General features: G+C 49.5%; 70 protein-coding genes, 1 tRNA gene and 1 pseudogene (2 of these 72 running past the window's edge). 55 read left to right on the forward strand and 17 right to left on the reverse strand.

The window, feature by feature from the left end:
* The 37 genes from rpoC to SAR116_RS12395 form a co-directional block, all read left to right on the forward strand.
* Positions 1-1,797, forward strand: the final stretch of a protein-coding gene (rpoC, locus tag SAR116_RS12215; protein ID WP_013047255.1) for a DNA-directed RNA polymerase subunit beta'. Its footprint begins 2,397 nt before the window's first position; 1,797 of the gene's 4,194 nt are visible here — the last part of the coding sequence; the start codon falls outside the window, past its left edge; it ends in the stop codon at positions 1,795-1,797.
* Between the two features lie 300 nt (positions 1,798-2,097).
* Positions 2,098-2,469, forward strand: coding sequence for a 30S ribosomal protein S12 (rpsL, locus tag SAR116_RS12220; RefSeq protein WP_013047256.1), 372 nt, complete (start codon positions 2,098-2,100; stop codon positions 2,467-2,469).
* 12 nt (positions 2,470-2,481) lie between these two features.
* Positions 2,482-2,952 (forward strand): 30S ribosomal protein S7, encoded by a 471-nt coding sequence (gene rpsG, locus SAR116_RS12225; RefSeq protein WP_013047257.1) that lies wholly within the window; start codon positions 2,482-2,484, stop codon positions 2,950-2,952.
* 22 nt (positions 2,953-2,974) lie between these two features.
* Positions 2,975-5,113, forward strand: a complete 2,139-nt coding sequence (fusA, locus tag SAR116_RS12230) for an elongation factor G (RefSeq protein ID WP_013047258.1) — start codon at positions 2,975-2,977, stop codon at positions 5,111-5,113.
* Between the two features lie 30 nt (positions 5,114-5,143).
* Positions 5,144-6,334, forward strand: a complete 1,191-nt coding sequence (gene tuf / locus SAR116_RS12235) for an elongation factor Tu (protein ID WP_013047245.1) — start codon at positions 5,144-5,146, stop codon at positions 6,332-6,334.
* Positions 6,335-6,395: 61 nt separating this feature from the next.
* Positions 6,396-6,704: a 30S ribosomal protein S10 gene (rpsJ, locus tag SAR116_RS12240; protein WP_013047259.1), complete on the forward strand. Its 309-nt coding sequence runs from the start codon at positions 6,396-6,398 to the stop codon at positions 6,702-6,704.
* A 15-nt stretch (positions 6,705-6,719) separates the two neighbouring features.
* The gene (rplC, locus tag SAR116_RS12245) at positions 6,720-7,547 is read left to right on the forward strand and encodes a 50S ribosomal protein L3 (protein WP_013047260.1); all 828 of its coding nucleotides are present in this window, start codon (positions 6,720-6,722) and stop codon (positions 7,545-7,547) included.
* Positions 7,548-7,551: 4 nt separating this feature from the next.
* Positions 7,552-8,169, forward strand: a complete 618-nt coding sequence (gene rplD, locus SAR116_RS12250; RefSeq protein ID WP_041860952.1) for a 50S ribosomal protein L4 — start codon at positions 7,552-7,554, stop codon at positions 8,167-8,169.
* Positions 8,166-8,492 carry a 50S ribosomal protein L23 gene (locus SAR116_RS12255; RefSeq protein WP_013047262.1) on the forward strand — a complete coding sequence of 109 codons (327 nt, stop codon included), beginning with the start codon at positions 8,166-8,168 and terminating at the stop codon, positions 8,490-8,492. Before rplD ends, SAR116_RS12255 begins: the two co-directional genes overlap by 4 nt.
* Positions 8,493-8,495: 3 nt before the next feature.
* Complete coding sequence (gene rplB, locus SAR116_RS12260) at positions 8,496-9,320, forward strand: 50S ribosomal protein L2 (RefSeq protein ID WP_013047263.1); 825 nt, start codon at positions 8,496-8,498, stop codon at positions 9,318-9,320.
* Between the two features lie 16 nt (positions 9,321-9,336).
* Positions 9,337-9,612 carry a 30S ribosomal protein S19 gene (gene rpsS / locus SAR116_RS12265; protein WP_013047264.1) on the forward strand — a complete coding sequence of 92 codons (276 nt, stop codon included), beginning with the start codon at positions 9,337-9,339 and terminating at the stop codon, positions 9,610-9,612.
* A 9-nt stretch (positions 9,613-9,621) separates the two neighbouring features.
* Positions 9,622-9,999 carry a 50S ribosomal protein L22 gene (rplV, locus tag SAR116_RS12270; protein WP_013047265.1) on the forward strand — a complete coding sequence of 126 codons (378 nt, stop codon included), beginning with the start codon at positions 9,622-9,624 and terminating at the stop codon, positions 9,997-9,999.
* Complete coding sequence (gene rpsC, locus SAR116_RS12275) at positions 10,000-10,695, forward strand: 30S ribosomal protein S3 (protein WP_013047266.1); 696 nt, start codon at positions 10,000-10,002, stop codon at positions 10,693-10,695.
* 18 nt (positions 10,696-10,713) lie between these two features.
* Positions 10,714-11,133 (forward strand): 50S ribosomal protein L16, encoded by a 420-nt coding sequence (rplP, locus tag SAR116_RS12280; protein ID WP_013047267.1) that lies wholly within the window; start codon positions 10,714-10,716, stop codon positions 11,131-11,133.
* Positions 11,134-11,147: 14 nt separating this feature from the next.
* Complete coding sequence (rpmC, locus tag SAR116_RS12285) at positions 11,148-11,363, forward strand: 50S ribosomal protein L29 (protein WP_013047268.1); 216 nt, start codon at positions 11,148-11,150, stop codon at positions 11,361-11,363.
* A 12-nt stretch (positions 11,364-11,375) separates the two neighbouring features.
* Positions 11,376-11,621, forward strand: a complete 246-nt coding sequence (gene rpsQ, locus SAR116_RS12290; protein ID WP_013047269.1) for a 30S ribosomal protein S17 — start codon at positions 11,376-11,378, stop codon at positions 11,619-11,621.
* Between the two features lie 11 nt (positions 11,622-11,632).
* A complete protein-coding gene (rplN, locus tag SAR116_RS12295; RefSeq protein WP_013047270.1) occupies positions 11,633-12,001 on the forward strand; it encodes a 50S ribosomal protein L14 in 369 nt (122 codons plus the stop codon).
* Positions 12,001-12,318, forward strand: coding sequence for a 50S ribosomal protein L24 (gene rplX, locus SAR116_RS12300; protein ID WP_013047271.1), 318 nt, complete (start codon positions 12,001-12,003; stop codon positions 12,316-12,318). The genes rplN and rplX overlap by 1 nt, the downstream gene beginning before the upstream one ends.
* Before the next feature lie 25 nt (positions 12,319-12,343).
* Positions 12,344-12,889, forward strand: a complete 546-nt coding sequence (gene rplE, locus SAR116_RS12305) for a 50S ribosomal protein L5 (protein ID WP_013047272.1) — start codon at positions 12,344-12,346, stop codon at positions 12,887-12,889.
* A gap of 16 nt (positions 12,890-12,905) precedes the next feature.
* Positions 12,906-13,211: a 30S ribosomal protein S14 gene (gene rpsN / locus SAR116_RS12310; protein ID WP_013047273.1), complete on the forward strand. Its 306-nt coding sequence runs from the start codon at positions 12,906-12,908 to the stop codon at positions 13,209-13,211.
* A 19-nt stretch (positions 13,212-13,230) separates the two neighbouring features.
* Complete coding sequence (rpsH, locus tag SAR116_RS12315) at positions 13,231-13,629, forward strand: 30S ribosomal protein S8 (protein ID WP_013047274.1); 399 nt, start codon at positions 13,231-13,233, stop codon at positions 13,627-13,629.
* Positions 13,630-13,641: 12 nt separating this feature from the next.
* Complete coding sequence (gene rplF / locus SAR116_RS12320) at positions 13,642-14,175, forward strand: 50S ribosomal protein L6 (protein WP_013047275.1); 534 nt, start codon at positions 13,642-13,644, stop codon at positions 14,173-14,175.
* A 9-nt stretch (positions 14,176-14,184) separates the two neighbouring features.
* Entirely contained in the window at positions 14,185-14,547 is a 363-nt protein-coding gene (rplR, locus tag SAR116_RS12325; protein WP_013047276.1) for a 50S ribosomal protein L18, read from the forward strand.
* Positions 14,548-14,559: 12 nt separating this feature from the next.
* A complete protein-coding gene (gene rpsE / locus SAR116_RS12330; RefSeq protein ID WP_013047277.1) occupies positions 14,560-15,129 on the forward strand; it encodes a 30S ribosomal protein S5 in 570 nt (189 codons plus the stop codon).
* A 12-nt stretch (positions 15,130-15,141) separates the two neighbouring features.
* Positions 15,142-15,327: a 50S ribosomal protein L30 gene (rpmD, locus tag SAR116_RS12335; protein WP_013047278.1), complete on the forward strand. Its 186-nt coding sequence runs from the start codon at positions 15,142-15,144 to the stop codon at positions 15,325-15,327.
* A gap of 50 nt (positions 15,328-15,377) precedes the next feature.
* Entirely contained in the window at positions 15,378-15,851 is a 474-nt protein-coding gene (rplO, locus tag SAR116_RS12340; RefSeq protein WP_013047279.1) for a 50S ribosomal protein L15, read from the forward strand.
* 23 nt (positions 15,852-15,874) lie between these two features.
* Entirely contained in the window at positions 15,875-17,209 is a 1,335-nt protein-coding gene (gene secY / locus SAR116_RS12345) for a preprotein translocase subunit SecY (RefSeq protein WP_013047280.1), read from the forward strand.
* On the forward strand, positions 17,206-17,772 hold the full coding sequence (locus SAR116_RS12350; RefSeq protein ID WP_013047281.1) for an adenylate kinase: 567 nt from the start codon (positions 17,206-17,208) through the stop codon (positions 17,770-17,772). Before secY ends, SAR116_RS12350 begins: the two co-directional genes overlap by 4 nt.
* Positions 17,773-17,902: 130 nt before the next feature.
* The gene (rpsM, locus tag SAR116_RS12355) at positions 17,903-18,271 is read left to right on the forward strand and encodes a 30S ribosomal protein S13 (RefSeq protein WP_013047282.1); all 369 of its coding nucleotides are present in this window, start codon (positions 17,903-17,905) and stop codon (positions 18,269-18,271) included.
* Between the two features lie 24 nt (positions 18,272-18,295).
* Positions 18,296-18,691 carry a 30S ribosomal protein S11 gene (rpsK, locus tag SAR116_RS12360; protein WP_013047283.1) on the forward strand — a complete coding sequence of 132 codons (396 nt, stop codon included), beginning with the start codon at positions 18,296-18,298 and terminating at the stop codon, positions 18,689-18,691.
* A 78-nt stretch (positions 18,692-18,769) separates the two neighbouring features.
* Positions 18,770-19,786 (forward strand): DNA-directed RNA polymerase subunit alpha, encoded by a 1,017-nt coding sequence (locus SAR116_RS12365; RefSeq protein WP_013047284.1) that lies wholly within the window; start codon positions 18,770-18,772, stop codon positions 19,784-19,786.
* 34 nt (positions 19,787-19,820) lie between these two features.
* Positions 19,821-20,255, forward strand: a complete 435-nt coding sequence (gene rplQ / locus SAR116_RS12370) for a 50S ribosomal protein L17 (protein WP_013047285.1) — start codon at positions 19,821-19,823, stop codon at positions 20,253-20,255.
* A 136-nt stretch (positions 20,256-20,391) separates the two neighbouring features.
* Entirely contained in the window at positions 20,392-21,720 is a 1,329-nt protein-coding gene (locus SAR116_RS12375) for a replication-associated recombination protein A (RefSeq protein WP_041860953.1), read from the forward strand.
* Between the two features lie 54 nt (positions 21,721-21,774).
* On the forward strand, positions 21,775-22,188 hold the full coding sequence (gene crcB, locus SAR116_RS12380) for a fluoride efflux transporter CrcB (RefSeq protein ID WP_013047287.1): 414 nt from the start codon (positions 21,775-21,777) through the stop codon (positions 22,186-22,188).
* Positions 22,185-23,192 carry an RluA family pseudouridine synthase gene (locus SAR116_RS12385; RefSeq protein ID WP_013047288.1) on the forward strand — a complete coding sequence of 336 codons (1,008 nt, stop codon included), beginning with the start codon at positions 22,185-22,187 and terminating at the stop codon, positions 23,190-23,192. The genes crcB and SAR116_RS12385 overlap by 4 nt, the downstream gene beginning before the upstream one ends.
* Before the next feature lie 31 nt (positions 23,193-23,223).
* Entirely contained in the window at positions 23,224-23,922 is a 699-nt protein-coding gene (locus SAR116_RS12390; protein WP_013047289.1) for an ATP12 family chaperone protein, read from the forward strand.
* 108 nt (positions 23,923-24,030) lie between these two features.
* Positions 24,031-24,435, forward strand: a complete 405-nt coding sequence (locus SAR116_RS12395) for a hypothetical protein (protein ID WP_013047290.1) — start codon at positions 24,031-24,033, stop codon at positions 24,433-24,435.
* A gap of 331 nt (positions 24,436-24,766) precedes the next feature.
* On the opposite strand, the gene lipB is transcribed toward SAR116_RS12395, so the two are convergent.
* On the reverse strand, positions 24,767-25,462 hold the full coding sequence (lipB, locus tag SAR116_RS12400; protein ID WP_049757555.1) for a lipoyl(octanoyl) transferase LipB: 696 nt from the start codon (positions 25,460-25,462) through the stop codon (positions 24,767-24,769).
* 10 nt (positions 25,463-25,472) lie between these two features.
* Between lipB and SAR116_RS13890 the strand changes: the two genes are divergently transcribed.
* From SAR116_RS13890 to SAR116_RS12410, 3 genes are all read left to right on the forward strand, one after another.
* Entirely contained in the window at positions 25,473-25,601 is a 129-nt protein-coding gene (locus SAR116_RS13890) for a hypothetical protein (protein WP_274378516.1), read from the forward strand.
* Positions 25,602-25,704: 103 nt separating this feature from the next.
* Positions 25,705-25,791: transfer RNA gene (locus SAR116_RS12405), tRNA-Leu, on the forward strand.
* A 98-nt stretch (positions 25,792-25,889) separates the two neighbouring features.
* Entirely contained in the window at positions 25,890-26,204 is a 315-nt protein-coding gene (locus SAR116_RS12410) for a hypothetical protein (RefSeq protein WP_041860954.1), read from the forward strand.
* A 181-nt stretch (positions 26,205-26,385) separates the two neighbouring features.
* Here SAR116_RS12410 and SAR116_RS12415 read toward each other — a convergent pair whose 3' ends face one another.
* On the reverse strand, positions 26,386-27,708 hold the full coding sequence (locus tag SAR116_RS12415; RefSeq protein WP_013047293.1) for an ApeA N-terminal domain 1-containing protein: 1,323 nt from the start codon (positions 27,706-27,708) through the stop codon (positions 26,386-26,388).
* Positions 27,709-27,836: 128 nt separating this feature from the next.
* Positions 27,837-28,661, reverse strand: coding sequence for a hypothetical protein (locus SAR116_RS12420; RefSeq protein ID WP_013047294.1), 825 nt, complete (start codon positions 28,659-28,661; stop codon positions 27,837-27,839).
* Positions 28,662-29,295: 634 nt separating this feature from the next.
* Between SAR116_RS12420 and SAR116_RS12425 the strand changes: the two genes are divergently transcribed.
* Positions 29,296-29,589 carry a hypothetical protein gene (locus SAR116_RS12425; RefSeq protein ID WP_013047295.1) on the forward strand — a complete coding sequence of 98 codons (294 nt, stop codon included), beginning with the start codon at positions 29,296-29,298 and terminating at the stop codon, positions 29,587-29,589.
* 128 nt (positions 29,590-29,717) lie between these two features.
* A complete protein-coding gene (locus SAR116_RS12430) occupies positions 29,718-30,359 on the forward strand; it encodes a methyltransferase domain-containing protein (RefSeq protein WP_013047296.1) in 642 nt (213 codons plus the stop codon).
* A gap of 167 nt (positions 30,360-30,526) precedes the next feature.
* On the opposite strand, the gene SAR116_RS12435 is transcribed toward SAR116_RS12430, so the two are convergent.
* The 3 genes from SAR116_RS12435 to SAR116_RS12445 form a co-directional block, all read right to left on the reverse strand.
* On the reverse strand, positions 30,527-31,321 hold the full coding sequence (locus SAR116_RS12435; RefSeq protein WP_013047297.1) for an aspartyl/asparaginyl beta-hydroxylase domain-containing protein: 795 nt from the start codon (positions 31,319-31,321) through the stop codon (positions 30,527-30,529).
* A gap of 469 nt (positions 31,322-31,790) precedes the next feature.
* The gene (locus tag SAR116_RS12440) at positions 31,791-32,417 is read right to left on the reverse strand and encodes a YfhO family protein (RefSeq protein ID WP_148212309.1); all 627 of its coding nucleotides are present in this window, start codon (positions 32,415-32,417) and stop codon (positions 31,791-31,793) included.
* 339 nt (positions 32,418-32,756) lie between these two features.
* A complete protein-coding gene (locus SAR116_RS12445; RefSeq protein WP_013047299.1) occupies positions 32,757-33,746 on the reverse strand; it encodes a threonine ammonia-lyase in 990 nt (329 codons plus the stop codon).
* 203 nt (positions 33,747-33,949) lie between these two features.
* Between SAR116_RS12445 and SAR116_RS12450 the strand changes: the two genes are divergently transcribed.
* A complete protein-coding gene (locus tag SAR116_RS12450; RefSeq protein WP_013047300.1) occupies positions 33,950-34,369 on the forward strand; it encodes a plastocyanin/azurin family copper-binding protein in 420 nt (139 codons plus the stop codon).
* A gap of 71 nt (positions 34,370-34,440) precedes the next feature.
* Here the strand turns inward: SAR116_RS12450 and SAR116_RS12455 are convergent, their stop codons facing one another.
* From SAR116_RS12455 to SAR116_RS12465, 3 genes are all read right to left on the reverse strand, one after another.
* Positions 34,441-34,656: a hypothetical protein gene (locus SAR116_RS12455; protein WP_013047302.1), complete on the reverse strand. Its 216-nt coding sequence runs from the start codon at positions 34,654-34,656 to the stop codon at positions 34,441-34,443.
* Positions 34,657-34,667: 11 nt separating this feature from the next.
* A complete protein-coding gene (locus tag SAR116_RS12460; RefSeq protein WP_013047303.1) occupies positions 34,668-36,017 on the reverse strand; it encodes an ammonium transporter in 1,350 nt (449 codons plus the stop codon).
* Between the two features lie 357 nt (positions 36,018-36,374).
* The gene (locus SAR116_RS12465; RefSeq protein WP_013047304.1) at positions 36,375-36,617 is read right to left on the reverse strand and encodes a hypothetical protein; all 243 of its coding nucleotides are present in this window, start codon (positions 36,615-36,617) and stop codon (positions 36,375-36,377) included.
* A gap of 88 nt (positions 36,618-36,705) precedes the next feature.
* Here SAR116_RS12465 and SAR116_RS12470 point away from each other — a divergent pair, with 88 nt between their 5' ends.
* The 7 genes and pseudogenes from SAR116_RS12470 to SAR116_RS12500 all read left to right on the forward strand — a co-directional run bounded on the left by SAR116_RS12470 (position 36,706) and on the right by SAR116_RS12500 (position 42,184).
* A complete protein-coding gene (locus SAR116_RS12470; protein ID WP_013047305.1) occupies positions 36,706-37,266 on the forward strand; it encodes a histidine phosphatase family protein in 561 nt (186 codons plus the stop codon).
* A 34-nt stretch (positions 37,267-37,300) separates the two neighbouring features.
* On the forward strand, positions 37,301-37,783 hold the full coding sequence (locus tag SAR116_RS12475; protein WP_013047306.1) for a DUF2938 family protein: 483 nt from the start codon (positions 37,301-37,303) through the stop codon (positions 37,781-37,783).
* Between the two features lie 103 nt (positions 37,784-37,886).
* Positions 37,887-38,459, forward strand: coding sequence for a LysE family translocator (locus SAR116_RS12480; protein WP_190275452.1), 573 nt, complete (start codon positions 37,887-37,889; stop codon positions 38,457-38,459).
* 117 nt (positions 38,460-38,576) lie between these two features.
* Positions 38,577-39,311 (forward strand): annotated as a pseudogene (locus SAR116_RS12485) (UDP-2,3-diacylglucosamine diphosphatase); the annotation flags it as partial.
* A 149-nt stretch (positions 39,312-39,460) separates the two neighbouring features.
* Positions 39,461-40,891, forward strand: coding sequence for a diacylglycerol kinase (locus SAR116_RS12490; RefSeq protein WP_013047309.1), 1,431 nt, complete (start codon positions 39,461-39,463; stop codon positions 40,889-40,891).
* Between the two features lie 110 nt (positions 40,892-41,001).
* Positions 41,002-41,829, forward strand: coding sequence for a GAF domain-containing protein (locus SAR116_RS12495; protein ID WP_013047310.1), 828 nt, complete (start codon positions 41,002-41,004; stop codon positions 41,827-41,829).
* Between the two features lies 1 nt (position 41,830).
* Complete coding sequence (locus SAR116_RS12500; protein WP_041860958.1) at positions 41,831-42,184, forward strand: hypothetical protein; 354 nt, start codon at positions 41,831-41,833, stop codon at positions 42,182-42,184.
* 68 nt (positions 42,185-42,252) lie between these two features.
* Here SAR116_RS12500 and folE read toward each other — a convergent pair whose 3' ends face one another.
* From folE to SAR116_RS12515, 3 genes are all read right to left on the reverse strand, one after another.
* The gene (gene folE / locus SAR116_RS12505) at positions 42,253-42,894 is read right to left on the reverse strand and encodes a GTP cyclohydrolase I FolE (protein ID WP_013047312.1); all 642 of its coding nucleotides are present in this window, start codon (positions 42,892-42,894) and stop codon (positions 42,253-42,255) included.
* Positions 42,895-43,064: 170 nt separating this feature from the next.
* A complete protein-coding gene (locus SAR116_RS12510) occupies positions 43,065-43,550 on the reverse strand; it encodes a dihydrofolate reductase (RefSeq protein WP_013047313.1) in 486 nt (161 codons plus the stop codon).
* A 70-nt stretch (positions 43,551-43,620) separates the two neighbouring features.
* Positions 43,621-44,439 (reverse strand): hypothetical protein, encoded by an 819-nt coding sequence (locus tag SAR116_RS12515; RefSeq protein WP_013047314.1) that lies wholly within the window; start codon positions 44,437-44,439, stop codon positions 43,621-43,623.
* Between the two features lie 171 nt (positions 44,440-44,610).
* Here SAR116_RS12515 and mgrA point away from each other — a divergent pair, with 171 nt between their 5' ends.
* Positions 44,611-45,675, forward strand: coding sequence for an L-glyceraldehyde 3-phosphate reductase (gene mgrA, locus SAR116_RS12520; protein ID WP_013047315.1), 1,065 nt, complete (start codon positions 44,611-44,613; stop codon positions 45,673-45,675).
* Between the two features lie 22 nt (positions 45,676-45,697).
* On the opposite strand, the gene SAR116_RS12525 is transcribed toward mgrA, so the two are convergent.
* Positions 45,698-46,309, reverse strand: coding sequence for a glutathione S-transferase family protein (locus tag SAR116_RS12525; protein WP_013047316.1), 612 nt, complete (start codon positions 46,307-46,309; stop codon positions 45,698-45,700).
* An 86-nt stretch (positions 46,310-46,395) separates the two neighbouring features.
* Complete coding sequence (locus SAR116_RS12530) at positions 46,396-47,691, reverse strand: alkene reductase (RefSeq protein WP_013047317.1); 1,296 nt, start codon at positions 47,689-47,691, stop codon at positions 46,396-46,398.
* 132 nt (positions 47,692-47,823) lie between these two features.
* Here SAR116_RS12530 and SAR116_RS12535 point away from each other — a divergent pair, with 132 nt between their 5' ends.
* Positions 47,824-48,414, forward strand: coding sequence for a cysteine dioxygenase (locus tag SAR116_RS12535; RefSeq protein WP_013047318.1), 591 nt, complete (start codon positions 47,824-47,826; stop codon positions 48,412-48,414).
* Here SAR116_RS12535 and SAR116_RS12540 read toward each other — a convergent pair.
* Both SAR116_RS12540 and SAR116_RS12545 read right to left on the reverse strand, forming a co-directional pair.
* Complete coding sequence (locus SAR116_RS12540) at positions 48,411-49,346, reverse strand: AEC family transporter (protein ID WP_013047319.1); 936 nt, start codon at positions 49,344-49,346, stop codon at positions 48,411-48,413. The two genes, SAR116_RS12535 and SAR116_RS12540, sit on opposite strands and share 4 nt — an antisense overlap.
* 50 nt (positions 49,347-49,396) lie before the next feature.
* On the reverse strand, positions 49,397-49,843 hold the full coding sequence (locus SAR116_RS12545; RefSeq protein ID WP_013047320.1) for a c-type cytochrome: 447 nt from the start codon (positions 49,841-49,843) through the stop codon (positions 49,397-49,399).
* A gap of 188 nt (positions 49,844-50,031) precedes the next feature.
* Between SAR116_RS12545 and SAR116_RS12550 the strand changes: the two genes are divergently transcribed.
* Positions 50,032-50,331: an NIPSNAP family protein gene (locus SAR116_RS12550; RefSeq protein WP_013047321.1), complete on the forward strand. Its 300-nt coding sequence runs from the start codon at positions 50,032-50,034 to the stop codon at positions 50,329-50,331.
* A 10-nt stretch (positions 50,332-50,341) separates the two neighbouring features.
* On the opposite strand, the gene SAR116_RS12555 is transcribed toward SAR116_RS12550, so the two are convergent.
* Positions 50,342-51,349 carry an NAD(P)/FAD-dependent oxidoreductase gene (locus SAR116_RS12555; protein WP_013047322.1) on the reverse strand — a complete coding sequence of 336 codons (1,008 nt, stop codon included), beginning with the start codon at positions 51,347-51,349 and terminating at the stop codon, positions 50,342-50,344.
* Between the two features lie 111 nt (positions 51,350-51,460).
* Between SAR116_RS12555 and pgi the strand changes: the two genes are divergently transcribed.
* Together pgi and SAR116_RS12565 are read left to right on the forward strand one after the other, a co-directional pair.
* Complete coding sequence (pgi, locus tag SAR116_RS12560; RefSeq protein WP_190275453.1) at positions 51,461-53,044, forward strand: glucose-6-phosphate isomerase; 1,584 nt, start codon at positions 51,461-51,463, stop codon at positions 53,042-53,044.
* Positions 53,045-53,052: 8 nt separating this feature from the next.
* Positions 53,053-53,722 carry the 5' portion of a hypothetical protein gene (locus tag SAR116_RS12565; protein ID WP_013047324.1) on the forward strand. 260 nt of this gene lie beyond the right edge of the window, so the window shows 670 of its 930 coding nt (coding positions 1-670); it begins with the start codon at positions 53,053-53,055; its stop codon lies beyond the right edge, outside the window.

Consider the following 53,722-nt stretch of genomic DNA (forward strand, 5'->3'; position numbering starts at 1 on the left):
CGCGAAGTCGATTGTGGCACGTCAAAAGGTTTGACGATTCGTCCGGTCTTGAATGGTAGTGAAATTGTTGATTCGCTCTATGAAAGGATTTTGGGACGGGTGCTGGCTGAAGATCTGGTTGATGTCAAAACCAGCGAAGTGATTTTGCCTTTGGGTGAAATGGTCACCGAAGAGCATTTTGACAAGATCGACTCATCTGGCGCTGATCAGGCTTTGATCCGTTCGGCATTGCTATGTGAAGCCGAAACCGGCATCTGTGCAAATTGTTATGGCCGTGATCTGGCGCGTGGCACCGATGTGAATATGGGTGAAGCTGTCGGTGTTATCGCCGCCCAGTCAATTGGCGAGCCAGGCACCCAGCTGACCATGCGTACCTTCCACGTTGGTGGTGCGGCACAGCGGGATGCCCAGCAGTCAAATATCGAAGCGACAATCGGTGGTACCGTAAAGCTTGAAGATGCAACATTGGTTACAGACAAGAATGGCATTCCTATTGTCATGAGCCGGAATACCGAATTGCTTATTCTTGATGAAAAGGGACGCGAACGTCTTCGTCACCGTCTGCCATATGGTGGTAAACTGTTGGTTAGTGAAGGCGAAGAGATCGCGGCTGGCAAAATACTGATCGAATGGGATCCATATACGATGCCAATCATCACAGAAATGAACGGTACTGCGCATTATGTCGATTTGACTGATGGCATATCCGTTCGTGAAGTGACTGACGATACAACAGGTATCTCAAGCCGCGAAGTGGTGGACTGGAAAGCGGCCGCGGGCGGTGCAAACCTGCGTCCACGCATTACCTTGCGCGATGAAAAGGGCGAAGTGTTGACATTGACCAATGGTCTTGAGGCACGCTACTTCCTGTCAGCGGGTTCAATTCTGTCGATTGAAAATGGTGCCGAGGTACAGGCTGGTGACGTGCTGGCGCGTATTCCACGTGAATCATCAAAGACGCGTGACATTACCGGTGGTCTGCCCCGTGTTGCCGAACTCTTTGAAGCACGTAAGCCAAAGGACTTTGCTGTTATTGCCGAGGCTGATGGCCGTGTTGAATTTGGTAATGACTACAAGGCAAAGCGTCGTATCCGTGTGGTGCCGTTGGATGGTGATTTGGAAGCGGTTGAATATCTATTGCCAAAAGGCCGCCCACTGGCTGTCAACGAAGGTGACGTCGTGCGCAAGGGTGACTTGTTGCTTGATGGAAGCCCGGTGCCGCATGACATTCTGAGCATTCTGGGTGTCGAGGAACTGGCTGCCTATCTGGTCAAGGAAATTCAGGACGTTTATCGTCTGCAGGGTGTGAAGATCAATGATAAGCATATTGAAGTCATTGTGCGCCAGATGTTGCAGAAGGTCGAAGTCGAAGATGCTGGTGACAGTACATTCCTTGTTGGTGAACAGGTTGATCGTGAGGAGTTTGCGCAGGCCAATACAGCTCTGGAAGCTGAAGGGTTGCGGATTGCCACAGCGCATCCGGTTTTGCTTGGTATTACCAAGGCGTCTTTGCAGACAAAATCCTTTATCTCTGCAGCCTCATTCCAGGAAACAACCCGCGTTCTAACCGAAGCGGCTGTTAGCGGTCGTGAGGATACGCTGGATGGTTTGAAAGAGAATGTCATTGTCGGTCGGTTGATTCCGGCAGGAACCGGTTCGGTCATGAATCGGCTTCGTCGGATTGCTTCCGAACGCGATAAAGGCATCTTGGCACAGCGCGCCGCCGCTGCACCAGCACTCGAAAGCAATGAATTTGCCACCGAATCGGAAGAAACAGTGGTTGAAAGTGACGCATAATTAGTATGAATGTGCCAATTTTACGTTATTTGAAAAAAAATGGGGATAACGGACGGGTTTGCGTAAAAAGCGCTTGACCCATCCACCCTCAAAAACATAGTATCCGCCAACCTTTTAGACCTTGGTGGTGGTTCACTCTGCTGAATGCAGTAGTCGTACCAGACGCAGGGCCTGTATATTAGGTGACGAAAATTCCTCCGTTAGCGGAGATTAAACCGAGGGTTTTGCTCTGATTATCAGGGGAAATTCCCTCTGTTGCACGTTTTGTGCGTATTTGGTCGAGACAAAGAAGGGGCAGTAATGCCAACGATTAACCAGTTGATCCGTCACGGGCGCAAGCGTCCTGTTGAACGTACTAAAGTTCCGGCAATGGAAGCATGTCCACAAAAGCGTGGTGTATGCACCAGAGTCTATACAACAACACCTAAGAAGCCGAACTCAGCGCTTCGTAAGGTTGCACGTGTGCGCCTGACGAACGGGTTTGAGGTTTCCAGCTATATTCCTGGCGAAGGTCACAATCTGCAAGAGCACTCAGTTGTGCTTATTCGGGGCGGCCGCGTAAAGGATTTGCCTGGTGTTCGCTATCACATCATTCGCGGTACTTTGGACACCCAAGGCGTGTCTGATCGTCGTCAGCGTCGTTCGAAATACGGCGCTAAGCGTCCTAAGTAAGAAGAGGCAGATATGTCACGTCGTCATAGAGCAGTAAAACGGCCGGTTCTTCCGGATCCAAAGTTCAAAGATACAGTTGTTTCAAAGTTTATGTCATGCTTGATGTATGACGGTAAGCGTTCGATTGCTGAAAAGATTGTATATGGTGCCTTTGATCGCATCGAATCTAAATCAGGCAACGAGCCTGTAAAGGTTTTCCATGATGCGCTTGAAAATGTCCGCCCTAATCTTGAAGTGCGCTCACGCCGCGTTGGTGGTGCGACCTATCAGGTTCCGGTCGAGGTTCGTTCTGAGCGCGCCCAGGCATTGGCTATTCGCTGGTTGATTGACAGTTCGCGTAAGCGCGGTGAAACAACTATGGTTGACCGCCTATGTGCTGAATTACTTGACGCGTCCAATAACCGTGGCAACGCGGTAAAGAAGCGTGAAGACACTCACAAAATGGCAGAGGCTAATAGAGCCTTTTCGCATTATCGCTGGTAAGCCTGAAAGCAGGAGCAATAGCATGTCACGTGAATATCCTTTAGAGCGTTACCGTAATTTTGGCATCATGGCTCATATCGATGCAGGTAAGACGACTGCAACTGAACGTATTCTGTATTACACAGGTCGTTCACACAAAATTGGTGAAGTCCATGATGGTAACGCCACAATGGACTGGATGGAACAAGAGCAGGAGCGCGGCATAACAATCACGTCTGCGGCTACAACCTGTATGTGGTTCCGGACAAATGATGGTGAAACCCCATCAGGTGAGTATGGTTCGACTGAGGAAGAAGCTAAATTCCGCTTCAACATCATCGATACACCAGGTCACGTTGACTTTACGATCGAAGTTGAGCGTTCATTGGCGGTTCTTGACGGTGCTGTTTGTGTGCTTGATGCAAATGCTGGTGTTGAGCCGCAGACAGAAACAGTCTGGCGGCAGGCTGACCGTTATTCGGTTCCGCGTATCGTCTTTGTGAATAAGATGGACAAGACAGGCGCAGATTTCTTTAACTGCGTTGATATGATCCGTGACCGTACAGGTGCGGTACCTTTGCCAGTTCAGATGCCAATCGGTGCTGAAACTGAGCTTGAAGGTCTTATCAATCTTGTCACGATGAAAGAATGGGTCTGGGATTCAGAAGATCTTGGCGCAACATGGACAGTAAAAGACATTCGCCCTGAATTGGCTGAAAAAGCTGCTGAAATGCGCGCTTATCTGATCGAGATTGCAGTTGAGCAGGACGATGTGGCTATGGAAGCCTTCCTTGAAGGTGAAGAGCCTGATGAAGCGACATTGCAGCGTTTGATCCGTCTTGGGACTTTGAATATGTCTTTTGTGCCTGTGCTATGTGGATCGGCGTTCAAGAATAAAGGTGTTCAGCCGATGTTGAACGCTGTTATCGATTATCTGCCGGGTCCTTTAGATGTGCCAGCCTATAAAGGCTTTGCACCTGGTGACGTAACTGAAACACGTGACATTGAACGCAGCGCAGATGACTCTGCTCCGCTTTCGGGTCTGGCCTTTAAAATCATGAATGATCCGTTTGTTGGTTCGCTGACTTTCGTTCGTATCTATTCTGGTACGCTTAACAAAGGCGATAGCATCCTCAACTCTACTAAAGGCAAGCGTGAGCGCGTTGGTAGAATGATGTTGATGCATTCAAACAACCGTGAAGAAATCGATGTGGCTTACGCAGGCGATATTGTTGCGCTTGCCGGCATGAAAGAAAGCACGACTGGCGACACATTATGTGACAACGTAAAGCCAGTTGTTCTTGAAACAATGACATTCCCCGATCCGGTTATTGAAATCGCGGTCGAGCCAAAGTCAAAGAATGATCAGGAAAAAATGTCCACAGGGCTTCAGCGTCTAGCGGCAGAAGATCCATCATTCCAGGTGACAACTGACATTGAGTCAGGCCAGACTATCATGCGGGGTATGGGTGAACTTCACCTTGATATCCTTGTTGACCGTCTGAAGCGTGAATTCAAGGTTGAGGCAAATATTGGTGCGCCGCAGGTGGCGTATCGTGAAACCATCACCAAGGAAGTTGACATTGATTACACCCACAAGAAACAGTCGGGTGGTACAGGTCAGTTTGCGCGCGTGAAGATCAAGTTTGCGCCGCTAGCTGAAGGAAACTTCGAATTCACCAACAAAGTTGTTGGCGGTAACGTGCCAAAGGAATTTATTCCAGGCGTTGAAAAGGGTATCGTCATGGCCAAGGAAACCGGCACAATCGCTGGCTTCCCGGTAATCGACTTTTCTGCCGAACTTTATGACGGCGCCAGCCATGATGTTGACTCATCTGTTTTGGCCTTTGAAATTGCGGGTCGTGCGGCATTCCGTGAGGCGATGCAAAAAGCAGGCGCTAAATTGCTTGAGCCGGTTATGCGTGTCGAAGTTATCACTCCTGAAGAATATATGGGTGATATCATTGGTGACCTGAACAGCCGCCGTGGTAATGTTGGCGGTATGGATCAACGTGGTAATGCCCGTGCGATCGATGCGATGGTGCCTTTGGCCAATATGTTTGGTTATATCAACACCTTACGTTCGATGAGCCAGGGTCGCGCCCAGTATTCAATGCAATTCGACCATTATGAACAAGTGCCTCAAGCGGTTGCGGATGAAGTCCGCGCCAAATTGGCCTAACTGAAATCTTAAGAATAGGAGACCATAGATATGTCTAAGGAAAAGTTTGATCGTTCCAAGCCACATTGTAACATCGGAACGATTGGTCACGTTGACCATGGTAAGACGACATTGACAGCAGCGATCACCAAGGTGATGGCGGAAGCTGGCGGCGCAGAGTTTCAGGATTACGACCAGATTGACAAGGCGCCTGAAGAGCGTGCGCGTGGTATCACCATTTCGACAGCGCATGTTGAATATGAGACAGAGCAGCGTCATTACGCGCATGTTGATTGCCCGGGTCACGCCGATTATGTGAAGAACATGATCACTGGTGCGGCGCAGATGGATGGTGCGATTTTGGTTGTATCAGCGGCTGATGGCCCGATGCCACAGACCCGCGAGCACATTTTGCTGGCGCGTCAGGTTGGTGTGCCGGCTTTGTGCGTATTCATGAACAAGGTTGATCAGGTTGACGATGAAGAGTTGCTTGAGCTTGTTGAGATGGAAATCCGCGAATTGCTGTCATCATACGAATTTCCGGGCGACGATATTCCGATTGTCAAAGGTTCGGCATTGACCGCACTTGAGGGTGGTGATGATACGATTGGTTCTGGTGCGATCAAGGAATTGATGGCGGCGGTTGATGCGTATATTCCCCAGCCAGAGCGTCCGAAGGATCAGCCATTCCTGATGCCGATTGAGGATGTGTTCTCGATTTCGGGTCGTGGTACGGTTGTGACCGGACGTATTGAGCGCGGCATTGTGAATGTTGGCGAAGAGATCGAGATTGTTGGTCTGAAAGACACACAAAAGACAACCTGTACGGGTGTTGAGATGTTCCGCAAGCTGCTTGATCAGGGTGAAGCTGGCGATAATGTTGGTGTGTTGCTTCGTGGTACCAAGCGTGAGGAAGTTGAGCGTGGTCAGGTTCTTTGTGCGCCTGGTTCAATCTCACCACATACCGAGTTCAAGGCCGAGGCTTATATCCTGACCAAGGATGAGGGTGGTCGTCATACGCCGTTCTTCTCTAACTATCGTCCACAGTTCTATTTCCGGACGACGGATGTGACTGGTTCGGTTGAATTGCCATCAGGCACCGAAATGGTGATGCCAGGTGATAATATTGCGATGACCGTGACCTTGATCGCGCCGATTGCGATGGATGAAGGCTTGCGCTTTGCGATCCGCGAAGGTGGCCGCACCGTGGGTGCTGGTGTCGTCGCAACAGTGGTAAAATAATTATACTTATTCAGGGGGGCGTTTTGCTCCCCTTTATTGATTACTAACGAGGTAGAACAATATGGAAACCCAGAACATCCGAATCAGGTTGAAAGCGTTCGACCACCGTATTCTTGACCAGTCCACGACCGAAATCGTGAATACGGCTAAGCGTACAGGTGCGGAAGTTCGCGGGCCAATTCCGTTGCCGACTAATTTGCGTCGGATGACAGTCCTGCGTTCACCTCATATTGACAAGAAAAGTCGTGAACAGTTTGAAATGCGTACGCATAAGAGACTGCTCGATATTGTTGACCCGACACCACAAACCGTTGACGCGCTGATGAAGCTCGATCTGGCGGCTGGTGTCGATGTTGAGATTAAGCTCTAGGGAAGGGGCAGAATTATGCGTAGCGGCATCATCGCACGTAAATTGGGAATGACCCGTGTCTTTAACGAAGCTGGCCATCATGTGCCAGTGACAGTTCTAAAGATGGACGATGTTCAGGTTGTTTCTGTGCGTAACAAACAAGTAGATGGTTATACTGCGGTTCAGCTTGGAGCAGGCATGGCGAAAGCCAAGAACGTTTCCAAGCCAATGCGTGGTCACTTTGCCAAGGCAAATGTGTTGCCAAAGTCAAAGCTTGTCGAGTTTCGGGTCAGTGATGATGCGGTTCTTGATGTGGGTGCGACATTGGTGCCAAGCCATTTCGTGGCTGGTCAGAAAGTTGACGTTGTCGGCACCACTCAGGGTAAGGGTTTTGCAGGCGCGATGAAGCGGCATAATTTTGCCGGTTTACGGGCTTCGCATGGTGTATCGATCTCGCATCGTTCGCATGGTTCTACTGGCCAGTGTCAGGATCCGGGCAAGGTCTTCAAAGGCAAGAAAATGGCCGGCCATATGGGTGCAGTGCGCAACACAACCCAGAATATTGAGGTTGTCGCGGTTGATGATGAAGAAGGTGTCGTATTGTTATGCGGTGCTGTTCCCGGTCCGAAGAATGGCTGGGTATTGATCAGCGACGCGATTAAGGCAAAGCCGTTTGATGGTGTGCCATTCCCGGCAGGGTTGCTGAGCGATGCGCCAGCCGCCCCAACCGCCGTTGAGGATGCTTCACCAGCAGACGCGCCAGCCGAGGCCGACGTCCCAGCACAGGACGCCGCACCAGCCGAAGATACAGCTGTTGAAGCACCTGCTGAAACATCTGCTGATGCTGAAGCCGAGAAGGAATAGCAAGATGAAGTTGAATGTGAAAACACTCGATAACAAAGCTGCTGGTGATATCACCGTGGATGACACTGTATTTGCAGTGGCGCCGCGCGCTGACTTGCTCGCCCGCGTTGTTAAATGGCAGTTGGCCAAGCGCCGCGCTGGTTCGCACAAGGTTAAGAGCCGGTCCGAAGTGGCCCGTACAACTGCCAAGATGTTCCGTCAAAAGGGCACAGGTCGCGCCCGTCATGGTGCCGCTTCGGTGGTTCAGTTCCGTGGTGGTGGCGTTGTGCACGGTCCGGTTGTTCGTGATCATGGTCATGCCTTGCCAAAAAAGGTACGCCGTGCAGGTCTGCGTTCGGCTTTGTCTAGCAAGGCATCTGAAGGCAAGCTAATCGTTCTCGATAAGCTGGTCAGCAAGGGTAAAACCGCTGCATTGCGTGCGCAATTGTCAAAGCTGGGTGCTGAAAACGCGCTGATCATTGGCGGTGAAGAGCTGGATGCCGGTTTTGTAAATGCGGCGAGTAACATCCCGCTTGTCGATGTACTGCCGCAGCAAGGCATCAATGTGTATGACATTCTGCGTCGTGACGTTCTTATTCTTTCGAAAGACGCGGCGGCCCATCTTGAGGAGCGCTTGAAATGAGTATCCGTGCACGTAAACCAGAAAAAGTGACATTAAGCCGTGCGGCTGCCTATGACACCATTCTACGCCCGATCATCACCGAAAAAGCAACACAGGCCAGCGAAAATGGTCAGGTGACATTTGCAGTGCCGTTGTCGGCTACCAAGCCGGAAATCAAGGCAGCTGTCGAAATGCTGTTTGACGTCAATGTAACCGCGGTAAATACAATCCTGCTTAAAGGTAAAAGCAAGATGTTCAAGGGCCGTCCGGGTCGCCGCTCAGACATGAAAAAGGCAATGGTAACATTGGCCGAGGGTCAGAATATTGACCTGATGGGAGTCTAGACAATGGCTTTGAAGAAGTTTAATCCAACCACACCTAGCCAGCGGAACCTTGTTCTGGTCGATAAATCTGACCTTTACAAAGGCAAGCCAGTTAAAAAGCTGACTGTTGGTTTGTCAAAGACAGGTGGTCGTAATAATTCGGGTCACGTGACGTCCTGGCAAAAAGGTGGCGGTCATAAACGCCGCTATCGCATGGTTGATTTCAAGCGCACCAAAACAGGCGTTATGGCGACAGTTGAGCGTCTTGAATATGATCCTAACCGTACGGCCTTTATTGCTCTTATCACTTATGATGATGGCGAACAAAGCTACATTCTGGCACCACAGCGTCTGTCTGTTGGTGACAAGGTCAGCTCGGGCATAGGTTCTGATATCAAGCCTGGTAATGCGTTGCCGCTTGCAAATATCCCGGTTGGTACATTGGTTCACAATGTCGAGCTAAAGCCTGGTAAGGGTGGTCAGCTTGCACGTTCGGCTGGTACTTATATCCAGCTGGTTGGTCGTGATCGCGGCTATGCTATTTTGCGCCTGACATCTGGTGAGGTTCGCCTTGTTCGCTCAGAGTGCATGGCGTCAATCGGTGCGGTATCAAATCCGGATCAACAGAATATCAAAATTGGTAAAGCTGGCCGTAACCGCTGGCTTGGACGTCGCCCCCATGTACGTGGTGTCGTCATGAACCCGATCGATCACCCGCATGGTGGTGGTGAGGGTCGTACGTCAGGTGGTCGCCATCCGGTAACACCTTGGGGTAAGCCAACTAAAGGTAAGCGTACTCGTTCTAACAAGAAGACTGACCGCCTGATCGTGCGGCGTCGCAAGCCATAAGGGTTTTTTGATAGTCATGGCACGTTCAGTTTGGAAAGGTCCGTTTGTTGACGGACATCTTTTGAAGAAGGCAGACAAGGTTCGCGAATCTGGTCGTAATGAAGTCATCAAGACTTGGTCACGCCGTTCAACCATCCTGCCACAATTCGTTGGTTTGACCTTCGGAGTGCATAACGGAAACAAATTCATTCCGGTATCTGTCTCTGAAGAAATGGTCGGGCATAAATTTGGTGAATTTTCACCAACCCGCACCTATTACGGTCACGCCGCCGACAAGAAATCAAAGCGTTAGGGGCTCACGATGGGTAAGCAAGCAAAACCAAGAGTTCTGGCTGATAGCGAAGCCAAAACGGTTGTCCGCAATATTCGAGTCAGCCCGCAAAAGCTGAATCTAGTAGCGACTATGATCCGGGGTATGGATGTGAACAAGGCGATTGCAACCTTGACCTTTTCGCGGCGCCGGATTTCTAACGACGTTGAAAAAGCTTTGCAGTCAGCTATCGCAAATGCGGAAAACAACCATTCACTGGATGTTGATCGTCTTTACGTCAAAGAAGCACATGTTGGCAAAGGTCTGGTGATGAAGCGGTTTAAGGCACGCGCACGCGGTCGCGGGGCACGTATCTTAAAGCCATATTCACATCTGACGATTATTGTCGGTGAAAGAGGAGACCAGTAGATGGGTCAGAAAGTTAAGCCAATTGGTCTGCGTGTTGGTATCAACCGCACATGGGACTCACGCTGGTATGCTGGTCGTAATTACGGCACATTGCTGCATGAAGATATCAAACTTCGCGAATATCTGATGGAACGCCTAAAGCAGGCCGCTATCAGCCGCGTTGTTATCGAGCGCCCTGCTGGTCGCGCACGTGTCACAATTCATGCGGGTCGCCCTGGTCTGATCATCGGTAAAAAGGGTCAGGATATCGAAAAGCTACGCCTTGACCTAAGTAAGCGTATTGGCGGTGAAGTTAGTTTGAATATCGTTGAGGTGCGCAAGCCCGAGATTGATGCCAAACTGGTTGCTGAAAATATCGCCCAGCAGCTTGAACGCCGTGTTGGTTTCCGTCGCGCGATGAAGCGTGCGGTTCAGTCAGCCATGCGTCTTGGTGCTTTGGGTGTGCGGATCAACTGTGCTGGCCGTTTGGGCGGTGCTGAAATTGCCCGTACAGAATGGTATCGTGAAGGGCGTGTGCCACTTCACACATTGCGCGCTGAAGTTGATTACGGTGAAGCTACTGCGTTTACCACCTACGGTGCCTGTGGCATCAAAGTTTGGGTATTCAAGGGCGAAGTTATGGCTCATGACCCGATGGCACAAGACAAGCGCTTGGCCGAACAGCAAGCTGGCCCCGCGCCACGCGCAAACGGTTAAGACGAGGGAGATTAAGTCATGCTTTCGCCAAAGCGTACCAAATTCCGCAAGGCTCACAAAGGCCGTATCCACGGCAATGCCAAAGGTGGAACACAATTGAATTTCGGGTCTTATGGCTTGAAGGCCATGTCACCTGAGCGTGTTACAGCGCGCCAGATTGAGGCAGCCCGTCGTGCTATCACACGTCACCTGCGCCGTACTGGTCGTGTCTGGATCCGTATTTTTCCTGATGTGCCTGTATCATCAAAGCCTGCCGAAGTGCGGATGGGTAAAGGTAAAGGTTCACCCGAATTTTGGGTAGCCCGCGTAAAGCCGGGCCGCATCATGTTTGAAATTGATGGTGTTCCGTGGGAATTGGCACAAGAGGCATTCCGTCTTGCTGCCGCCAAGCTTCCGCTTGATACCAAAATTGTTCGTCGTCTCGGCGATAGCGATTAGAAAGAGGCATTAAGATGGCAACCGTTAAGGCTGAAGAGCTTCGTGCTAAAACACCCGACGAGCTGAAAACCCAGCTTGTTGATCTGAAGAAAGAGCAGTTCAATCTGCGTTTCCAGATTGCTGGTGGACAGAATGAAAACCCGGCGCGTGCACGTATTGTGCGCCGCGAAATCGCCCGCATCAAAACTGTACTTGGCCAACAAGCCAGTGCAGAAAATGCAGCTAAGTAAGGAAAGCAAGTTATGCCAAAGCGTACCATGCAGGGAACCGTTGTGAGCGATAAGGCCGACAAGACTGTAACAGTGCTTGTTGAGCGTCGCATCATGCACCCGGTTTATAAAAAGATTATTACCAAGTCGAAGAAGTTTGCGGCACATGATGCTGAAAACCACTTTAAAGAGGGTGATTTTGTTCGCATCCGCGAATGTGCACCGATTTCCAAGTCAAAGGTCTATGAAGTGATCTATGACGATGCAGCCAAAGCTTAGGGGAGACTGACATGATTCAAATGCAGTCAAATCTTGAAGTAGCCGATAACTCTGGCGCACGCCGGGTTCAATGTATCAAGGTGCTTGGTGGTTCCGGCCGCAAAGTAGCTGGTGTTGGTGACGTGATTGTGGTGTCTGTTAAGGAAGCCATTCCGCGCGGTAAGGTCAAGAAAGGCGATGTTCATCGTGCTGTTATTGTCCGTACCGCCAAGGAAATTCGTCGTGCAGATGGCAGTGCTATCCGTTTTGACCGTAACGCAGCCGTTTTGCTCAACAAGCAGGACGAGCCGATCGGGACACGTATCTTTGGACCTGTAACACGTGAATTACGTAGCAAGAAATTCATGAAGATTGTTTCGCTTGCGCCGGAGGTGCTGTGATGGCTGATAAGTTCAAGATCAAAAAAGGTGACCAGGTGATCGTGATCACTGGCCGTGACAAGGGCAAAAAAGGCGAAGTTCTTGAAGTGCTTCGCGCTGAATCCCGTGTGCGCGTTCAGGGTATCAACATGGTGAAACGGCATCGTCGTCCAACCCAGAATGATGCTGGTGGCATCATTCCGATGGAAGCCCCAATGCATATTTCAAATGTCGCCCATATTGACCCAGATAACGGTGCCGCAACACGCGTCGGTTATGAAGTCAAGGATGGCAAAAAAGTTCGGATCGCTCGTCGGTCTGGTAAGGCTCTGGCATAGGCCAGGGTAAGGAGAGTAAGCTGAGATGAAAACGCGTTTAGAAGAACATTATCTGACGGCAGTTCGCCCGGCTCTTGTGGAAAAGTTTGGTTATAAAAATGCCATGCAAATTCCAAAGCTTGAGAAGGTCGTCATTAACATGGGTGTCGGTGAAGCCGTACGTGATTCGAAGAAAATCGATCATGCTACGCGTGAACTGGCTGCGATAACTGGTCAAAAGCCGATTGTGACACGCTCAAAGAAAGCCAATGCGGCTTTTAAATTGCGCGAAGGTATGCCAATCGGTTGTAAAGTGACCCTGCGTCGCGAACAGATGTATGAATTCCTTGATCGCCTTGTAACAATTGCCCTGCCGCGTGTGCGTGACTTCCGTGGTCTGAATGGCAAGAGTTTCGATGGTAATGGCAATTATGCCATGGGTATCAAAGAACAAATCATTTTTCCTGAGGTTGATTACGATCAAGTTGATGAAGTCCGCGGTATGGACATCATAGTGGTCACCTCTGCCAACACGGATGACGAAGCCCGCGAATTACTCGCGAACTTTCAGTTTCCGTTCATTAAAGCTTAAGGCAAAGGGGTCAGACATGGCTAAGAAAAGCGCCGTCGAAAAGAATAATAAGCGCAAGCGTATAGTCGCCTCTAAGGGTGCACGTCGCGCTGCTTTGAAGGCAATTATCAAGAATAAGGAACTGCCAATCGAAGAGCGGTTTCAGGCTGTTTTGAAGCTGGCTGAAGAGCCACGCGACAGCGCGGCAATTCGCGTTCGCAATCGTTGTGAAATCTCAGGACGTCCTCGCGGTTATGATCGTAAATTAAGAATGTCTCGGATCGCGCTTCGTGATCTGGCCTCAATGGGTCAGGTGCCGGGTGTCGTGAAATCAAGCTGGTAAGACAGAGGAGATATAAAAAATGTCAATGAGTGATCCTCTAGGTGATATGCTGACCCGTATTCGTAACGGTCAGAATGCACGCAAAAATGTCGTATCCAGCCCATCATCACGGTTCCGGACAAATGTTCTCGAAGTGCTGAAGCGCGAAGGTTACATCCGTAACTATTCTAGCGTTGATGTGCGTCCTGGCATTAAGGAACTGAAGATTGAGCTGAAATATCATGAAGGTGAGCCGGTAATTTCCGAGATCAAGCGCGTGTCACGCCCTGGTCGTCGGGTCTATCATGGTCTTCGTGATCTGCCACGGGTGTATAACGGACTTGGCATTGCCATTCTGTCCACACCACGCGGTGTTCTTTCAGATAATGAGGCGCGCACAGCCAAAGTTGGCGGCGAAGTCCTCTGCCACGTATTTTAGGGAGCTGTTTAGATGTCTCGTGTCGGAAACAGTGCGATTACTATCCCGTCGGATGTGACAGTGTCACAAGAAGGCGGCATGGTTATTGTCAAAGGTAAAAATGGTGAGCTTAGCGCGCCGTTGCATAATGATGTCGAATTGTCGGTTGCCGACAATATGGCAACTGTTGCACCGCGCCGTAATTCAAAGCAGGCAAAAGCGCTTTGGGGTACAATGCGGGCCACTGTTAACAATATGGTAGCTGGTGTTACTGCTGGTTTTACCCGCAAGCTTGAAATCAACGGTGTTGGTTATCGTGCGGCAATGCAGGGTAACAAGCTTGTTCTTAGCTTAGGTTTCAGCCATCCGGTTGAAATGGAAGTGCCAGCAGGGCTCAAAGTAACCGTTGAAGGTAACACGCAGGTGTTCATTAGCGGTGCTGACAAGCAGTTAATTGGCCAGTTTGCGTCTGAGGTTCGTTCAAAGCGTCCCCCAGAGCCGTTCAAGGGCAAAGGCGTTAAATATGCTGACGAATATATCGTCCGCAAAGAAGGCAAGAAGAAGTAGGGATCGCTCATGTTTACATCAAAAGAACTCTTTGAGCGTCGTAGAGCGCGGAACCGGACAGCCTTGCGCAAGCATGCTGGCGGACGTCCTCGTCTTTCCGTACATCGCTCGTCACAGCATATTTACGCACAGATCATTGATGACAAGGCAGGCGTTACACTTGCAGCTGCATCAACGTTGGATGCGGATTTTAAGAAGATCAGCAAAAAAACTGCCGACACATCTGCTGCGGCAGAGGTAGGCAAGCTGGTCGCGGCACGGGCACAGGCAAATGGTGTTGACACCGTTGTGTTTGACCGTGGCGGTTATATTTTCCATGGCCGGGTAAAGGCGTTGGCTGACGCCGCGCGTGAAGCCGGTTTAAAATTCTAGGGAGCGCTAGTGATGGCACGTAATAATGACAGGCAGGATCGTAACGCCGCCCGTGAAGAACCGGAAATGCTTGAAAAGCTGGTTGGTATCAACCGCGTAGCAAAAGTAGTCAAAGGTGGTCGCCGTTTTGGTTTTGCCGCCTTGGTCGTGGTTGGTGATGGCAAAGGCCGCGCTGGCTTTGGAACAGGTAAAGCGCGCGAGGTGCCCGAGGCAATCCGCAAGGCTACCGAAGGTGCTAAGCGTAACATGGTGCGTATTCCGCTTCGTGATGGCCGTACATTGCATCATGACATCAAGGGTGGTTACGGTGCTGGCAAGGTTCTGCTTCGTGCGGCACAGGCTGGTACGGGCATCATTGCTGGTGGTCCAATGCGCGCCGTTTTCGAAGTGTTAGGCATTCAGGACATTGTCGCCAAATCAATCGGCAGTTCAAACCCGCACAATATGATCAAGGCAACCTTCTCGGCGCTTAAGCATATTCAGGCTCCGCGTGCTGTCGCGCAAAAGCGTGGTAAGCGTGTTGGTGATGTGCTTGGCAAACGTGCAGATAAAGGTGCCGGCGACGAAGCCGCCGCATCTTAAGGGAGAATAATCATGGCTGCCAAACAAACAGTTGTAGTAACACAGACCAGAAGTGCGATTGGCCGTCAGGCTGACCAGCGTCAGACTTTGATCGGCCTTGGGCTGAACAAGATCGGGCGTACCCGTGAGCTTGAAGACACACCGTCAGTCCGCGGTATGATCAACAAGGTCAAGCATCTGGTCAAAGTCGAAGACTAATTATTAAAAGATTATGAAGCGCGATTCACATTGGATCGCAGGAGCAAGACATGAAACTGAATGAAGTCAAAGATAACAACGGCGCGACCAAGAATTCAAAGCGTGTTGGCCGTGGTATCGGCTCTGGTACCGGCAAAACATCTGGTAGCGGTCACAAAGGTCAGAAAGCACGCTCAGGCGTGTCTATCAACGGCTTTGAGGGCGGTCAGATGCCGATTCATCGTCGTCTTCCAAAGCGTGGCTTTACCAATATTTTCCGCAAAAATTATGTCGAGGTCAATCTTGGCCGTATGCAGTCAGCGATTGATTCAGGCAAGCTAGACGCTGGCAAGCCAGTCGATGCCGCGGCCTTGGTAAGCGCGGGTGTCATTTCAAAGGCACGCGATGGTGTTCGGATTCTTGCCAAAGGCGAACTCAAGGCCAAGAAACTTGAAATTCATGCTGCTGGCGCATCAAAGGCGGCGATCGCGGCAATCGAAGCGGCTGGCGGTAAAGTGGTTATTCCAACAGCATCTGCTGAATAATTGACGTTAGGTATCTAGGTATTATGGCAACAGCATCAGATCGCATGGGCGGCGCAGGACTTGGCGGATTGGCAAAAGCCAGTGAACTAAAAAGCCGTCTCCTGTTTACGGTTGGCGCGCTGATTATCTATCGTCTAGGTACATATCTGCCGATCCCGGGCATTGATCCGGGCGCATTGGCTGATATCTTTTCACAGCAATCAAGCGGCATTCTGGGCATGTTCGACATGTTTTCTGGCGGTGCCTTGTCGCGTATGACGATCTTTGCGTTGAATATCATGCCGTACATTACGGCATCGATCATCATGCAGTTGATGACCGCGATTGTGCCAAGCCTTGAAGCCCTCAAGAAAGATGGTGAAAGCGGTCGCAAGATCATCAACCAATATACTCGCTATATGACGGTGGTTCTGGCCACGGTTCAGGGTTACGGCATTGCTGTCGGTCTTGAAGCGGCTAGCGGTGTTGTTGGTGATCCGGGCATGTTTTTCCGCGTCACAACGGTTGTTACCTTGGTAGGCGGCACCTTGTTCCTGATGTGGCTGGGTGAACAGATCACCAGTCGTGGTGTTGGTAACGGTATTTCGCTGATTATCTTTGCTGGTATTGTGGCGAATTTGCCCTCGGCTTTGGCGGGCACCTTAGAGCTAGGTCGTACGGGCGCTTTATCGGCCTTCCTGATTGTTCTGCTCTTTGCGATGGCCATTGGCGTGATTGCCTTCATCGTCTTTATCGAGCGTTCGGTGCGCAAGATTCTGGTGCAATATCCAAAGCGCCAACATGGTAACAAGGTATTTGGCGGCGACCAGTCCTTCCTGCCTTTGAAGATCAATGTACCGGGTGTTATCCCGCCGATTTTTGCCTCGTCATTATTGTTGATGCCGATTTCGATCATCAATCTGACTGGCGGTCAAAGCGGTGGTGCTGACTGGCTGGTAACATTGAACGCCTTGCTTGGTCGTGGCCAGCCGCTTTATCTGGCTATCTATATCGGCATGATCGTGTTTTTCGCCTTCTTCTACACAGCGATTGTTTTCAATCCCGAAGATACGGCTGAAAATCTACGCAAACATGGTGGTTATATTCCGGGTATTCGTCCGGGTAAATCAACCGCCGATTATCTGGATTTTGTGCTGACACGTTTGACTGTTCTGGGTGCTGGTTATCTGTCTGCGGTGTGTATTTTGCCGGAAATTCTTATCAGCCAATATGCGGTTCCATTTTACTTTGGCGGTACATCCTTGCTGATTGTGGTGACAGTAACGCTTGATACAGTTGGTCAGGTGCAATCGCATCTTCTGGCGCATCAATATGAAGGACTCGTCAAGAAGTCAAAATTGAAAGGGCGCAACAGATGAACATAATTCTTTTTGGCGCACCTGGAGCTGGCAAGGGTACTCAGGCCGAACGTTTGGTTTCTGAACGCGGAATGATACAGCTATCTACTGGCGATATGCTTCGCAGTGCGATTGCGTCTGGCAGTGAGCTAGGATTGCGCGCCAAGGACATTATGGATCGCGGCGATCTGGTATCTGATGATATTATGGTCGGTATGATTGCCGAGCGTATGGATAACGACGATTCTACATCTGGATATATTCTTGACGGGTTTCCGCGCACAGTGGCCCAGGCCGAAGCACTGGATGAGATGATGGCAAGCCGGGGCGATGAAATTGCCCATGTGATTGAAATTAAAGTTGATGAAGCTGCCTTATTTGCACGGATCGAAAACCGTGCAAAGGAATCAGCTGGTAACCGTAGTGACGATAATGCAGAAACCTTGCGTAACCGTCTTGTGGTTTATCATGAGAATACGGCACCGTTACTTCCCTTTTACCAAGCCAAAGGGAAATTGCGGAGCATTAACGGTATGACCTCTATTGAGGACGTGTCGTCAGAAATAAATAAGATACTTGGATGAACTGATAGCGTTTAGGTTGACTGTAACTGGGGAAAGCCTATAATTCGCCGTTTTCTGGAAAATGTTCCAGTATGGTGTTGACGGGCAAAACCCAAGCCAAACTAGCCGTTAAAAATAAAGGAGCCAGATAGTGGCACGAATTGCTGGTGTAAATATTCCGACCAAAAAGCGGGTCGAGATCGCACTAACCTATATTCATGGTATTGGTACAACCACTGCCAAGAATATTTGTGAGAGAGCGGGCGTTCCAGACGAACGCCGGGTTAATGATTTGTCTGAAGAAGAGCTGACAAAACTGCGTGATATCATTGATGCAGATGTTCTTGTTGAAGGTGATCTGCGTCGCCAGACATCGATGAATATCAAGCGCTATCTTGATCTTGGTTGTTTGCGCGGGCTTCGTCATCGCCGCGGTCTGCCAGTTCGCGGTCAGCGTACCCATACAAATGCACGTACCCGCAAAGGCCCCGCAAAGGCCATTGCCGGTAAGAAGAAATAATCGCGGGACATCAGGAGAACAAAAATGGCAAAACAACCTAGCCAAGGCCGAGTTCGTCGTCGCGAGCGCAAGAATATCACTAACGGCGTAGCGCATGTGAACTCAACATTTAACAATACAATGATCACCATCACCGATGTTCAGGGCAATGCAATTGCGTGGGCGTCTGCTGGTGGCATGGGCTTCAAGGGATCGCGTAAATCGACCCCGTTTGCCGCGCAGATGGCCGCCGAAGATGCTGGTCGCAAGGCCGCAGACCATGGCATGAAATCATTGGACGTACAGGTACGTGGCCCGGGTTCGGGTCGTGAATCAGCTTTACGCGCATTGCAGTCTGTCGGTTTTAATGTGACATCAATCCGTGATGTAACACCAATTCCGCATAATGGATGCCGCCCGCGTAAGCGTCGTCGCGTTTAACGTCGCCAATATAATATCCATAGTCGGGTGCCGCCTTTTGTGGCACCGGGTGCTAACCTCCTATAAAAGGACATCGCCATGATTGAAAAGAATTGGCTTGATCTGAAAAAGCCGGATGAGCTTGAAATCAAAGTATCTGAATATAACCCAAGTCAGGCGGTTGTCGCTGTTGGGCCTTTTGAACGTGGTTTTGGTGTAACTATCGGTAATGCGTTGCGTCGTGTTTTGCTGTCATCCTTGCAAGGTTCGGCAATCACCGCCGTCCAGATTCAGGGTGTTGTACATGAATTTTCGTCAATTCCGGGCGTCCGTGAAGACGTTACCGATCTTGTTCTGAATCTAAAGGGCGTCGCTGTCCGCAAAGACGAAGAAGGCTCAAAGCGTCTGCGTCTTAGCGCCGAAGGTCCGTTGGCTGTTACAGCTGGCATGATTTCGGAAAGCGCTGGTGTTGAGATCATGAACCCAGATCATGTTCTGTGTCATCTTGATAAGGGTGCCAGCCTTGCTATGGAGCTCACAGTGGCTTCGGGTAAAGGCTATGTTCCGGCTGTTGCTAACCGCAGTGAAGATTCACCAATCGGCCTTATTCCGATCGATGCTATCTTCAGCCCGGTTCTGCAAGTGGCATATAAAGTTGAAAATGCCCGTGTTGGCCAGATCACCGACTATGACAAATTGCTTTTGACACTTGAAACTGATGGGTCTGTTACCCCCGAAGATGCAGTTGCCTATGCAGCGCGTATCTTGCAGGAACAGCTACAGACATTCATCAACTTTGAAGAGCCAAAGTCGAACACACAGGATGAAGACCCTGATCCATTGCCATTTAGCCGTAACTTACTTCGTAAGGTTGACGAGCTTGAGCTGTCAGTCCGTTCGGCTAACTGTCTGAAAAATGACAATATCGTCTATATTGGCGATCTTGTTCTTAAAACCGAGCATGAAATGCTTCGGACACCTAATTTTGGTCGCAAGTCGTTGAACGAGATCAAGGAAGTGCTGAAAGGCATGGAGCTTGAGCTTGGTATGGATATTGCCAACTGGCCACCAGAGAATGTTGAAGAATTAGCCCGACGCCTCGACGAGCCGTTTTAGGCTGTTAGTCGGATCTTTTTGAAGGAGAATTAAAATGCGTCATCGCAATGCCGGTCGGAAGCTGAACCGTACCTCGCAACATCGTCAGATGTTGTTCAGGAATATGGCGCAGGCGATCATCAAGCACGAGCAAATCGTTACAACTCTGCCAAAGGCAAAAGAACTTCGTCCTGTTGTCGAACGTTTGATTACCCTTGGTAAACGTGGCGATCTCCATGCCCGTCGTCTTGCCTTTGCACGTTTGCGCTGTAATGACATGACCAAGAAACTATTTGATGTGCTTGGCCCGCGTTACAAAGAACGTCATGGTGGTTATACACGCGTCATGAAAGCTGGTTTCCGATATGGTGACTCAGCGCCAATGGCTGTTATCGAATTTGTTGATCGTGATGAAGATGCACGTGGTCAGGATTCAGGTCCTGTCATGGGTATGGAAGACGAAGCTGAAACCGCAGATACAGCCGCTTAACGCGCAACGATTTTTGAATATCTGATAAAGGGTGGCTTTTGCCGCCCTTTATTTTTGCCTGCCACTAGGCATTATGAAGCCAAAAGCGATGAAAATAGCACTGGCGGCAAACCCGTGCTTAGGCGATTATACCCTCATGAGTGAATTTGATTTCGGCGATAAAAATAAAGACGTGCCCCCTAAAGACGTACCATTGGCCGAAGCCTTGCGTCCCCGAACGCTGGATGACGTGGTCGGGCAGGATGGCTTATTGGGGGAAGACGGGCGTCTGCGCCAGATGCTGGCACGGGGCAATCTGGCATCAATCATCCTGTGGGGCCCGCCTGGTACAGGCAAGACCACGATTGCGCGTTTGCTGGCCGATGCCGCCAGCATGGAATTTGAACCTGTTTCGGCGGTCTTTGATGGCGTAGCCGATTTGCGCAAAATCTTTACCCGCGCCGAAACCCGCCTGCGTGATGGCAAGCGTACCTTGCTATTTGTCGATGAAGTGCATCGTTTCAACAAAGCCCAGCAGGATGGCCTTCTGCCACGGGTTGAGGATGGCACCGTGACATTGGTGGGGGCAACGACTGAAAACCCGTCTTTTGCGCTCAATGGGGCGCTATTGTCGCGGGCACAGGTGCTGGTACTTGAACGATTGAACAATGCCGCCCTTGCATCTATCTTGCAACGTGTCGAGGCGCATATAGGCGCTTCATTGGCGCTTGATGAAAATGCCCGCGCCGCCTTGATCGCTATGGCTGATGGTGATGGGCGTTATCTGCTGAATATGGCATCTTTGCTGGTTGATGTGCCAGCCACGCCTTTGCTCGATCTTGATGCCATGACGCGGTTGGTGACCAGCAAGGCACCAGCTTTCGACAAAACAGGCGACCAGCATTATAATCTGATGTCGGCTTTACATAAAACCTTGCGGTCATCCGATGCTGATGCAGGGCTTTATTGGCTCGCGCGCATGTTGGCAGGGGGCGAAGACCCGCATTATATTCTGCGGCGTTTGACGCGTTTTGCCTCCGAAGATATCGGTCTGGCCGAACCCGAAGCCTTGCCGCGTGCTTTGGCCGCTTGGCAGGCCTATGAACGGCTTGGCAGCCCCGAAGGTGATTTGGCTATTGCCGGTTTGGTGATCTATCTGGCCACTGCGCCAAAATCGAATGCCGCCTATGCCGCATTCAAAGCCGCGACAAAGGCCGCTATGACAACCGGATCATTATCGCCACCAGCCCATATTCTGAATGCGCCGACCAGAATGATGAAAGAGCTTGGCTATGGCGCGAATTATCAATATGACCATGATGACCCGGATGGGTTTTCTGGACAAAATTGTTTTCCTGATGAAATGGAACGCGCACAATTCTATCATCCGGTCGAACGCGGATATGAACGTGAAATTGCCAAACGGCTTGCCTATTGGAATAAGCTGAGACAGCAAAAACATATGGACGATAATAATGACGCATAGACCCAAGAGGACACATAGGCCCAAGGGAACATTTAAGCATAAGGGCAAAAGACAATGGCGACTGTGACCATGCCCGGTTTTATGATGGTGCTTGTTGTGGCTGCTGGTGGTGCGATTGGCGCGGTGATCCGCTATCTCATATCCTTATGGGTTGGGGCGGGTCTGTTCGGCATCTCCGGCCCTCTGGCAACACTAGCTGTTAATATCGTTGGCTGTAGTCTGATGGGGCTTCTGGCAGGTGCTATTGCGGGTGGATTCTTGTTGCCCGACGCGTGGCGCGGCTTTATTGCTGTTGGCTTGTTGGGGGCTTTGACCACATTTTCTAGTTTTGCGCTGGATGCGGGTAATCTGATACAGCGTCAGGGTGTCTATATGGCGGCTACTTATGTGGCGGTTTCGGTGCTTTTGTCATTGCTTGTATTTGCTCTGGCTTTTGCGCTGATGCGAAGCGTAATGGGAACACAATGATGGCGTCTGCTGATACCGCTAAATGGCGTTTTGAAACAATATCCGAAGATGAAGATGGTAGCCGGCTTGATCGCGTCTTGCGCCGCCTTATTCCGGGGCTGGCGCAGGGGCAGATCGAAAAGATGTTGCGTAATGGTCTGATCCGTATTGACGGTGCCAAGGCCAAATCGGCTAGCCGTGTTGCGGTCGGACAGCAAATCCGCCTGCCCATATCTATTGATGCGCTGGCCACGGTTAAGCCAGCGGCCAACAAAATGTCAGCCAAGGCACTGGGCGCCCCATCCATAGGCGGTGCACCATTACAGAAAACCTTTGATGATATGGTGATTGGCGAAGGTAAAGGCTGGCTTGCATTAAACAAGCCAAGCGGGCTTGCGGTTCAGGGCGGGACAGGCACAAAACAGCATGTTGACGGGATGCTGGCGGCACTAGCCGCACGTGGTGGCGATAGATTGCGGCTGGTACACCGGATTGACAAGGATACCTCTGGCGTTTTGTTGCTGGCCAAGACTTTGCAGTCGGCGCGAAGTCTGACTGACGCATTTCATAAGCATGCGATTGAAAAAACCTATCTGGCTTTATGTATGGGTTTGCCGCCGGAAGAGGGCGCGGTCAAACAGGCGATCAGCAAATTACCAGGCAAGTCAGGCGAGCGCATGGTGGCGGATGATGATGGGCAATCTGCGCATACATTGTTCCGGCGGGTCGATCATGCAGGTCGCAAGCTGACCTTGATGGCTTTGCGGCCACTCACGGGGCGGACACATCAGCTGCGTATCCATATGGCGCTGATCGGGCATGTGATCTGCGGCGATGGCAAATATGGCGGGGTTGATGCGCATCCTGGCGGTATGGTTGCACGACAGTTGCATCTTCACGCGTGGCAGTTGAAATTACCGGATGGCAAGCTGATCACCGCTCCGCCTAGCCCGCATATGGTAACCAGCCTTGATGCGCTGGGGCTATCGATACCATCAAAAGGCTGGCGGTTTCAGGATTTTTAAGGGTGAATGCGCAGCTATTTAAGGATTGAGCATGCAGATGCGGAAACGATTTTACAAGGATGTGCGTGCGATCGAGGCTGATACAGGCTGGCAGATCGCGCTTGATGGGCGTGCTGTCAAAACACCAGCAGGCAGTCAACTATGTATGCCGACAGCGGCGCTTGCCAGTGCGATTGCGGCGGAATGGGATGCGCAGGATGATGACATTAAACCTGCAAGCATGCCGCTTTTCGCCTATGCGGTAACAGCTTGTGATCGGGTGGCTAGCCAGCGTGCGGCGGTGATTGCCGAAATCACCAGCTATGGCGGCAATGATCTATTATGCTATCGGGCCGATGACGCGGATCTGGCGGCACGACAGGCGGCCGCATGGCAAAACTGGCTAGATTGGGCAGCGCGCGAGCTAGAGGCACCCTTGATCGTGGCGCATTCGATCATGCCGGTTAATCAGCCAGACCATGCGGTTGCGGCCTTGCGCCATTGTGTGGCGGCCTATGATGAATGGCATCTGGCGATTTTGCACCGCACGGTCAGTCTGGGTGGGTCGCTGGTAATGGGGTTGGCCTGGATCCGCGGTGATATCGATAGTGAAAATTTCTTTGCGACAACCTTTCTTGACGAATTATGGCAGGTCGAAAAATGGGGCAGTGACTGGGAAGCCGAAGACCGCCGCGGCTTTATCCGCGCCGAATTGGACGAGGCGGCACGCTTTCGTGATTTGCTCAAATGATGCGCTGGCTAACCTATGCTTGTTCCCGTTATGTTTCACGTGAAACATTTTCAAAAATAGGTACGGATATGGTGCGGATGTATGTTTTTCGGGTTAAGGGGGTGTAGTATGAGAACCGTGGCACCGCAGATCCTGACACGATTATCGCGCTATCGGGCGGATGATCTGGGCCCGCATGCAATGGCAATACTAACCGAATTACAACGCGCATCGGCGGTGCCTTTACCACTGACGATTGTCACGCTGGCGGCGGCTCTGGTCGATATTGTCGCGCATGAAGCGGCAGGCCCGTCAGGCTATCTGGATGGCGCGGCCTTTGCCTATGCGGGGAATAAGGCGGCGCTGGGCTGGCTTCGCGGCCGGCGCAATAGCATCCTGCATCACGAAACCCCGTCTGATGGCTTGATGGGTGAGGGGGATGCGGCAGACTGGCAAATTACGGATGCCGAACGCGCGCTTAGCGCATTACTAGATTATCTAGAAGATATTTCAATCGTTGATGATGGTTATTGAGGCGTGGTTCCCAAACAGGCGTGGCTCCCAAACAGGCGTGGCTCCGAAATAGCGATGATGACAATAGCAAGCTAGCGACACGAGGCGTGATCGCCAAACAGGCGTGGTTCCCAAACTGGGCGTCTCCGAAATAGCGATGATGACAATAGCAAGCTAGCGACACGAGGCGTGATCGCCAAACAGGCGTTTTCTAAGCTGGGTTATGGGGATTGGGCAAGATTGGCTAGGGCAGGCCGCATAATAGGCTAGCAGGTTGCCGCCATTAGGCCGTGATGCGCCTGTGCGGATGGGCTGGTGCGCGCAACCCAAGCGTGAGGCCTGAATGCGCGGGCTATCTGGAACGATAGGCAAGCGGGCTGGTGGCGCCGAAATGCGTGTCAAAATGCGCGCGCATGGAAGCATCCAGCTGGTCAAAGGTTACGTTATGACCCAGCGCATCAAGCGAGGTGACGCCCGCATCGGTGACGCCGCAGGGGACAATCGCGTCAAAGGCGGCCAGATCGGGTGCCAGATTGATAGCGATGCCATGCCAGCTGACCCAGCGGCTGACGCGCACGCCGATGGCGGCGATCTTGTCATAGCCGGAGAGGCTGTTGCCATTATGCACCCATATGCCGGGCAGCCCCGCGCGCCGCGTGCCAGTGACGCCAAAATCACCGATGATATCGATGATCCAGCCTTCGAGCGCATGCACATAGGCGCGGATGTCGCCACCACGGGCGGCCAGATCAAGCATGACATAGGCGATACGCTGACCCGGGCCATGATATGTCCATTGCCCGCCGCGTCCGGTGCGATGCGTGGGGGTGGCGGAATTGGCGACCAGCAGATCAGCATCACGCGCCGAAGTGCCACCGGTATAGACGGCGGCATGTTCGAGCAGCCATACGGCCTCAGCCGCGCCCGTAGCGCGGATCGCGGCATTATGCGCGGCCATGGATTCGATGATGGGCAGATAGGGCTGAAGGCCGGAAAAGCATTGCCATGCCACGGCGGGTGCGCCAGATGATGTAGTAGAAGATTCCATAGGGGCGGTGATGTCTGAACCGGATGGCATGGTGGGGCGGTCTCTATCGGCAAAGGGCTTTTACAGTTTTATGAACTGGTTAGGGAATATATGGATCATGGTCAAGGATGACCCCGCGCGGCGGTGCCTGTCAATATAGGTTAGGGGGGTAGGTTGGGATAGGCTGGGGTGTGCGGGGGTGAGAGAAAGTAGGGGCTTGATTAAAGCCGGGCATAATGACATATAGAGGGCACCTCAAACGTGCGGCCGTGGCGGAATTGGTAGACGCGCAGCGTTGAGGTCGCTGTGGGCTAACCCCCGTGGAAGTTCGAGTCTTCTCGGCCGCACCATTTTTTCTTAACATTAACGTTTTCTTTACGCCTTATCGTGTAGCTTGAGTTGGGATTTTCATCTCACTGTGAGTGCCGATATGCTTGAGGAAATATAAATGCGTGTTTCGATAAAATACATTTTGCTGGCGGTTGTAATGCTAACAGCAAGTGTCACGCCATCGATAGCGACAACGAACTGTCGGCAAGTTGGTGAAGCTGCTTCATGGATTTATCAAATATACGAGCAAGACAGACCTATTTCGGACGTTATGGACGTGATTGATTCTCGTGGCTTTAAGGGGCTTACAAAGGAACAATCTCGTAAGCTCGCTTTAGATGTTCACAAGTTGATGAGTCGGTCTATTTTCCTTTCGATTATAGATGCCCGCGATTTTTTCGAGCGGCGTTGCTTTGAGGAAAAGTATAATTGATGATGAGAGGCTGGCAAAGCTGATGATTGCCTACATGCAAATTGATCGTGATTACTTTGAATGAGAATTTGGTGTCTAGGTTTAAGGGTTGGGATTTATTATTTTGATTTATTATTGAGGTTCAGCTTTTAACTGAGTGTTTTGATGCTATTTGAACTTTCTGTTCTGATACTAACCAATCTTATTTCAATACTGGTAAGTTTTGTGAAATCCAACTACTTCTTTTTAACCATTCTGCTGGAACGATGCAGTTTGCTCTCTTTGTTGCTTCAGCTAGGAACAATATTGCAAATACAACATGGAGTGTTTGAGTGATTTTATGTATGTCATTTACATCATAATTTTGTGAAGTTTTCATCAAATGTGCTTCTTGGTTTCTATAGGATGCAACTTTTGTAGCTATATCTCCCCACTGATATTCGCAATTTGATATTTCCTCAAAATCAGCAAATAGTTCATCTATCCTTGTTTTAAGGCTTATACTCTTTCTATTTTTATTGTTGTTGCATCTCAGGAGTCGGTGGAAGCCTTCAAGGGCTTTGGTAATCATAAAGAAACGAGTGGAAGCATACTGATTGTCAGTAAATTTGGAAGAGAAGAACGCATCAAATATCAAGTGATATTCCTTTCTCAACTTTAAAAACTCTTTAAGTAACTTATCAGTAATGTCTTTTTCTTCTGACCGTTTAAACAAAAGGTTGCTTGAAAAAGGTTTAATATGCCTTTTTGGGTTTGGCTCACTATAGCTGATGAAGTCCAGAGTTTCTTCTTTTCCGTTTAATTTATATGATGATTGAATAGATATTAAAGGAAGGGGTTGCCCAAATAATATGCATACGATTTGGTTGAGGCTTATAATTTCATCCCACCAATCTGATAAAGACATTGGTATTTCTGATTCTAACCGAAACTTGGTCGTTTGTTTGATTGCTAGTTCTGAAAAACCTGGTGAATATTTGAACCCAAAGTGAGCATAGAGCGATACTCCATTTTCATGGAATATTTGAACGCGGTCAGGATGTGAATAGGTTGGTTCAAAGACCGCACCGGTCAATTTGTTTTGTGCGTCAGCTTTAATATTTTGTTTGTATTTAAACCCTGAAACAAAGATGAACTCATCAAGGCCATCTATTTCAAGTGATATGTTTGATAGCTTCAAATCATCTTTCTCAAAGTCTATACTAGAAATGCAGATATACGCTGGGTAGCAATCGTACTCCAAAATTACAAGATTCTGCATTCCACTGAAAAAGCATGACACATTATCAGCTGTGACTACTTTGCCATTGTGGAGGAGACCGACTAAGCGAGAAAATTTAAATGGACGTCCACCAATTTTAGCTTCTTCAAAGTTGAAAAAGTTGTTGCTATCAATTTCATCATTTGGGAAGAGTGTTATCTTTGTGCTTCCTGATTGTTCAATTTCAAGAGTGCCATTAACCCTTGTTTTGGGTTTTCCCGCTATCCACCAACGTCCTTGTAAAATTTGCGCTTCTACTTTCATAATGGTTGCCTTTCGGGTGGTCGGTCATATGGTTACTCTTTATGTGAATGTCGGAGTATCAACACATCTGGCGGGAAACGTAACAGAGCCGAACGCTATTAAATCAGCGTTGCGCATTGACCCTATGTTCATATGATTGCTTTTGTATGGTGTATGCCTTTTTCTGCTGATGTACGCCAGATACGATCATTACTAATTAGGGATGCGTTGTCTGTGAATTTATAGTTTGCCCGGTCAGACACTAACGCCACGTAAGCTAACCCTTTGTGTAATTCAACAGCGCATAACCCGATACCTTGTGACGAAGAAAAATTATACTGATACTGGAACTGGTCAGGTGTGCGCCATGAACCTTGTGATAAATTTTGGGCAGGTGATGAAAAATCTATTGGAAGGTTACTTATGAGATTGGCATATATTTGCTTTTCATGTGTCATGTAATGGTTGATTCTTATTGCACCATTTTCAGTAAAAATTCTTCCTGTGTGTTTATACCAGAGTGCAATCGTTTGTTTTGCAAACCATGGCTCAAGATAATCTGTGTACGCCTCTGGTTTTAATTTTATTACGTTAAATTCCCTAATGAGGCCTTTTAATCTCCGTTCAGTTTTTCCAGCATCAACAAAAAGTTTGTTGGCTTGAAAGTTTTTGTTTTGAACAGACCGCATTACTTTTTTAAAGTAATCGTCATATTCATTAAATTTTGCCCCTTCATTAAGCATTTCTTGAGCCTGTGATAATGAAATTAATGATACGAAAGAGTCTTGACTACTTGATCCGTTGTTACATCTCTTACAAGCTGGAAAAAACAGGGCATCAGGGCGTGATTTTTTAAGAAAAAGAACTTTTGGTGGAGTGTGTTCAATTGTTTGGGTATCTTTAGACCCACCGCAAAAACAGCATTTTGGGTGTTCTTGTTTCAACTTGGCCAATCTATTTTTTTTTTCACCCATATTGATACCACCTAAAATAAAGTGACAGAATTCTTAGAATGAAAACTTAAACGTGATTGTTTTGCTCCATCTCTAAGGGTTGATGTAGCACCAATAGAAAAAACACTAACTAAAAAGAAATACAACTTACGTTAGTGCCGCATTTTCAAGCATATGGGTGGTTCTATGTCTTTTGTCAATAATACAGAAGGATAGCCGCTATTCCCCACATCCCCCCTATCCGCCATCCGGTGTCATCGATCTAACATCATAAGCGGGGGCGAAAGCGACCAAGGCCGTGCAGGATAGGGCAGTGCATAGAAACAACAGCGGCAACCCATATGTCGCGCCGCCCCAGCCCATCCGCCCCACACCGTCACCCACGCGCCCTAGAGCATATCCCCGTTTTCAAAACATGCCGCGACAGCTTTTGATCAGTGCCGCGATACTGGCCAGCATCGATGACATAGACTGTTCGTTACGTTTTCGGCCAAAAGCTGTTGGGAATGGGAATGCCGCCCCATTGGCGCCAAACCCAAGGCGGAAGAATGAATATAGATTAGCATTATTGCCAAAACAGCAAAAAATATTACCAAAATGGCCTGTTTACTACGGGATTTGTTTATAATAAATTATTTTTTTGGGGGAGTCAGTAATGAAAACATTTATATTAAGTTTATGGAATGTTGTAATGGAACATAACCATAATCCGTTGAAACATATTCCAGACATTCAGGTCAGACATATCGTGCTGCAAGTTTTAGCGTGGATGTGGTGCATAATTTTCGCAATGAGTACGGGTTCAATAACAGTGTTTGGTGTTTCGGCTGTTGCCCATGCTTTGGTGATTGCTGGTATCGTTGTAACGGTTGCAACCTTTCAAACAGCACGTATCCAGCCAAATCGCTTTGTTTCTTTGGCCAGAGGCGTTGGCGGTGAACACGAGTAATAGCTAGCTTGTAGCTTTGCTTATCTATGACCAAAGTGTTAGGCAGACCTATGACGTCAAGCCTTTCACTTGGTTAGATAAATATGATATAACTTGCGCTTATCATAACGGTTTTAAGGTAAGTTGGGATGCAAACAGCAAAACAATATGAAAGTGACAATGTAAGACCTGATCTCCAGAAAACTAGCGACCCTACGTTTCCAGATAGAGTGAATTTTGTGAAGGCGTGTATTCAAAGTCATTTTGGAGAAGAGCCAAGGCAATTGCGTATTTTGGATTTTGGTGCTTGCGTTGCTGAAATCACAGAAGAGGTAAAATCGGCTTTTCCTGGCAATCAACATGTGTGCTTTGAGATATGGACAGATTTTCATCCTGTTATTCAACAAAAAAAAATAACGTTGCTGGAAACTTATGAGGAACTTTTAAAGAGTGGTAAATATGACGTTGTAATATTTTGCGAAGTTATTGAACATATATTGGACATGGAAACAGCCATGTCATCAATTGAAAAGATTACAGGGGAAAACTCTATAGTCATCTGTACAACTCCTGATTCATCATGGTATTTGGCTTTTCTGAGAATTCTTGTAGGTAGATACGAAAGATGGTTTTGCAATCCATTCGATTCCCACATTAGATTTTTTACTTTCAATAGCTTATTCACTTTGTTCAGGGGGTATGGTTTTGGTGTAAAGAAATCTAGTCATTATCGAAAAATACGTTACGGTGTGTTCTCTATTTATGCTTGCTTTTGCAAGTTTGAAAAATAACAACCAAGTAACAAAGATTTATCCATTTACTTTAATTCTAAAATGTTTCCGCTATACTTAAGAGGAACTCCGCTAACCTCAATCGGGTGTCATTGACCCCATACTTATGCGGCAGATATTGTCAATTATGCGCATGGATAAACACCCCACACCGTTACCCACGCGCCCTAGAGCATGTCCCAGTTTTTATAAAACATGCCGCGATAGCTTTTGATCAGCGCCGCGATACAGGCCATCATCGATGACATAAGCCTGTGCGCATAGCTGGGGCGCAATATGTCAATAAAGGCGCAATAGCGCGTATCATCTGTATCATTCACACTGCGGTGCAACAGCGTGTCATCAAACATAAATAGCGGCGCGTCCCGCCACAGATGCCTGACATGCGTGGTTTCGATAAAGGCATCTTCGGTCTGGCTGGGGGCGAAATTATACAGAATGCGTACGCTCAGGCGCAGGGGGCCAAAATGCCACGAAGTCTTTGTATGCGGCTGAAAGGTCGAAACGCCAATGGTGCGGATATATTTATAGGGCTTGGCAAAAGCCGGCGTCGAGTTGTCAAGAGGCTGGCCATACCATGAAAAGAACAGCATGGTTCTTTGCGCGCTGGATTGCGCTTTGATGCGCTGTTCGATCTGGTCTTTATTGCGGTCAAAATCGGCCAGTACCGCTTTGATCTCGGCCTGATGGGCGGCGGGATAGGAATCCAGCGTCAAAACATGCGGCGTGGACACACATAGCAGGTCAGCCAGCACATTCAAAGGCGATAAAATCCAGGTCAATAGGCCCTTGCCCAAAAAGTAATCGCGCAATAAGCGAGGTGTGATCTGGCGGTGGCGGCTGACATCAATAAGCCCGCAGACCAGCCATAAAAGCGGCAATGACCACCAGCCGATAACGCCAAAGGCAGCGTAAAATATATATCCAAAGAGAACCAGCAGAAGACAGCGTGTTACCAACATGATGTCGCCTCATCGTAAACAAAAACAACAACCAACTGGCAAAAGGTAATGGTGCCGAAACTGTATATTAGGTTGCATTGTGAGACTATGTAGAGGTAATAAATTCTGTCAAATATATACAGGCTTCACCGCGTGCCTGCATCTATCGGCACGATATGTCGCCTCACAATCCCCCATCCGGTGTCATTGATCTGACATCATAAGACGGGGCGAAGGCGACCAAGCTAGCAACAAGCCGCAAGCCATATGACGATAGACTGGTTGCCGCGGTAGGCAACCCGGCGGCAGGCAACCCGGCGGTAGGCTATCATTTTCATATCATCTAGTTAGGCAGAAGTGGGAAGTGGATTGTTCCGCAACCGCTTGGTTTGACGAAGTTTTATAAAGGTAAGGAGCAGAAGCTACCACTTCCCGCCTGTGTGATAGCAAATGCCGTGCCAAAATCGTCAGGATCGGTATTTTTGGGGGTTTAATGATGCGGTGGCATGTTTTTGAGATAGCCGGTTATCAGTGCCACAACGCCAATAACGGCGACCAAATGTACGGGCATGATGGTTAGCATCGAGAGATAATCGATGATCTGTATAGATGGTATCGCGGATTCAACGGCAGTGCGTATCAGTTCGCCTATTGCGCCAATTGCAACTAAATAACATGCCGTATAGAACGCAAAATGGCGCGTCAGACCGATGGGTTCATGTTCAGACCTATAGGCAGAAGCCTCACCAAGCGACATTTTCTGCCCGTATAGAGTCAGTGACATGATGCCGACACTATATCTAAGATAGAAAAGCTCTATGATAAAAATTGCAATGAATGTCAGAATGATAAACGCGATAAAAAAGCTTACGTCCGAGATCGGATATTCTGGGCCATAAGTATCTGCCAAACCATATGTAATCATGAGTACCCAAGCCGGAAGAAATACGATCAGACTAATCAAGCCGCAAATCAAACCAACACAAAACTGATGCCAGCATAGAGCGCGAAAATGCGCGCCTGCTGGCAGAGGATGCGACATGTCATCTGGAACCAGCTCATGACGTATCCAGCCTGACAATATCCATGACCATGCACATAAATATGCAAAAGCCATGATAAGCCCCCAAGCAATGGAAGCATAATGAAATGCTAGGGCTTGCCCACCTTGTGAAAGTTGACTCAAAACTAAATGTGTAAAAAGCAGATCGATAGCAGGCAGACAAAAGATAAAAACCAGAAAACGTGGCCATAGATGCCACGCAACATGAAGTATATTAACTAGTGTTATTCGAATTGAATACATATCAGCCATTTTAATCACTTCCGCCAGAATGGCAGACCCTATGGTGATTAATAAAGTTGAACAAGCTTTTGAACAAAGTTAGAGAAGTCTAGAAATGAAACATACCTATCCGGCCTGTAAGGAGGGTTGGGGTGACACTTTCCGCCCATATCACAGTCTTGGCAAAGACGCATCGGCAGTATAGCGGGCATAGCGATCGGGGCTGATATTCGAGCCGCAAGCCAGCACGCCAACCGATTTTCCCCTGATCCGATCACGCAAAGGCCCCAGAACGGCGGCTAGTGATGCCGTGCAGGCTGGTTCGGCAACCAAGGTGAGGGCATGTCGCATCAGCAACATGGTGTCGGCCATCGCGCTATCATCGATAAGCACGATGTCATCGACATTCTGGCGCGCCAGCGCAAAGGATTCAGGCATCGCCATCGGCGCACCCAGACTGTCGGCGATGGTATCGATCCGGTCAAGCGTGGCAGGGGTACCGGTGGCAAAACTTCGGCTTAGGCTGTCGGCGCCCTTTGGTTCGACACCAATCACGGTAATTGCCGGATTATGCCGCTTGATCGCCGCGGCCATGCCCGAAATCAAGCCACCACCGCCAACTGGCAGAACAATGATATCAAGCGGCGGCGCGTCTTCGACAAATTCGGCGCCGCAAGTGGCCGCGCCATAGGCCATATTTACATCATTGAAAGGATGCAGGATATGCCGGCCTTCATCGGCGGCAATCTGGTCAAGCATGGGCAAGGCGCGTGCCATATCAGGCACCAGAACAATCTCGGCACCCAGCGCGCGGCAACCTTCGATGCGGATCGGATCAGCGGCCTCGGTCATCAGGACTTTGGCGCTGATGCCCTGTTTGCGGGCTGCCCAGGCGGTGGCTAGCGCATGATTGCCACCACTGAAGGTGACAACGCCTTTGGCCTTTTGCGCATCTGCCAGCCAGTCAACACCAAGCAAGGCCCCGCGCGCCTTGAACGAGCCTGTATGCTGAAACAATTCGAGTTTCATGAAAAGCTTGGTATCAGCCGGAATATAGGGAGCGATTTTGCTGCTTTCTAGCGGCAGAACGGGGGTATGGATGACGCGGCCAGCCAAGGCATCGCGCGCCGTAACAATCAAATCAGACGCAAATTTTTTCATGTCTCGAACCTATCAATAAGCGCTGGGCGGCGTCAATCAGGCAATCTGGGTGATATATGGATTTGCCATAGTTTGTGGCGTTTTGATCGGGATGAGGCGATGCGTCGCATTGTGCGATACGCTGGCACACGCCATCTATCCATCATCGCGCATCACTTGTCTTGCTAGGCAATGGTGCTGTCATCTTTGTAAGGAATATGTTTATGAAATTTATGTTATGCGCACTGATTGCGTTATTCGTCACCCCCGCCATTGCCGCGGATACAACCATTGAAATGCTGAATAAAGACGCCGATGGTAACAAGATGGTCTATAGCCAAGAGATTGCCATGATTGATAGTGGCGATACCGTGACTTGGGTGCCTTCGTCAAAAGGGCATAATGTCGAAATCATCGCCTCGCCAAACGGTATGAAATTCAAGTCAAAGAACAGCAAGGAAGCCGCAATCACCTTTGATGCGCCAGGCATCTATTACTACTGGTGCACCCCGCATAAAGGCATGGGCATGATCGGACTGGTCGTTGTTGACGGTGATCTGTCAAATAAGGATGACATTGCCAAAGCCAAGGCGATGGGTAAAAGCAAAAAGAAATTAAAGGCCTTGCTAGCTAGCCTGTCATAGATACTTGAAGCAAATGTCGGATATCAAAAAAGGCAGCGAAAGCTGCCTTTTTCTTTAGTATATTTAGTTCATCAATAGCCACTGATAAAGCTTTTGACTTTGGCTGAATCATTGCCTTTTGATGCTTCATCCAGCTCTTTGGTTTCGGCTTTGAACTGTATGCGATGCCAGCCAAGCCAGAAGATAACACCGATGATTGTCATGGTGACCTCCCATCCCTGAAAGGGATAGACAGCACCGACATCAGCAAGATCAACCGCCCAGCTTTCATATCCGATAGTTGACATAATGTTCTCCTTTATAAATGTGTCTTGTCAGATGCGATAATGTCGGCTTTGGCTGCTTCGTAAACGGCATTATCGCCATAATCGAGCCCTTCGATTTCAACTTTTTCAGGAATACGTAGGACATTCATCTTCGCCTGAATACGCGTAACGATATAAGCAGGCAGGAAGCCAAGCACGCCAAACATAATCACCGCCCCGACAAATTGACCAAGCGGATTGATGGTGGCATAGCCTTCAAATGGTGATGATGGAACACCCCAGAGGACGAAGCCCGATATCACCAGGCCGATAAAGCCAGCATAGCCATGCACAGCAACCGCGCCAACCGCATCATCGATTTTGAATCTACGCTCAACCCAGTAATGTAGCTTGTAAGCGATTACAACGCCGACAGCCCCGATGAGCATCGCTTGTATCGGATGGTATAGATCATTACCTGCCGAGGCCGCGATAATGCCAGCAAGGCCCCCAGAGAAGGTCCAGAACGGATTGCCCTTGGAGATAATGTAAGCAGCCATCAGTCCACCCGATAGCGACATCAGGAAGTTAAAGGTTATCGCGCTAAGCGAGGTTGGTGCCAGATAGATATTGGTGGCTGTCCAGGTATCACCGGTGATTTGCCCGCCGATAGCTTCAGGTGAAATAACCGGTACATTACAGGCGGCATAAAAGCCCCAGAAACCAGTATAGATCATGAAGAGACCGACGCTTAGTAACCAGGGATTATGCGGGGGTATATCGCGTGGGGTTCCATCCTTGGCAAATTTGCCAATGCGGGGTCCAAGCACCGCCAGAACACCAAGCGCATAGCCGCCAGCAATAGCGTGAATCACACCCGAAGCATAGGCATCATGATAGCCCAGTTCGCGCACCATCCAGCCAGCGTAATGCCAGCCCCATGCCGCATCGACAATCCAGAACACCGAACCAATCAGTACGGCATGTACCCAGAAGGCACTTGACCGGATTCGCTCGATAACGGATCCCGATACGATTGAAGCGGCTGTCCATGAGAATAGCAGGAATGCCGCCCAGAAAACGCCAGTAATGCGATCATCAAGATTGGTGGCCATATTTTCGGACCAGGGCAAATTGGCCGCGCCTGATTCAAGGTCAAGTCCGCCGAATAGCGGGAAATCGGGGAATGCCCAATAGATCCACCATCCAAAGAAAAAGAAAGTGACCGTGACCAAAGGAATGATCATGATATTCTTCATTAGCGTGTGAAGATGGTTCTTGCGACGGCTTGCGCCAACCTCATACATGCAGAACCCGACATGAATAAGAAACATAAAGACTACGGTAACCCAATAATAGAACTCAGTAAAAATCGTGGTCAGTGCATTTAAATTGCCGACCATTATTACCTCCTATAGTTGTGTTAATATTATTTCTTAACTTTATTTTAACTCCAAGAATAAAATTTTCATTACAATATAATATTTTATATTCATTGTTACGACGATAAAGTCAACCAATGTTTGAATATTAGCAATTTTCAATATGTGGTAAATATATGACAGATATCATTCTTCATCACAGATCTGTGGGATAAAACCCAGCTGGATCTGGCGCGAAAAAATATGTCAGGTTCGCTTCATGTGACGGTGTCAGCCTAGCCACTAGGCCAGCTGGCACAAGGTGGATTCTATCCACATGAAAGGGCATCATGGATCAAGGGTGTCATGAGTCAGGAGGACAAAACCTGCGACAGGCTGTTAGGCGATTTGTTGATCGTTGATGTTGCCTGTCGGGGTAAAGCGGATTTTGATCCCATGCTCAGACAATGTAAGGTAGGTCAATGTGGTCTTGTTCTGCAGTTCAAAATGGGTGATACCCATAAGGACTTTTGTCCCCATGACTTCCAGAAACTGACCAGTGCCGTTGTCACGTAAAATATCGCCTTGTTGAAGCAAGGGTATCTCCATTTGCAATGAGGGATATTCGATAGACTCAACCATCGTATAGCAAATCTCTTACCCCTTGGCTATAATATAAGAACTGGTTTGGGTATATTTTTATAGCGGGGTTTATCAGGTGATACAGAATATGAAATTAACTTTCAGCGCATTGATTTTTATCGCTTTTATTTTTTGTGCTTCGGGGCAGGTGTTAGCCGCAACCATGACGATTGGCGAATATGCTAAGGCACCTTTCGGGCAGGTGTTGTTTATGCGGCATGCTCTGGCACCGGGTACTGGTGATCCCGGAAATTTTGAAATGTCGGTTTGTGCAACCCAGCGCAATCTTGATGACGTGGGGCGGCAACAAGCGCGTGATCTGGGGGCGACGATGGCAAGCGCGGGCATATCATTTGGTGCAGTCTATTCAAGCCAATGGTGTCGCTGTCTGGAAACGGCACATTTGCTTGACCAGGGGGTGGTGACACCTTTGCCTGGATTGAATTCATTTTATCAGGCGATTGTCCCGCGTGCCGCAACGCTTCAAAGCTTGCGCCAGTTTCTGGCCGGACTGGATAACGCGGCTGTCCCTGTTCTGATGGTAACCCATTTTGTGACGATCAGCGCCATGACGGGCATGAGCGTGTCGAGTGGCGGGGCTGTTGCCTATGATATAGAAACAGGCCAAGCTGTCGAAATTATATTTTAATGATTATCATGTAACGCCATTCAAGCAGGTTCCCATGAGCATTTTTCTGACAATTTTTCTGGCAGGCGTTTTTGCCTGTATTATTCTGGATTTGTGGCAGATAGGTCTGCAACGTCTTGTCGGCATTCCAGCCACCAATTGGGGAGTGGTTGGACGCTGGCTGATCGTCGGGCTCGGTACGGGTCGTTTTGTGAATGACCAGCTTGATGATACAGCCACCATAAAAAATGAAGCTGCGGCAGGCTGGACGCTGCATTACGCGGTGTCGATTGGGTATGGCGTTATTTATGCGGTGCTGATGTATCAGACGCCTTGGTTTGGTACCACATGGCTGGATGGTATCTATTTCGGAGCCGCCAGTGTTGTTGTGCCGTGGTTTATATTTCTGCCCTGTATGGGGAAAGGGATTTTGGCGCGTAAAACACCAAATCCGGTCAAGGTATGCGGGCTGGCTCTGGCCGCCCATATCATCTTTGGCGTTGCAATGGCGTTTGGCTTTGGACTGTTCGGTACGTGATAGGCATAGTCCATTTAGCATTTCAGATGTCGTGAAAGGATAAATTTCAGGTATGTTGTTTCACGATTGGATATCTCTGGGTTTTATATGTCTGATGGGAGCGATGTCTCCAGGGCCAAGCTTGCTGGTCATTCTGGCGTGTATGCGCGAAGGTGGCAAAGCATCCGGTTTCATGGCGTCGATTGGGCATGGTATAGGCGTATCACTATACGCGCTGGCCTCGGCAACCGGTCTGGGGCTTTTGTTGCTTGCGAGTCCGGTAGCGCTGGGTGTTTTGCAGTTTCTAGGTGCTTGTTTTCTGTTTTATGTTGGCTGGAAGCTGTTTTCCAGCGCGCTTCGTCCCGCTTCCCTCGATGCTGACACTAAAGCCTTGCCGCTTGGCCATATGTTTCGTGATGGATTTCTGATTGCCATTTTCAATCCCAAAATTGCGATCTTTTTCCTATCGGTATTCAGCCAGTTTCTGAGCCCCGGGCAATCCAGCCTTGTGCATGTGCAGATGGCATTGGTGGCTGGAACAATCGATACGCTTGTCTATATCGGGGTTGTGTTGCTGGCCAGCAGTCCTGTGGTGAACAGGCTGTTGATCGGGCCAAACCGCTATCGCGATCTGTCGATTGGCAGTTTTTTGATGGTTGTGTCGATGGGGCTTGTGTTTAAGCAACTATATAGCTGAAGGCATGGCAACATCAAGCCGGTGTCTGTTATATAAATGTAAAATTCTTGTAATATTATTGTCACGCTATAATCGCAATATCTGCCGCAATCAATTAAGCATATTTGTGGTGTGGATATGTATCCTGAGATTAGTAAATACCGTACGATCTGGATTTCGGATCTACATCTTGGCACCAAAGGGTCGAAAGCTGCCGAAATTTTACATTTTCTGAAATATACCCAATCGGAAACGCTGTATCTTGTTGGTGATATTATTGATGGCTGGCGTCTGAAACGAAGCTGGTACTGGCCACAGTTACATAATGATGTTGTGCAAAAGTTGTTGCGCAAAGCCCGGCACGGCACCCAAGTCTATTATATTCCGGGCAATCATGATGAGGCGGCGCGAAGCTATTACGGCCTTTCATTTGGTGATGTGCAAATACATGGTGACTTTATTCACGAAACAGCCGATGGAAAGCGGTTATGGGTTGTGCATGGCGACCTGTTTGACAATGTGATTCAGCATGCAAGATGGCTAGCCTATCTTGGGGATTATGCCTATACATTCCTGCTTGTTATGAATCGCTGGCTTAATATTGGCCGGCGGTTTTTCAACTGGCCTTATTGGTCATTTTCACAATATCTCAAACTAAAGGTCAAATCAGCGGTTTCATTTATATCGGCTTTTGAAACAGCGATTGTTACCGAGACTAAGCGCAAAAATTGCGATGGCGTTGTATGTGGCCATATCCACAAACCCGAAATGCGTGATATTGACGGCATTACCTATTGCAATGACGGTGATTGGGTCGAGTCATTATCGGCTTTGGTTGAACATCATGACGGGCGTATCGAAATCCTAGAATGGAACGATTTTGTGGCTCTTTACCCATTTATAAAAGATACGCACACGCACACGGCTGCCGATATTAGCTTTGATGCGCGTGATACAAAGGATGCAACCAAGGGAGAGGCGGCGCCGCAGTCCCTGACTGATGCATTAACCGCTTTAAGGTAATGGCCACAAAACAATTTAAAATACTGATAGTCAGCGATGCCTGGTATCCTCAGGTTAACGGGGTTGTGCGCACCTTGACCTATACACGCAATATTCTGACCAGTCGCGGGCATGAGGTCACGATGATTACACCGGATCTGTTCCGATCATTTCCGTGCCCAACCTATCCGGAAATTCGTCTGGCGCTGTTTCCCAGTGCGCGGGTTGCCGAGATTATCCGTGAGACGGCGCCCGATATTTTGCATATTGCCACCGAAGGACCGCTGGGGATGGCCGCGCGTAATTATGCGGTGCGGCATAATCTGAATTTTTCGACAGCCTATCATACGCGGTTTCCCGAATATGTTCATTCGCGCACGATGATACCGTTATCATTGACCTATATGTTTATCCGCTGGTTTCATAAGCATTCGAAAGCGGTCATGGTGCCGACCCCGACAGTTTTGCGGGATTTACAGACATGGAAGATAGGGAATCCAGTTTACTGGCCTCGCGGTGTCGAGCTGGATTTATTCACACCAGATGACAAGCGCAAGCCACATAAAAAACCAATCTATCTGTCGGTTGGCCGTGTTGCGGTTGAAAAAAATCTTGAAGCGTTTCTATCGCTTGATCTTGATGGCGAAAAATGGGTTGTCGGTGATGGCCCTGCGATGAAAAAGCTGAAAGCCAAATATCCCGATGTCAATTTTATCGGCACCAAGAGTAAAGAGGATTTGCCGTATTATTATAATCTTGCAGATGTGTTCGTTTTTCCCAGTAAAACAGACACTTTTGGTCTCGTTTTGCTGGAAGCGATGGCCTGTGGAGTGCCTGTTGCTGCCTTTCCGGTTACAGGTCCGATCGATGTTGTAGGAATGCCGGAAGCGTCACAAGCACCTCAAGGCGGTGTTCTGGATCATGACCTGAAGGTGGCTTGCGAAGCGGCTCTGAGCTTGCCACGCGATAAGGTGCGTGCCTATGCGGAAACCTTTTCGTGGGATGCGGCGACGTCTTTGTTCGAAAGTCACCTTGTCGCAAGCCGCGCCGACACGACATATAATATTATTGATAACCCACATAAAGGTAACAAGGGCATTAGCCGCGCAATGCGGGCGGCCAAAAATTCCATTGCCGGTCTGGTATTTGCCATTAATGAAGAAAGCGCATTTCGCCAAGAGCTTATTCTGGCGTTGATCCTTGTGCCGGTGGCTGTGTATCTGCCTGTCACCTATATGGAAAAGACAGTGATGATCGCGTCCGTGATGCTGGTTCTGATTGTTGAATTGCTCAATTCAAGTGTTGAAGCGGCCATTGACCGGATTTCATTCGACCATCATGGGCTATCCAAGCGCGCCAAGGATTATGGTAGTGCGGCGGTGTTTCTGGCTTTGGCCTTGTGCGGGGGGATATATGCTGCGGTGCTGGTATCGTTTCTCTGGCCAGTCTAGGCCATCCGGCATATTCAAAGTTATTTAATAATTATCTAATTTAGAGTGTTTACAAACTAATGTAATCACACCTAAGCTTGTTAACTGTTGTTTCAGTGATGGAGTACGTTATGACTTTAGCGCCAGCGCCTCGACCAGATAATGAAGACCGCCGGGTTCAGGTCGTACAAAACACCGGTATCATTGATACCAATCAAGGCGATATGTTTCGCGTCTATTGTGAAATAGCCAAGGATTTACTGGATTATGATGCGGCTATTTTCAGCCTGTTTGATAGCGAAGATCAATGCCATATCGCCAAAATAGGTATGCCAAATAGCGACCCAGACACCAAAGGCAACCGCAATACCAGCCTCTGCGCTTATGTTTTGTTGCAAACCGAGCCTTTGCTGATCCCTAATATTTGTGAGCATGACGTTTATAATAAATCGCCAGCTGTGCAATCAGGCGAATTTACCGGTGCCTATGCAGGCTTTCCGGTCATAAACAAAGATAATTATGCGCTTGGCACATTATGTATGTTGAACTGGGTGCCAAAAGTAACATCACCTGACAAGGTTGAGCTGGTCAAGAAACTGACCAAGCGGATCGCACATCAGCTGGATACGCATACCGAGCAAAAGGAAGTCACATCGCAAAAGATCATGAAGGCGATGGATACATTCTTTGACCGTTTCGAGTCTTCAAATAACCGCGATTTCAGAAACTTCATGTCATTGTTCAGTGGCTTGCCTGTTCATGCCAGCAAGCTGCAGATGTTTGTCGAAGCCGGTTTGTGTGAAGTCGATGATAATGATCGCGGAAAACTGACAACCCAAGGGCAGAAATTTCAAGTCGAGATGGGCTTGCAAACCAAAGTCCTGAATAAGGTGCGTGTCGAAGGTGACGCCGCTGAATCAATGGTCAACGATATGCTTAGTCAATTGGAAACGCTGTAAAATGTACGCAAAAATCTACCAGTATAAATTCGCCAATGTAAATGAAGCCAAGGTTGCCGCGGCATTCTGTTCGGATTATCTAGGCGGCAAAATTGCCGAATATAAATTTCAGGCGATCAATGTGGCGATTGGCAAAGGTGGCGATCTGTCGATACTGATCAAGTTCGAAGATATCAACAAGCTGAAAAAATATGAGGAAAAGGCGCAGAGCTTTATCAATGAGCTTAAAGGCAGCTTTGTGTTCAAGGAAAATCATTTTGCAGGTGTGTTCGTGCTGAATTACGAAGCCGAAGCCAGCGCCAGGGAGCTGAAAATGTCAGGCCCAGTCAAGGTACTTGACGAAAGCAACGCCTAGGGCGTCGTACCCAGCACCGTATGCACAGCAATATATACCCAGCTCTATATAAAGGGAAAAGCGCGATGTTAGCCGCGCTTGGCCTGATCCAGAAAACGCCCGCGTAAATCAGCATCATTTTCAAATACGCCGGTAAAGCGCGTTGTCAGCATTGATACGTCAGGTTTGCGTACCCCGCGGGTGGTCATACATTGATGCTGGGCATCCATCAGAATGGCCACGCCTTTCGGCTTTAAAGCTGTCTGAATACAGTTTGCAACCTGGGCGGTCAGGGTTTCTTGTGTTTGCAGACGGCGGGCAAAGCTGTCCAGGACACGTGCCAGCTTGGAAATGCCCACAACACGCTTGTCAGGCATATAGGCAATATGGGCAACGCCCAGAATGGGCACCATGTGATGTTCGCAATGGCTTTCCATGCGGATGTTGCGCAACATGACCATATCATCATAACCTTCGACTTCGTCAAAGGTGCGCTCAAGCATTTCCATAGGGTCTTCGGTATAGCCGACGCAGAATTCTTTCCACGCGCGTGCCACCCGGCCGGGGGTGCCAACAAGACCTTCACGAGTCGGGTCGTCACCAGCCCAGCGCAAAAGCACCTCAACGGCAGCTTCGGCTTCTTCACGACTAGGCGTGGCGGTTATGTCTGAATTACCAGTATCTGTGTCATGAGAAACTGCGTCATCGTTGGCATCGTATGGTGTCATCATCTAATTTGTTCTCATCAAACGGTCAAAATAATTTTAGGTGGAACAAAAGTGAAGTTCCGATGGATGTTGTAGGCAATTTCTTCGTTATTACGTATGAACTTAATGGCAAATATCAAGCCAAAAACTACATTATTCCTTATGGATGAAATGAATGAGCTTGTCAAAGCTACCTATTCCCATATTTCAAAGCAAAGATCAGGCGTTGTTTGCCCTTGCCATGATTTCATGCATTTACGGTTTTGCAACAAAATATCCAAATTAATCGCACGGTCATGTGTATAGCTACCATTGATCCGCGTGATTAGTAATTGTTCAACCGCATAGGCGCTGGCTTCATACCACGGTACGCCGCCAACGACAAAAACATCCTTGGTCGGATGCTTGGCCTGCACATCGGCAAGGATTTCATGCGGTTTCATATGTTGCCAGTTATAAATACCAAGGCTGCCAGGTGCGACGATGTTACGCGCACTGACAATATAGAATGCGCGCTCGTCATCTATGGTTTTGATCGAACCAGAACAGCCAATACGAACAGCGTTCAGCGTGTTGTCCATATACCATTGCTGATCCTCAATGAAGGTGCCTTCCCAGGGTAGCTTGCCCTTAAAGCCAATCTCACCATTCTGTCCAACAGCTACAATTGACTTAATCACGTATATGGCACCATTTTTGAGTTACACAACATCTTGTTCCTCTAATTAAGTAGGTGTTCCAGGACAGAATTCAACAATCTAGTGCATGATCTTTTGCATTTTCATGCTGTTTATTCTTACGTTTGATTGTACTCATCCATAGCGCATCCAGTTGTATCAAGGCGTCTTTGTCAAACTGACTGAGATCATCCCAATAGCGGCCACTTGGCACGTAATAGTCAAGCTGGGCTTCGCGGTTCAGGGCGATGCCAATCTGGGCTTCATCAACCGCGTGTGTCGGGGGATGCGCGTCACCTGAGGCCAGGGCGGTGATCGATATGCGGGGGAATATAAGCCGCGATATGCCGTCGGATAGATTGAATAGCTGACAGCCCTGTTGTGTGGCCAGACTGTAAAGGCGCGCCGAACTGGCTTCGAGTGATGTCAGGGTGATGTCATCACGCAAGGGGTCGGGCGAACCCGTACCATAAAAATGCGTTTTACCTGTATCGGGATAATGCATATCACAGCCCATGAAGGTTATTTGGGTCGGCTTGTAATGGCCAAGTGCCCAATAGCCAGCAGTGTAAGCCATTGTCGCCCCTGCATAGACAAAGCCGCCATAGTCATTCTGTATCGGCACAAAGGCATGTTCATCGATGATCTGTTGATGCGGTTCTATCTGCGGCGGCATGTTTTCGGGGGCAAAATCATAGGGATAGATAATATCATCCCAGTCATCACGAACGCGCCAGGCGTTGTTAATGACAACAATCTTGTCAAACAATTCACGAGGCCAGTTGGCTGCCTGAAGGCTGTTTGGGGCTGATCCCAGAATGAGAATACGCTGAAAGTTGGGAGGTGCATCTGTTTGCGAAGCGTCTTTAAATGTATCAGCGACAGGATGCATGTAAATATCCAGATATGGATGAGGGAACCAATATATTCATCATTGCTGGTGTGAGGACTGATTGCAACAAACTTAGCCGTGACAAGCGTGCCTATCGGCGTTATTTTCAATCTACCAATTCAAAGATTTTCATAATCCAGACGTTTTAGCCTATCAACAGGGAGCATCTCGATGTCGCGATCAACGACGCATACACCATGGACAGCCAATGAAAAACGATATGACGATATGCTATATCGACGTTGTGGTAACAGTGGCCTTGATCTGCCTGCCATCTCGCTGGGCTTGTGGCATAATTTCGGCGAAACCACCGACCATGCGACCAAACGTGAAATGTGCCGTACCGCGTTTAACCTCGGCATCACGCATTTTGATCTAGCCAATAATTATGGCCCCCCGCCAGGCAGTGCCGAAACCGCCTTTGGCGAGATATTACGGACAGACTTCAAGCCCTATCGTGATGAGCTGATTATTTCCAGCAAAGCAGGTTATGACATGTGGCCGGGGCCCTATGGTCAATGGGGCAGTCGTAAATATCTGCTGGCCAGCCTTGACCAGTCATTACAGCGCCTAGGGCTGGATTATGTCGATATTTTCTATTCGCATCGCTTTGATCCTTCGACGCCGCTTGAAGAAACCATGGGTGCATTGGCGCATGCCGTGCATTCAGGCAAAGCGCTTTATGCCGGTATTTCGTCTTATAATACCCAGCGCACAAAGCAAGCGGCGGCCATGCTAGCCGATATGGGCGTGCCTTTATTGATACATCAGCCAAGCTATTCGATGCTGAATCGCTGGATCGAAAAAGACGGGTTGCTGGCCACGCTTGACGAGGTGGGTGCTGGATCGATTATCTTTTCACCATTAGCACAAGGTCTGCTGACCAATAAATATCTTGGCGGTGTTCCGGCTGAAAGCCGTGCTTCGGTCGGGGGATCATTCTTGCCTGAATTTCTGAATCCTGAAAATCTGGCAAAGATCGAAGGGCTGAATGCGATTGCATCAGGTCGAGGGCAGACATTGGCGCAAATGGCGCTTGCATGGACTTTGCGCGATCAAGGGACTGCCAGTCCGGTGACAACAGCCTTGATCGGTGCCAGCCGCCCTGAACAGATCGTTGATTGTGTGGGCGCGCTTGCTAATCTTGCTTTTAGCTCTGAAGAACTGGCCGAAATCGACAGATTTGCATCAGATGCCGGTATTAATCTGTGGGCGCAATCAGCCGAGCTTGGCTGATTGTTGATTGTGTGGGGCGCTATCAAGCCTTGGGCATAGTGTCCTGATAGCCCGGAACAGCGGCGGCAAAACCAGCCATCCAGTCAGCAAGATGCGGGGCATGATCACGCCATGCCACAATGTTGCGGAAATCCAGATAATCAAGCAAGGCGGCAAGGGCAATATCGGCAACCGTCGGTAACGCCCCATTGTCATAGCTGGTTGTGGCGGCGCCAACCATGCCAAGGCCACGGATAATCTTGTCACGATAGCGTTGCATGATGCTGTCCATCACCATATTTTCGGGGCGCAGGCGTGTTTCATAGACAATCAGGATGCTGGCATCGATCATGCCTTCGATCAAGGCGGCCTGGCTTAGGACATCGATGCGCGTTTCAGGATCATTCGGGATGATTTTACCGCCACCAGCCCGGAGATCAAAATATTCCATAATGACCCGACTATCGGCAATCAATTTACCATCAGCAATCAAGGCCGGCACTTTGGCAAGCGGGTTCAGCGCAAGTTTGGCGATGCCATCAGGGCTTGCCCAATCGACTGTTTCCAGTGTCAGATCATCGGCAAAGCCAAGCACATGGGCGCTTAACATAACTTTGCGGACATAGGGCGATGCTGTGGTGTAGAATAGTTGCATGGGTCAATTCCTCGAATGGTGATGTTCATCAATAGCACGCAGTACCATAATGACAAATACCGGTTCATCAAACAATATCGGCAAGGCTATTTAAACTTTTCCCCAGTCTGCGCGGATTTGGGCAAGGACGCCCCCACATTGGCAATGGCGATCATTCTGTAACCGTCGGCCTTGGCGCGATCATGGCGATCAGGATAGTCAGTGTACCCTGCGCTTGATCCGCTGTAAAAGGTAGCCCGATCATAGATAGTTAGATCATGACCATGGCGAATGCGATCAGGTAAATCCGGATTTGAAATAAACCACCGCCCAAAGGCAATCAGATCATAGGCATTCTGCTCGATAGCGGTGGCAGCTGTCAGCGGGGTGAACCCCCCAGCCCCCATCAGCATACCATTATATAATGTCCGGTAATGGCGTAATGCCAAAGGATGATGATAGCCCTGGTCACTTTCAGGATCCGAGGCCATGCTGCCAACGCGTGGTTCGGTCAATAGCAGATAGGCAAGATCAAAATCATTCAGGCCGCGTACAGCATGGCTATAGATAGCGTCGGCATCATCACTTTCGGCACCAAAATAGGTGGCGCTTGGCGTGCCTGTTTCAGGGTCATTTAGATAGGGGGACAGCCGCACGCCAACACGGCCTGCGCCCATCACATCAATCAATGTGGCGGTAACTTCGAATAAAAGCCGGCATCGATTTGCCAGCGATCCGCCATAGATATCATCGCGCTGGTTGGTGCTTTGGTTCAGGAACTGGTCAATCAGATAGCCATGTGCGGCATGTAATTCAATCGCATCAAACCCTGCATCTTTGGCCATGCGGGCGGCATGCGCATAATCATCGCAAATACGGCGCATCTCGGTGGTGGCCAATGCCCGCGGCGTTGAATTGGGTTGATCCCAGCCATAATGATTGTCTTCGTCACCCTGTGGCATAGCTATCGCAGATGCCGAAACCGAAGGCAGGGGTAAGTCACTATTGGCCACTACCGGATGATCACCAATTTCGGGTTGGGCAATGCGTCCGGCATGTAAAAGCTGGCAGACAATAAGCCCCTTTTTGGCGTGAACAGCACTGACGACTTCACGCCAGCCATCGCGCTGTGTGTCGGTCCAGATGCCAGGCACCTGGCCGCCATCGTCGCGCACGTTCTGATAGATTGTCCAGATAGGTGTGCCTTCGGGCGATATATGAACCGCCTCGGTGATGATCAGGCCGCCTTCGGATGCGCGTTGACTGTAATAGTCTGCATTATCCGTGGTTGGTGCCAATGTGATGCGGTCAGCGCGGATGCGTGTCATCGGTGCCATGACAATCCGGTGTTGCAATGCCAAGGCACCAGCGGTGACGGGGGTGAAGAGGAGATTATCTGTCATATATATTCATTGTTAAGCTTTATATTTATGTCAATGCGTTAGTGTAATTGCATTAACAATATTTTTGCAAAACCATTGATTAAGGACGTAAAATGGCAGCATGGTTATGTGACTATATAAAAGGGTGGGATCATGATCGATACATACGATACCGATAAACAAAACATAACAGCGTCCGCGCAACCGGCTTTTGATCTTGATGAATTTATTGTCTGCATGCGCAAAGCTGCAAAAGCCCCATCACCAGCAAAAGCGGTTCGCGCTGAAATGGATCGTTATTTTGAACATCCCGAAGCGGTTCGTCTGGCGATGCCAAAATTCGATACGGATGAAGAGGTGTTATATGAGGATGAGTCTATTTCGATTTTCTATTGCCGGTTTCGTCCCGGTTACACAATACCGCCGCATGATCATCAGACATCAGCAGTGATCGGTATTTATGACGGACAGGAACGGAATAATTTTTTCAGCACGGCTGGGGACAATTTTATCACCAAGAGCAAGTCGGTTGACATGCAGGCGGGTGACGTTGTGTCGATAGGTCCCCATGCCATTCATACGGTTGAATGTACAGGATCAACGCCAAGCTATGCCATTCATGTCTATCTAGGCCCTCTGTCGCGTATCGAACGTAATCTTTATGATGTCGAAGCCGAGAAAGTGATCCCCTTTACCGATGCCGATTTTCACAGGTTAGCTGAGGATAATGACATTGTGGCCTAGCCAAGCATAGTGAACAGGATATAGAGCACTATCGGCACCGTCAGGCTGGCCAGCAAAGTACTGGCGAAAATGGCCGAGGCAGAACGGCCTGCATAGGTCTGGTAGTGATCGGCCAGCATGAACACATTGGCGGCAACTGGCAGACAGGCCGATAGAATGGCGACCTTGATCCATAATATATCCTGACCGGGTATAAGCAGAAACAGACCTGCCACCAGCATAGGATGGATGATAAGCTTGAACAGGCTTATGATACTGACTTCGGCGGCGGCGGCACGGATCGGCTGACCATATAGTGTGGCACCAAGAGCAAATAAAGCGACAGGAGGCGCCGCATCGGCCAGCATGTTCAACGTCCGGCTGGCAATGACCGGCATCTGGATATCAGATGCTGCATAGCAAAGGCCAGCCACGACCGCCAGAAGCAATGGGTTACGTGCCATTTCAGCCAGAATACGCGGCACAGCCTGCGCCAGCCCCTGTTTTGTATTGGCGGCAAAATAGGCAAGGATCATCAGCAGAACGATGGTATCGGCAAATAACAACAATGCTAGCGGCAAAGCCGCGGCATCACCAAAGGCCAGAATACATAAAGGGACGCCGATATAGCCATAATTCGGATAGGCGATATTGAGCCCAAAAATGCCACTTGTCAGACGTTCAAAGCCAAACAGTGACCGCGACAGATAGGCTGTACCAAGAAACAGTAAAATGGTTGCGCTTTCATAACGCCAGACAAAGCCCCAGTTGAAAATATCTGCCGGATCGCTGACCGCAACCTTGATGAACAGCATCGGTGGCAAGGCAACGTAAAAGGCGAATTTTGCCAATGTGCGCGCGCCCGCATTGTCAAACAGGCCTGTTGCCCGCACACCAAAGCCAGCAAAAATCAGCGCAAAAAACGGCACTGAAATAGCAAGAACGTCACCCATGGTTGCTCATCAGAACAGCATGCCAGATAAAGACAGGGCGCAAGACATATCTATTTTTTAAAGACTTTGTGACATCCACCACATGAATCGGCTGTTGCCCGAAAGGCAGAGGTCAGGGCGGTCATATCTTCTGCCGCGGCCGCATCAATGATGCCTTGCGTTGCTGTTGCATGGGCTTTTGCCGCCGCTTTGAAGCCGTCAAAATCTTCCCATATACGCGCTTTGGCGGCTGATGGTGCGGCGCCACTGCCGGCAGGAAAATATTCCGGTATCTTGTCGGCCCAGGCCTTGATCTGTTCGGCATGTTCAATGATGGCGGCGTAATCCTGACTGCGCATTAATCCGCCAATGGCCTTTAGATGCCCCTGTGTTGCTTTGAAATTATCCATACGCTCTTTTACAATACCGGTAGCGCCATCATGCGCGAACAGCATATTAGGCACAGCTACCGAAGCGGTGGTGAGTATTGCGGCAATGATGATAAGAGGTTTTTTCATGCGGGTCTCCTTGTTGCGCATTGGGCGTTTATGGGGGCCGTACTGGGTGTCCGGCTGGTGTTAATGGCCAAGCTGACAGATTTGATTTGTATTCGTGTACCCAATATATGAGTATTGAATTGCGTAATCGTCAACCAATAAACATTAATTGTTATCATCACTATCTACAAATACTCAGGAGGCATGACATGGCCGCGGCACATCTTCGCATTTACACCATTAATAAAGGGCAGATGGATGACTGGCTTGATCTGTTCCATAACAAGCTGGTGCCGGTTCTGCATGAAGCGGGCTTTAAAGTTCCATCATCCTGGGTCAATGAGCTTGGCACGCAATTTATCTGGATCCGTAGCTGTGACAAGTTGGAAGATATCCCGAAGCTGGAAGAAAAATTCTATGGGTCGGACTGGTGGCAAGCCAATGTCGATTTCGTGCGTAGCCATGTCGCGCATCGTGAAATTGTGGTGATGACCTCAACAGGCAATTAAGCCACCCGGTTCAGACCTTATATCCTAATGCGGTTAAGGCCGCCAATCCACTATCATAGGCGTGTTCAACACGGGCGCCGCCAAGCCAGTCACCTGCCATGGCGATGGAGCGATTTGCATTAGTGATCCCATGCGGGGCGATGCTGGTATCAATGGTGGCAGGCTGGATGACCTTGGCATAAAGCCAGCGATGCGCGGCTGACATGATCGGGTCTGGTAAATACACGCCCTCAATGCTGGCAAGCGCATCATAAAGCGCGGCGATAACATCATCCTTGCTGGCCTCGATCCAAGCCTGGCTCCAGTCGGCACTAGCCTGAATCGTAATGGCGGGATGGGTTTGATCGGCCTTTTGGTAATTGGCCTGTGGACGCATCTGTTCCAACCCAGCCCAGCCAATGATGCCGTCACGCTGGCGGATGGGCAATGCGGGCATGATAGGCATGGTGTCAAAGCCCAGCATGACTGTCCAACAGGGGGCATAAAGCGCCGTATCGGCAAGGGCGGCCATGAATGGTTCGATAGGGCGTAAAAGCCGCGCTGTTTGGGGTGCCGGTGCGGTGATGATGAGCTTGCGGGTCAATAGATTGGTACCGTTTTTGTCGGTCAGACATAAGCCATTGTTATTGGTGCCAGTTAGCGGGTGCGGCATGATGCTGGCGATTTCCATATCCTGACGAATATCCAGCCCCTGACCCATAAAGACAGGCAGATCACGCATGGTCGGTGATCCGGCAAAGGCGTCTTTATCATCGGCAATCTGCCAGCGCGCCAGCGCGCCAGCATTTTCGGCTAGCTGTAGAACCGCGCTGAAGCTATCACCTTTGGCGGTGATGAATTGTGCCCCGTGGTTAAAGGTGAAGCCATCGGCACGGCGCGTCGATACGCGTCCGCCAATCCGGCGCCCCTTGTCAATCACCACCACATGCTGGCCAGTCTTATGCGCAGCTCTGGCGGCGGCAAGGCCGGAAATGCCCGCGCCAATGATTACGAGGTCGAAAATTACATCATCCGTCACGCCAGATACTCCAAAACATCAACAAACGCATATATAATACATATTCTTTCGCTAGCCGCATGGTCATATCATGCCCTATAATAGCTAGCTATGATAAAGCGGATGCTGGCTATGAATAAAGCCAGTAGCTGTCTCATTACCTATGCGGAGCGTTTCATGCTTACCCAGACAAAATCCTATGCAACCTTGCGCGATCATGCCAGACGGCTTGGCGATATCAAGCTGGCCGATCTGATACATGATGCGGCGCGGGCGCGGCAACTTGTTTTTGCCAGCGATGATCTGGAAGTTGATATCGCGCGCCAGCATATTGATATGGCGGCATTTGAGGCGCTTCTGGGGCTGGCTGAGGATGCCAATATTGCCGAAAAGCGCGATGCCATGTTTGCCGGTGAAGCGATCAATAAAAGTGAAAACCGGCCTGTTGTGCATGCCACATTACGCAGTCCGGCAACACGCACAAGCGCACGCTATCAAAAGATGGTGGATTTTGCCGAAGCCACCCGCACTGCAGATGTCTATGACGACATTATCAATATTGGTATCGGCGGGTCGGATCTGGGACCAGCGATGGTGGCGATGGCACTGGCACCTTTTGCGTCGGGTGCCCGCGTGCATTATGTTTCGAATGTTGACCCCAGCCATTTGCATGATGTGCTGGCCAGATGTGCCGCGCTGCGCAGTCTGGTGATTGTAACGTCCAAAACCTTTACCACGGCAGAAACCATGCGCAATGCGCGATTGGCGCAAGCATGGCTTGATATGGGTGGTGGTGACAGCAATAGCCAGATGGCGGCGGTGACCGCGGCGGCGGATAAGGCGGCTGACTGGGGTATTGATTCAGCACAGATATTTGATTTTGAAGCTGGTGTTGGGGGACGTTATTCGCTGTGGTCGGCGGTCGGTTTGCCGGTGATGCTGGCGATTGGCGCGGATCACTTTGCGTCCTTTCTGGATGGCGGCGCATCGATGGATACGCATTTCAAGACCATGCCGCTGGCCAAGAATATACCTGTTCTGCTGGGGCTTTTGCGTGTCTGGAACCGTAATTTTCTGGGTTATCCAACGCATGGCATCATGCCTTATGACCAGCGTCTGGCGCGGGTGCCAGCCTGGGCACAACAGCTGGAAATGGAATCGAATGGTAAATCAGTATCGCGTGATGGCGCGGCACTTGATTATGCGACAGCGCCGGTGATCTGGGGCGAAGCTGGCACCGGATGTCAGCATTCCTTCTTTCAGGCGTTGCATCAAGGGCGTGATATTGTGCCGCTTGATATTCTGTTTCCGCGTCATCCGGTGGGGTTGCATATGGCCAATAGCTGGCCAGATGATAACTGGCAGGATAGCCATCAGGTATTAATGGTGAATGCGTTGGCACAAGCCGAAGCTTTGGCACTTGGCCGCGAAAATGCCGAACTGCCACATAAGAATTTTGCCGGTGGGCGGCCATCAACAGTGATGAGCTGGGATCAGACAACGCCATTTGCGCTGGGGCGATTGCTGGCTTTATATGAGCATGTGACGATTGTCAGTGGCTTTTTATGGGATGTGAACAGCTTTGACCAATGGGGGGTCGAACTGGGCAAGGAGATGGCAACCTCGTTTGAAGCGCATCTGAAGGCAGGCACCATACCTGCGGGGATGAGCCCGACGGCGGCTGATCTTCTGGCTCGCCTTTCTGTAAAAAAGTGAATCCAGCTATGGAGGAGGGCAAGGCACCCGCTAACGACTGGCAGCATTTTGTCGGGATTGACTGGTCAGGTGCCAAAGGTGCAACGCATCAAGGTATCCAACTTGCAATAGCCGCGCCCGGACGGGGCGCGCCTGTTGGGATATATCCAACTGATAGCACAGACTGGAGCCGCGAAGCGGTTCGCGATTATCTTATCGATCTGGTATCGTCGGGCATCGGGTCAATTCTGGTGGGAATCGATTTTGCCTTTGCGCATCCGTTTCACGATCAGGATAGCTATTTCCCCGGTCAGGATATGTCACCTGCAAACGCCGCCGATTTATGGCAGCTTGTCGAGACAGTGAATAAAGATAATCTGCATCTTTATGGTGGCGCGATGTTCACCACTGAACCGTGGGGCGATTATTATCTGGCACCGCCAGTCTATGGCAAGGGGGCGCCATTCTATCAATCACGTCGTCGTCTTGCCGAAACAGCCTGCCGTGAAGCCGGGCGTAGCCCATCGCCGACATTCAAGGCGGTTGGTGCCGATAATGTGGCCACCGGTTCGATGGCAGGGATGCGCCTGTTGCATCAGCTTAAAAAACAACTTGGCGCGCAGGTGGCGATGTGGCCATTCGATGATCTGGACGCGGTGACGGCATCGCGATTGACGCTGGTGGAAATTTTCCCAAGCT

The organism is Candidatus Puniceispirillum marinum IMCC1322 (assembly GCF_000024465.1).
Lineage (GTDB): Bacteria > Pseudomonadota > Alphaproteobacteria > Puniceispirillales > Puniceispirillaceae > Puniceispirillum > Puniceispirillum marinum.

What these genes read in the sequence shown, in the direction of transcription:
- rpsL (WP_013047256.1), top strand. Translation starts at nt 2,098, where the DNA reads ATGCCAACGATTAACCAGTTGATCCGTCACGGGCGCAAGCGTCCTGTT.
- rpsG (WP_013047257.1), top strand. Translation starts at nt 2,482, where the DNA reads ATGTCACGTCGTCATAGAGCAGTAAAACGGCCGGTTCTTCCGGATCCA.
- fusA (WP_013047258.1), top strand. Translation starts at nt 2,975, where the DNA reads ATGTCACGTGAATATCCTTTAGAGCGTTACCGTAATTTTGGCATCATG.
- tuf (WP_013047245.1), top strand. Translation starts at nt 5,144, where the DNA reads ATGTCTAAGGAAAAGTTTGATCGTTCCAAGCCACATTGTAACATCGGA.
- rpsJ (WP_013047259.1), top strand. Translation starts at nt 6,396, where the DNA reads ATGGAAACCCAGAACATCCGAATCAGGTTGAAAGCGTTCGACCACCGT.
- rplC (WP_013047260.1), top strand. Translation starts at nt 6,720, where the DNA reads ATGCGTAGCGGCATCATCGCACGTAAATTGGGAATGACCCGTGTCTTT.
- rplD (WP_041860952.1), top strand. Translation starts at nt 7,552, where the DNA reads ATGAAGTTGAATGTGAAAACACTCGATAACAAAGCTGCTGGTGATATC.
- SAR116_RS12255 (WP_013047262.1), top strand. Translation starts at nt 8,166, where the DNA reads ATGAGTATCCGTGCACGTAAACCAGAAAAAGTGACATTAAGCCGTGCG.
- rplB (WP_013047263.1), top strand. Translation starts at nt 8,496, where the DNA reads ATGGCTTTGAAGAAGTTTAATCCAACCACACCTAGCCAGCGGAACCTT.
- rpsS (WP_013047264.1), top strand. Translation starts at nt 9,337, where the DNA reads ATGGCACGTTCAGTTTGGAAAGGTCCGTTTGTTGACGGACATCTTTTG.
- rplV (WP_013047265.1), top strand. Translation starts at nt 9,622, where the DNA reads ATGGGTAAGCAAGCAAAACCAAGAGTTCTGGCTGATAGCGAAGCCAAA.
- rpsC (WP_013047266.1), top strand. Translation starts at nt 10,000, where the DNA reads ATGGGTCAGAAAGTTAAGCCAATTGGTCTGCGTGTTGGTATCAACCGC.
- rplP (WP_013047267.1), top strand. Translation starts at nt 10,714, where the DNA reads ATGCTTTCGCCAAAGCGTACCAAATTCCGCAAGGCTCACAAAGGCCGT.
- rpmC (WP_013047268.1), top strand. Translation starts at nt 11,148, where the DNA reads ATGGCAACCGTTAAGGCTGAAGAGCTTCGTGCTAAAACACCCGACGAG.
- rpsQ (WP_013047269.1), top strand. Translation starts at nt 11,376, where the DNA reads ATGCCAAAGCGTACCATGCAGGGAACCGTTGTGAGCGATAAGGCCGAC.
- rplN (WP_013047270.1), top strand. Translation starts at nt 11,633, where the DNA reads ATGATTCAAATGCAGTCAAATCTTGAAGTAGCCGATAACTCTGGCGCA.
- rplX (WP_013047271.1), top strand. Translation starts at nt 12,001, where the DNA reads ATGGCTGATAAGTTCAAGATCAAAAAAGGTGACCAGGTGATCGTGATC.
- rplE (WP_013047272.1), top strand. Translation starts at nt 12,344, where the DNA reads ATGAAAACGCGTTTAGAAGAACATTATCTGACGGCAGTTCGCCCGGCT.
- rpsN (WP_013047273.1), top strand. Translation starts at nt 12,906, where the DNA reads ATGGCTAAGAAAAGCGCCGTCGAAAAGAATAATAAGCGCAAGCGTATA.
- rpsH (WP_013047274.1), top strand. Translation starts at nt 13,231, where the DNA reads ATGTCAATGAGTGATCCTCTAGGTGATATGCTGACCCGTATTCGTAAC.
- rplF (WP_013047275.1), top strand. Translation starts at nt 13,642, where the DNA reads ATGTCTCGTGTCGGAAACAGTGCGATTACTATCCCGTCGGATGTGACA.
- rplR (WP_013047276.1), top strand. Translation starts at nt 14,185, where the DNA reads ATGTTTACATCAAAAGAACTCTTTGAGCGTCGTAGAGCGCGGAACCGG.
- rpsE (WP_013047277.1), top strand. Translation starts at nt 14,560, where the DNA reads ATGGCACGTAATAATGACAGGCAGGATCGTAACGCCGCCCGTGAAGAA.
- rpmD (WP_013047278.1), top strand. Translation starts at nt 15,142, where the DNA reads ATGGCTGCCAAACAAACAGTTGTAGTAACACAGACCAGAAGTGCGATT.
- rplO (WP_013047279.1), top strand. Translation starts at nt 15,378, where the DNA reads ATGAAACTGAATGAAGTCAAAGATAACAACGGCGCGACCAAGAATTCA.
- secY (WP_013047280.1), top strand. Translation starts at nt 15,875, where the DNA reads ATGGCAACAGCATCAGATCGCATGGGCGGCGCAGGACTTGGCGGATTG.
- SAR116_RS12350 (WP_013047281.1), top strand. Translation starts at nt 17,206, where the DNA reads ATGAACATAATTCTTTTTGGCGCACCTGGAGCTGGCAAGGGTACTCAG.
- rpsK (WP_013047283.1), top strand. Translation starts at nt 18,296, where the DNA reads ATGGCAAAACAACCTAGCCAAGGCCGAGTTCGTCGTCGCGAGCGCAAG.
- SAR116_RS12365 (WP_013047284.1), top strand. Translation starts at nt 18,770, where the DNA reads ATGATTGAAAAGAATTGGCTTGATCTGAAAAAGCCGGATGAGCTTGAA.
- rplQ (WP_013047285.1), top strand. Translation starts at nt 19,821, where the DNA reads ATGCGTCATCGCAATGCCGGTCGGAAGCTGAACCGTACCTCGCAACAT.
- SAR116_RS12375 (WP_041860953.1), top strand. Translation starts at nt 20,392, where the DNA reads ATGAGTGAATTTGATTTCGGCGATAAAAATAAAGACGTGCCCCCTAAA.
- crcB (WP_013047287.1), top strand. Translation starts at nt 21,775, where the DNA reads ATGGCGACTGTGACCATGCCCGGTTTTATGATGGTGCTTGTTGTGGCT.
- SAR116_RS12385 (WP_013047288.1), top strand. Translation starts at nt 22,185, where the DNA reads ATGATGGCGTCTGCTGATACCGCTAAATGGCGTTTTGAAACAATATCC.
- SAR116_RS12390 (WP_013047289.1), top strand. Translation starts at nt 23,224, where the DNA reads ATGCAGATGCGGAAACGATTTTACAAGGATGTGCGTGCGATCGAGGCT.
- SAR116_RS12395 (WP_013047290.1), top strand. Translation starts at nt 24,031, where the DNA reads ATGAGAACCGTGGCACCGCAGATCCTGACACGATTATCGCGCTATCGG.
- lipB (WP_049757555.1), bottom strand. Translation starts at nt 25,462, where the DNA reads ATGGAATCTTCTACTACATCATCTGGCGCACCCGCCGTGGCATGGCAA.
- SAR116_RS13890 (WP_274378516.1), top strand. Translation starts at nt 25,473, where the DNA reads ATGTCTGAACCGGATGGCATGGTGGGGCGGTCTCTATCGGCAAAGGGC.
- SAR116_RS12410 (WP_041860954.1), top strand. Translation starts at nt 25,890, where the DNA reads ATGCGTGTTTCGATAAAATACATTTTGCTGGCGGTTGTAATGCTAACA.
- SAR116_RS12415 (WP_013047293.1), bottom strand. Translation starts at nt 27,708, where the DNA reads ATGAAAGTAGAAGCGCAAATTTTACAAGGACGTTGGTGGATAGCGGGA.
- SAR116_RS12420 (WP_013047294.1), bottom strand. Translation starts at nt 28,661, where the DNA reads ATGGGTGAAAAAAAAAATAGATTGGCCAAGTTGAAACAAGAACACCCA.
- SAR116_RS12425 (WP_013047295.1), top strand. Translation starts at nt 29,296, where the DNA reads ATGAAAACATTTATATTAAGTTTATGGAATGTTGTAATGGAACATAAC.
- SAR116_RS12430 (WP_013047296.1), top strand. Translation starts at nt 29,718, where the DNA reads ATGCAAACAGCAAAACAATATGAAAGTGACAATGTAAGACCTGATCTC.
- SAR116_RS12435 (WP_013047297.1), bottom strand. Translation starts at nt 31,321, where the DNA reads ATGTTGGTAACACGCTGTCTTCTGCTGGTTCTCTTTGGATATATATTT.
- SAR116_RS12440 (WP_148212309.1), bottom strand. Translation starts at nt 32,417, where the DNA reads ATGGCTTTTGCATATTTATGTGCATGGTCATGGATATTGTCAGGCTGG.
- SAR116_RS12445 (WP_013047299.1), bottom strand. Translation starts at nt 33,746, where the DNA reads ATGAAAAAATTTGCGTCTGATTTGATTGTTACGGCGCGCGATGCCTTG.
- SAR116_RS12450 (WP_013047300.1), top strand. Translation starts at nt 33,950, where the DNA reads ATGAAATTTATGTTATGCGCACTGATTGCGTTATTCGTCACCCCCGCC.
- SAR116_RS12455 (WP_013047302.1), bottom strand. Translation starts at nt 34,656, where the DNA reads ATGTCAACTATCGGATATGAAAGCTGGGCGGTTGATCTTGCTGATGTC.
- SAR116_RS12460 (WP_013047303.1), bottom strand. Translation starts at nt 36,017, where the DNA reads ATGGTCGGCAATTTAAATGCACTGACCACGATTTTTACTGAGTTCTAT.
- SAR116_RS12465 (WP_013047304.1), bottom strand. Translation starts at nt 36,617, where the DNA reads ATGGTTGAGTCTATCGAATATCCCTCATTGCAAATGGAGATACCCTTG.
- SAR116_RS12470 (WP_013047305.1), top strand. Translation starts at nt 36,706, where the DNA reads ATGAAATTAACTTTCAGCGCATTGATTTTTATCGCTTTTATTTTTTGT.
- SAR116_RS12475 (WP_013047306.1), top strand. Translation starts at nt 37,301, where the DNA reads ATGAGCATTTTTCTGACAATTTTTCTGGCAGGCGTTTTTGCCTGTATT.
- SAR116_RS12480 (WP_190275452.1), top strand. Translation starts at nt 37,887, where the DNA reads ATGTCTCCAGGGCCAAGCTTGCTGGTCATTCTGGCGTGTATGCGCGAA.
- SAR116_RS12490 (WP_013047309.1), top strand. Translation starts at nt 39,461, where the DNA reads ATGGCCACAAAACAATTTAAAATACTGATAGTCAGCGATGCCTGGTAT.
- SAR116_RS12495 (WP_013047310.1), top strand. Translation starts at nt 41,002, where the DNA reads ATGACTTTAGCGCCAGCGCCTCGACCAGATAATGAAGACCGCCGGGTT.
- SAR116_RS12500 (WP_041860958.1), top strand. Translation starts at nt 41,831, where the DNA reads ATGTACGCAAAAATCTACCAGTATAAATTCGCCAATGTAAATGAAGCC.
- folE (WP_013047312.1), bottom strand. Translation starts at nt 42,894, where the DNA reads ATGATGACACCATACGATGCCAACGATGACGCAGTTTCTCATGACACA.
- SAR116_RS12515 (WP_013047314.1), bottom strand. Translation starts at nt 44,439, where the DNA reads ATGCATCCTGTCGCTGATACATTTAAAGACGCTTCGCAAACAGATGCA.
- mgrA (WP_013047315.1), top strand. Translation starts at nt 44,611, where the DNA reads ATGTCGCGATCAACGACGCATACACCATGGACAGCCAATGAAAAACGA.
- SAR116_RS12525 (WP_013047316.1), bottom strand. Translation starts at nt 46,309, where the DNA reads ATGCAACTATTCTACACCACAGCATCGCCCTATGTCCGCAAAGTTATG.
- SAR116_RS12530 (WP_013047317.1), bottom strand. Translation starts at nt 47,691, where the DNA reads ATGACAGATAATCTCCTCTTCACCCCCGTCACCGCTGGTGCCTTGGCA.
- SAR116_RS12535 (WP_013047318.1), top strand. Translation starts at nt 47,824, where the DNA reads ATGATCGATACATACGATACCGATAAACAAAACATAACAGCGTCCGCG.
- SAR116_RS12540 (WP_013047319.1), bottom strand. Translation starts at nt 49,346, where the DNA reads ATGGGTGACGTTCTTGCTATTTCAGTGCCGTTTTTTGCGCTGATTTTT.
- SAR116_RS12545 (WP_013047320.1), bottom strand. Translation starts at nt 49,843, where the DNA reads ATGAAAAAACCTCTTATCATCATTGCCGCAATACTCACCACCGCTTCG.
- SAR116_RS12550 (WP_013047321.1), top strand. Translation starts at nt 50,032, where the DNA reads ATGGCCGCGGCACATCTTCGCATTTACACCATTAATAAAGGGCAGATG.
- pgi (WP_190275453.1), top strand. Translation starts at nt 51,461, where the DNA reads ATGAATAAAGCCAGTAGCTGTCTCATTACCTATGCGGAGCGTTTCATG.